The 54,766-nt window shown below is 69.0% G+C and carries 55 protein-coding genes and 2 pseudogenes (2 of these 57 cut by a window edge); 23 read left to right on the top strand and 34 right to left on the bottom strand.

Annotated features, from left to right (window positions below; translation table 11 throughout):
• The 4 genes in view from NPA30_RS12295 to NPA30_RS12310 are tightly spaced (at most 16 nt apart) and all read right to left on the bottom strand, a layout consistent with a single transcriptional unit that may run on beyond the window.
• On the bottom strand, positions 1–1,633 hold the 5' portion of the coding sequence (locus NPA30_RS12295) for a response regulator (protein ID WP_256802991.1). The gene continues 239 nt to the left of window position 1, outside the view; the window shows 1,633 of its 1,872 coding nt (coding positions 1–1,633); the start codon lies at positions 1,631–1,633; the stop codon falls past the left edge of the window.
• 16 nt (positions 1,634–1,649) lie between these two features.
• The gene (gene kaiC / locus NPA30_RS12300) at positions 1,650–3,185 is read right to left on the bottom strand and encodes a circadian clock protein KaiC (RefSeq protein WP_256802993.1); all 1,536 of its coding nucleotides are present in this window, start codon (positions 3,183–3,185) and stop codon (positions 1,650–1,652) included.
• A gap of 10 nt (positions 3,186–3,195) precedes the next feature.
• A complete protein-coding gene (gene kaiB, locus NPA30_RS12305) occupies positions 3,196–3,489 on the bottom strand; it encodes a circadian clock protein KaiB (protein ID WP_256802994.1) in 294 nt (97 codons plus the stop codon).
• A complete protein-coding gene (locus NPA30_RS12310; RefSeq protein ID WP_256802995.1) occupies positions 3,486–4,337 on the bottom strand; it encodes a response regulator in 852 nt (283 codons plus the stop codon). The genes kaiB and NPA30_RS12310 overlap by 4 nt, the downstream gene beginning before the upstream one ends.
• A 388-nt stretch (positions 4,338–4,725) precedes the next feature.
• On the opposite strand from NPA30_RS12310, the gene NPA30_RS12315 reads away from it, so the two are divergent.
• On the top strand, positions 4,726–5,181 hold the full coding sequence (locus NPA30_RS12315) for a response regulator (RefSeq protein ID WP_256802996.1): 456 nt from the start codon (positions 4,726–4,728) through the stop codon (positions 5,179–5,181).
• Positions 5,182–5,200: 19 nt separating this feature from the next.
• Here NPA30_RS12315 and NPA30_RS12320 read toward each other — a convergent pair whose 3' ends face one another.
• The 17 genes from NPA30_RS12320 to acnA all read right to left on the bottom strand — a co-directional run bounded on the left by NPA30_RS12320 (position 5,201) and on the right by acnA (position 27,065).
• On the bottom strand, positions 5,201–5,635 hold the full coding sequence (locus NPA30_RS12320; protein WP_256802997.1) for a response regulator: 435 nt from the start codon (positions 5,633–5,635) through the stop codon (positions 5,201–5,203).
• A gap of 3 nt (positions 5,636–5,638) precedes the next feature.
• Positions 5,639–7,978: a sensor histidine kinase gene (locus NPA30_RS12325; protein WP_256802998.1), complete on the bottom strand. Its 2,340-nt coding sequence runs from the start codon at positions 7,976–7,978 to the stop codon at positions 5,639–5,641.
• A gap of 344 nt (positions 7,979–8,322) precedes the next feature.
• Positions 8,323–9,447 carry a 3,4-dihydroxy-2-butanone-4-phosphate synthase gene (gene ribB / locus NPA30_RS12330; RefSeq protein ID WP_256802999.1) on the bottom strand — a complete coding sequence of 375 codons (1,125 nt, stop codon included), beginning with the start codon at positions 9,445–9,447 and terminating at the stop codon, positions 8,323–8,325.
• A 158-nt stretch (positions 9,448–9,605) separates the two neighbouring features.
• Positions 9,606–11,027, bottom strand: a complete 1,422-nt coding sequence (locus tag NPA30_RS12335) for a PepSY-associated TM helix domain-containing protein (protein WP_256803000.1) — start codon at positions 11,025–11,027, stop codon at positions 9,606–9,608.
• Between the two features lie 201 nt (positions 11,028–11,228).
• Positions 11,229–11,801 (bottom strand): copper chaperone PCu(A)C, encoded by a 573-nt coding sequence (locus tag NPA30_RS12340; RefSeq protein WP_256803001.1) that lies wholly within the window; start codon positions 11,799–11,801, stop codon positions 11,229–11,231.
• 61 nt (positions 11,802–11,862) lie between these two features.
• Complete coding sequence (locus tag NPA30_RS12345; protein WP_256803002.1) at positions 11,863–12,279, bottom strand: hypothetical protein; 417 nt, start codon at positions 12,277–12,279, stop codon at positions 11,863–11,865.
• A gap of 78 nt (positions 12,280–12,357) precedes the next feature.
• Positions 12,358–13,341 carry an MDR/zinc-dependent alcohol dehydrogenase-like family protein gene (locus NPA30_RS12350; protein ID WP_256803003.1) on the bottom strand — a complete coding sequence of 328 codons (984 nt, stop codon included), beginning with the start codon at positions 13,339–13,341 and terminating at the stop codon, positions 12,358–12,360.
• Between the two features lie 63 nt (positions 13,342–13,404).
• Positions 13,405–14,163 carry a TIGR04290 family methyltransferase gene (locus NPA30_RS12355; protein WP_256803004.1) on the bottom strand — a complete coding sequence of 253 codons (759 nt, stop codon included), beginning with the start codon at positions 14,161–14,163 and terminating at the stop codon, positions 13,405–13,407.
• Positions 14,164–14,177: 14 nt separating this feature from the next.
• Positions 14,178–15,215: a UDP-glucuronic acid decarboxylase family protein gene (locus NPA30_RS12360; protein WP_256803005.1), complete on the bottom strand. Its 1,038-nt coding sequence runs from the start codon at positions 15,213–15,215 to the stop codon at positions 14,178–14,180.
• 66 nt (positions 15,216–15,281) lie between these two features.
• The gene (locus NPA30_RS12365; RefSeq protein ID WP_256803006.1) at positions 15,282–16,400 is read right to left on the bottom strand and encodes a CgeB family protein; all 1,119 of its coding nucleotides are present in this window, start codon (positions 16,398–16,400) and stop codon (positions 15,282–15,284) included.
• Complete coding sequence (locus NPA30_RS12370; protein WP_256803007.1) at positions 16,397–17,491, bottom strand: CgeB family protein; 1,095 nt, start codon at positions 17,489–17,491, stop codon at positions 16,397–16,399. Before NPA30_RS12370 ends, NPA30_RS12365 begins: the two co-directional genes overlap by 4 nt.
• Positions 17,488–18,618: a CgeB family protein gene (locus NPA30_RS12375; RefSeq protein ID WP_256803008.1), complete on the bottom strand. Its 1,131-nt coding sequence runs from the start codon at positions 18,616–18,618 to the stop codon at positions 17,488–17,490. Before NPA30_RS12375 ends, NPA30_RS12370 begins: the two co-directional genes overlap by 4 nt.
• A complete protein-coding gene (locus NPA30_RS12380) occupies positions 18,618–19,727 on the bottom strand; it encodes a glycosyltransferase family 4 protein (protein WP_256803009.1) in 1,110 nt (369 codons plus the stop codon). The genes NPA30_RS12375 and NPA30_RS12380 overlap by 1 nt, the downstream gene beginning before the upstream one ends.
• An 85-nt stretch (positions 19,728–19,812) precedes the next feature.
• Entirely contained in the window at positions 19,813–21,846 is a 2,034-nt protein-coding gene (locus tag NPA30_RS12385; RefSeq protein WP_407944105.1) for an NAD-dependent epimerase/dehydratase family protein, read from the bottom strand.
• Positions 21,847–21,851: 5 nt separating this feature from the next.
• Complete coding sequence (locus NPA30_RS12390; protein ID WP_256803011.1) at positions 21,852–22,961, bottom strand: NAD-dependent epimerase/dehydratase family protein; 1,110 nt, start codon at positions 22,959–22,961, stop codon at positions 21,852–21,854.
• 383 nt (positions 22,962–23,344) lie between these two features.
• On the bottom strand, positions 23,345–24,091 hold the full coding sequence (locus NPA30_RS12395) for a DUF1223 domain-containing protein (protein ID WP_256803012.1): 747 nt from the start codon (positions 24,089–24,091) through the stop codon (positions 23,345–23,347).
• Between the two features lie 253 nt (positions 24,092–24,344).
• Positions 24,345–27,065, bottom strand: coding sequence for an aconitate hydratase AcnA (gene acnA / locus NPA30_RS12400; RefSeq protein ID WP_256803013.1), 2,721 nt, complete (start codon positions 27,063–27,065; stop codon positions 24,345–24,347).
• Positions 27,066–27,358: 293 nt separating this feature from the next.
• Here acnA and ccmA point away from each other — a divergent pair.
• From ccmA to NPA30_RS12440, 8 genes and pseudogenes are all read left to right on the top strand, one after another.
• A pseudogene (ccmA, locus tag NPA30_RS12405) lies at positions 27,359–27,961 on the top strand (heme ABC exporter ATP-binding protein CcmA); the annotation flags it as partial.
• 143 nt (positions 27,962–28,104) lie between these two features.
• Positions 28,105–28,761 carry a heme exporter protein CcmB gene (gene ccmB, locus NPA30_RS12410; protein ID WP_256803014.1) on the top strand — a complete coding sequence of 219 codons (657 nt, stop codon included), beginning with the start codon at positions 28,105–28,107 and terminating at the stop codon, positions 28,759–28,761.
• Positions 28,762–28,930: 169 nt separating this feature from the next.
• A complete protein-coding gene (locus tag NPA30_RS12415; protein WP_256803015.1) occupies positions 28,931–29,647 on the top strand; it encodes a haloacid dehalogenase type II in 717 nt (238 codons plus the stop codon).
• Between the two features lie 202 nt (positions 29,648–29,849).
• Positions 29,850–30,089, top strand: a complete 240-nt coding sequence (locus NPA30_RS12420; RefSeq protein WP_256803016.1) for a type II toxin-antitoxin system ParD family antitoxin — start codon at positions 29,850–29,852, stop codon at positions 30,087–30,089.
• A gap of 10 nt (positions 30,090–30,099) precedes the next feature.
• On the top strand, positions 30,100–30,387 hold the full coding sequence (locus NPA30_RS12425; RefSeq protein WP_256803017.1) for a type II toxin-antitoxin system RelE/ParE family toxin: 288 nt from the start codon (positions 30,100–30,102) through the stop codon (positions 30,385–30,387).
• A gap of 75 nt (positions 30,388–30,462) precedes the next feature.
• Positions 30,463–31,218, top strand: coding sequence for a heme ABC transporter permease (locus tag NPA30_RS12430; RefSeq protein ID WP_256803018.1), 756 nt, complete (start codon positions 30,463–30,465; stop codon positions 31,216–31,218).
• A 5-nt stretch (positions 31,219–31,223) separates the two neighbouring features.
• A complete protein-coding gene (gene ccmD / locus NPA30_RS12435; RefSeq protein WP_256803019.1) occupies positions 31,224–31,400 on the top strand; it encodes a heme exporter protein CcmD in 177 nt (58 codons plus the stop codon).
• Between the two features lie 17 nt (positions 31,401–31,417).
• The gene (locus NPA30_RS12440; protein ID WP_256803250.1) at positions 31,418–32,026 is read left to right on the top strand and encodes a DsbE family thiol:disulfide interchange protein; all 609 of its coding nucleotides are present in this window, start codon (positions 31,418–31,420) and stop codon (positions 32,024–32,026) included.
• 102 nt (positions 32,027–32,128) lie between these two features.
• Here the strand turns inward: NPA30_RS12440 and NPA30_RS12445 are convergent, their stop codons facing one another.
• A complete protein-coding gene (locus NPA30_RS12445) occupies positions 32,129–32,887 on the bottom strand; it encodes a gamma-glutamyl-gamma-aminobutyrate hydrolase family protein (protein WP_256803020.1) in 759 nt (252 codons plus the stop codon).
• A 249-nt stretch (positions 32,888–33,136) separates the two neighbouring features.
• On the opposite strand from NPA30_RS12445, the gene irrA reads away from it, so the two are divergent.
• Positions 33,137–33,580: an iron response transcriptional regulator IrrA gene (irrA, locus tag NPA30_RS12450; protein ID WP_256803021.1), complete on the top strand. Its 444-nt coding sequence runs from the start codon at positions 33,137–33,139 to the stop codon at positions 33,578–33,580.
• A gap of 442 nt (positions 33,581–34,022) precedes the next feature.
• On the opposite strand, the gene NPA30_RS12455 is transcribed toward irrA, so the two are convergent.
• Positions 34,023–34,565, bottom strand: a complete 543-nt coding sequence (locus tag NPA30_RS12455; RefSeq protein WP_256803022.1) for an SH3 domain-containing protein — start codon at positions 34,563–34,565, stop codon at positions 34,023–34,025.
• Positions 34,566–34,860: 295 nt separating this feature from the next.
• Here NPA30_RS12455 and NPA30_RS12460 point away from each other — a divergent pair, with 295 nt between their 5' ends.
• The gene (locus NPA30_RS12460; RefSeq protein ID WP_256803023.1) at positions 34,861–35,031 is read left to right on the top strand and encodes a DUF1328 domain-containing protein; all 171 of its coding nucleotides are present in this window, start codon (positions 34,861–34,863) and stop codon (positions 35,029–35,031) included.
• A gap of 120 nt (positions 35,032–35,151) precedes the next feature.
• Positions 35,152–35,532 (top strand): ester cyclase, encoded by a 381-nt coding sequence (locus NPA30_RS12465; protein WP_256803024.1) that lies wholly within the window; start codon positions 35,152–35,154, stop codon positions 35,530–35,532.
• Positions 35,533–35,550: 18 nt separating this feature from the next.
• Here NPA30_RS12465 and NPA30_RS12470 read toward each other — a convergent pair whose 3' ends face one another.
• The 7 genes from NPA30_RS12470 to mutM form a co-directional block, all read right to left on the bottom strand.
• Complete coding sequence (locus NPA30_RS12470; RefSeq protein WP_256803025.1) at positions 35,551–36,309, bottom strand: molybdopterin-synthase adenylyltransferase MoeB; 759 nt, start codon at positions 36,307–36,309, stop codon at positions 35,551–35,553.
• Entirely contained in the window at positions 36,306–37,418 is a 1,113-nt protein-coding gene (gene recF / locus NPA30_RS12475) for a DNA replication/repair protein RecF (RefSeq protein WP_256803026.1), read from the bottom strand. Before recF ends, NPA30_RS12470 begins: the two co-directional genes overlap by 4 nt.
• Positions 37,419–37,468: 50 nt before the next feature.
• Positions 37,469–38,587: a DNA polymerase III subunit beta gene (gene dnaN, locus NPA30_RS12480; protein WP_256803027.1), complete on the bottom strand. Its 1,119-nt coding sequence runs from the start codon at positions 38,585–38,587 to the stop codon at positions 37,469–37,471.
• Positions 38,588–38,722: 135 nt separating this feature from the next.
• Positions 38,723–40,249, bottom strand: coding sequence for a chromosomal replication initiator protein DnaA (dnaA, locus tag NPA30_RS12485; RefSeq protein WP_372338797.1), 1,527 nt, complete (start codon positions 40,247–40,249; stop codon positions 38,723–38,725).
• A 65-nt stretch (positions 40,250–40,314) separates the two neighbouring features.
• Positions 40,315–40,749: a rhodanese-like domain-containing protein gene (locus NPA30_RS12490; protein WP_256803028.1), complete on the bottom strand. Its 435-nt coding sequence runs from the start codon at positions 40,747–40,749 to the stop codon at positions 40,315–40,317.
• Positions 40,750–41,420: 671 nt separating this feature from the next.
• Positions 41,421–41,699 carry a 30S ribosomal protein S20 gene (gene rpsT, locus NPA30_RS12495; RefSeq protein WP_256803029.1) on the bottom strand — a complete coding sequence of 93 codons (279 nt, stop codon included), beginning with the start codon at positions 41,697–41,699 and terminating at the stop codon, positions 41,421–41,423.
• Between the two features lie 157 nt (positions 41,700–41,856).
• Positions 41,857–42,750: a bifunctional DNA-formamidopyrimidine glycosylase/DNA-(apurinic or apyrimidinic site) lyase gene (gene mutM, locus NPA30_RS12500; RefSeq protein WP_256803030.1), complete on the bottom strand. Its 894-nt coding sequence runs from the start codon at positions 42,748–42,750 to the stop codon at positions 41,857–41,859.
• 139 nt (positions 42,751–42,889) lie between these two features.
• Here mutM and ubiE point away from each other — a divergent pair, with 139 nt between their 5' ends.
• The 6 genes from ubiE (at position 42,890) to cysK (ending at position 48,832) form a co-directional block, all read left to right on the top strand.
• A complete protein-coding gene (gene ubiE / locus NPA30_RS12505) occupies positions 42,890–43,678 on the top strand; it encodes a bifunctional demethylmenaquinone methyltransferase/2-methoxy-6-polyprenyl-1,4-benzoquinol methylase UbiE (protein ID WP_256803031.1) in 789 nt (262 codons plus the stop codon).
• A 61-nt stretch (positions 43,679–43,739) separates the two neighbouring features.
• Complete coding sequence (gene ubiB / locus NPA30_RS12510; protein WP_256803032.1) at positions 43,740–45,320, top strand: 2-polyprenylphenol 6-hydroxylase; 1,581 nt, start codon at positions 43,740–43,742, stop codon at positions 45,318–45,320.
• Between the two features lie 7 nt (positions 45,321–45,327).
• Positions 45,328–45,894, top strand: coding sequence for a nucleotidyltransferase family protein (locus tag NPA30_RS12515; RefSeq protein ID WP_256803033.1), 567 nt, complete (start codon positions 45,328–45,330; stop codon positions 45,892–45,894).
• Between the two features lie 75 nt (positions 45,895–45,969).
• Positions 45,970–47,196 (top strand): bifunctional phosphopantothenoylcysteine decarboxylase/phosphopantothenate--cysteine ligase CoaBC, encoded by a 1,227-nt coding sequence (gene coaBC, locus NPA30_RS12520; RefSeq protein ID WP_256803034.1) that lies wholly within the window; start codon positions 45,970–45,972, stop codon positions 47,194–47,196.
• Positions 47,193–47,642, top strand: coding sequence for a dUTP diphosphatase (gene dut / locus NPA30_RS12525; RefSeq protein ID WP_256803035.1), 450 nt, complete (start codon positions 47,193–47,195; stop codon positions 47,640–47,642). The genes coaBC and dut overlap by 4 nt, the downstream gene beginning before the upstream one ends.
• A gap of 161 nt (positions 47,643–47,803) precedes the next feature.
• Positions 47,804–48,832, top strand: coding sequence for a cysteine synthase A (gene cysK, locus NPA30_RS12530; RefSeq protein ID WP_256803036.1), 1,029 nt, complete (start codon positions 47,804–47,806; stop codon positions 48,830–48,832).
• Between the two features lie 52 nt (positions 48,833–48,884).
• Here cysK and NPA30_RS12535 read toward each other — a convergent pair whose 3' ends face one another.
• Positions 48,885–49,079 (bottom strand): DUF1127 domain-containing protein, encoded by a 195-nt coding sequence (locus tag NPA30_RS12535; protein ID WP_256803037.1) that lies wholly within the window; start codon positions 49,077–49,079, stop codon positions 48,885–48,887.
• A 160-nt stretch (positions 49,080–49,239) separates the two neighbouring features.
• Here NPA30_RS12535 and NPA30_RS12540 point away from each other — a divergent pair.
• A pseudogene (locus tag NPA30_RS12540) lies at positions 49,240–49,371 on the top strand (ArsR/SmtB family transcription factor); the annotation flags it as partial.
• A gap of 128 nt (positions 49,372–49,499) precedes the next feature.
• Entirely contained in the window at positions 49,500–49,988 is a 489-nt protein-coding gene (locus NPA30_RS12545; RefSeq protein WP_256803038.1) for a hypothetical protein, read from the top strand.
• Here NPA30_RS12545 and NPA30_RS12550 read toward each other — a convergent pair.
• Positions 49,982–50,458 carry a hypothetical protein gene (locus NPA30_RS12550; RefSeq protein WP_256803039.1) on the bottom strand — a complete coding sequence of 159 codons (477 nt, stop codon included), beginning with the start codon at positions 50,456–50,458 and terminating at the stop codon, positions 49,982–49,984. The genes NPA30_RS12545 and NPA30_RS12550 overlap by 7 nt on opposite strands.
• A gap of 125 nt (positions 50,459–50,583) precedes the next feature.
• A complete protein-coding gene (locus NPA30_RS12555; RefSeq protein WP_256803040.1) occupies positions 50,584–51,492 on the bottom strand; it encodes a LysR family transcriptional regulator in 909 nt (302 codons plus the stop codon).
• Positions 51,493–51,591: 99 nt separating this feature from the next.
• Between NPA30_RS12555 and NPA30_RS12560 the strand changes: the two genes are divergently transcribed.
• Complete coding sequence (locus NPA30_RS12560) at positions 51,592–52,470, top strand: aldo/keto reductase family oxidoreductase (protein WP_256803041.1); 879 nt, start codon at positions 51,592–51,594, stop codon at positions 52,468–52,470.
• 39 nt (positions 52,471–52,509) lie between these two features.
• On the opposite strand, the gene NPA30_RS12565 is transcribed toward NPA30_RS12560, so the two are convergent.
• Positions 52,510–53,310, bottom strand: a complete 801-nt coding sequence (locus tag NPA30_RS12565; RefSeq protein WP_256803042.1) for a polyphosphate kinase 2 family protein — start codon at positions 53,308–53,310, stop codon at positions 52,510–52,512.
• A gap of 394 nt (positions 53,311–53,704) precedes the next feature.
• On the opposite strand from NPA30_RS12565, the gene NPA30_RS12570 reads away from it, so the two are divergent.
• Both NPA30_RS12570 and leuC read left to right on the top strand, forming a co-directional pair.
• On the top strand, positions 53,705–53,833 hold the full coding sequence (locus tag NPA30_RS12570; RefSeq protein ID WP_256803044.1) for a hypothetical protein: 129 nt from the start codon (positions 53,705–53,707) through the stop codon (positions 53,831–53,833).
• A gap of 84 nt (positions 53,834–53,917) precedes the next feature.
• Positions 53,918–54,766, top strand: the 5' portion of a protein-coding gene (leuC, locus tag NPA30_RS12575; RefSeq protein WP_256803045.1) for a 3-isopropylmalate dehydratase large subunit. The gene runs 561 nt beyond the window's last position; the window shows 849 of its 1,410 coding nt (coding positions 1–849); its start codon is at positions 53,918–53,920; its stop codon lies beyond the right edge, outside the window.

The following is a 54,766-nucleotide window of genomic DNA, read 5'->3' on the forward strand; positions in this document are numbered from 1 at the left end:
TCAGCGGCATGACGACGTCGCTCAGCACCAGCTGGATCGCCTCGCCGCGCTTCTCCAGCCGCTTCTGCGCCTCCATGCCGTTGGTCGCCAGGACGACGCGATAGCCGCTGCCGGACAGGATCCGAGAGGCGGCGCGCGCGACGGCCTGGTCGTCGTCCACGACGAGCACGGTCTCGCTGCCGGCGAAGTCGGCCCGCTCGCCGGGCGGTGCGGCCGCCCGGGCCACCTCGCCGCTGGCCCGCGGCACCAGGATGGTGAAGGTCGTGCCGGCGCCGATCGCGCTCTGCACCGTGATCTCGCCGCCGATCTGGTTGATGATGGCGTAGGACGTGGCGAGGCCGAGGCCGGTGCCCTGGCCGCGGGCCTTGGTCGTGAAGAACGGCTCGAAGATGCGCGCCTGAATGTCCTCCGGTATCCCGGCACCGGTGTCCGTCACCTTCAGCGAGAGATATTCGCCCGGTTCGAGGGTGCCGAAGGCGCGGCTGAGGCGCTGGTTCCGGATGGCGATCGTGAAGCTGCCGCCGTCGCCCATCGCATCGCGGGCATTGAGCGCGAGGTTCATCAGCACCTGCTCGATCTGCCCGCTGTCGCCGACGACCGGCCAGCAGTTCTCGTCGACCAGCGTGGCGATCTCGATGTTGGCCGGCAGCACGCGCCGCAACATCGAGTGCATGCCCGTGACGACGTCGGCGATGCTGATCACCGCCATCTGCACCGGCTGGCGCCGGGAGAAGGTGAGGAGCTGGCGCGTCAGCGCCTGGGCGCGCTCGACCGCCTGCACGATCTCGGCGGCCTCCGTCTGGAACACGTCCGGGCGGTTCGCCTTGCGGATGATGTCGGCGTAGAGGAGCATCACCAGAAGCAGGTTGTTGATGTCGTGCGCTACGCCCCCGGCGAGGAGGCCCAGCGCCTCCATCTTCTGGGTCTGGCGAAGCTGCTCGGCCAGCCGCTTTTCCTCCGTGGTGTCGTGCATCATCGCGAGGAAGGCCGGCCGGCGGTTCCAGATGCAGTCGGTGACGCGCAACTCGGCCGTGCGCCGCTCGCCGCGCCGCAGGATCTCGACGTCGGAGGAGCTGCCCTCCTCGACGGCGAAGCTCATCAGCTCGCCCTCGAACTCCTCGGCCTTGCGGCCGAACAGCGCCTGCGCCGCCGGATTGACGAACTGCACCACGCCCTCGCGGTCCCAGACGACGACCGCGTCCGGCATGGCGGTGACGAGGCTCAGGAACTGGTCGTGCTTCCAGGCGACGGCGGCCCGCCGCAGCATGGAGCGGATGCTGTGCGCCATCAGCCGCGCCGGATCGTCGTCCTTGAAGATGATGTCGACGACGCCCGAGAAGGTGCGCACTTCGCTCATGTCGACGCTGCCGTTGAGGCCGGAGCAGACGATGATCGGCAGCTCCGGCGCGACGTCGTGCAGGCGGTCGAGAGTCTCCACGCCCGTCGAGTCCGGCAGGTTGAGGTCGAGCACGACGCCATCGAACGTCCGCGAGGCCAGCTTTTCGGTCGCCCCCGACAGGTTGACCGCCGTCTCGACCTCCACCTCGAGGTCGAGAATGCCGGTGATCCACTCGATCGCGAGGTCGGCGTCGGCGGCGTTGTCTTCGACGAGGAGCAGGCGATAGGGGGTCATCGCGAGCGGCGCAGGGTCACTCGTCGAGCGAAAGCGGCTTGGCAGTGAACATGTCGCTCAGCTGCTCGCGCTCGCGCGTGAACATGTAGGTCGGTGTGCCCGTCATGATGCCGTGCACGCCGCGGAAGGCATCGCGGATGTGCATGCCCTCGCCGTCGATCAGGTACTCGCGGATGTCCTTCTGATGCTGGGTGCCGCGCATCTTGAGGATCGCCAGGCCGCGGCGCATCTCGCCGTGCAGTTCGACGTAGCGCAGGAGAATGATCGTGTCGGTGATGGTCGAGATGTGCGATTCGGTCACCGACTCGCCGCCGATCAGCATCGGCGTGGTGTTGGTGATGAGCCCGGTGATCTCCTTGTGCTTCAGGTGGCTGGTGAGCGTGATCACGAACTCGCGGAACGAGCGCCGCGAGCCGGCCAGCTCGAAGGCCGACAGGCTGTCGACCGCGACGCGCGCCGGCTTGAAGTCGTCGATGTCGCGGCGCATCTGCAGGAGATGGTCTTCCAGACCCATGACGTCCGGGTAGCGGCAGATGATGCGCAGGAGGCCGGTCTTCTCGGCGCCCTCGAAGTCGATCCCCCAGGAGCGGGCGTTGCGCGTCAGCTGCTCGCGGCTCTCCTCCGAGCCGAACAGGATCGCCCGCTCGCCGGCCTCGATCGCGGCCTTGATGTAGTGGGTGACCGTCAGCGTCTTGCCGGTGCCGGTGGCGCCGCTGATCAGGATGATCGAGTCGCGGTACATGCCGCCGCCGCACATGCCGTCGAGCTCCGGGATGCCGGACGAGACGCGCTTGTTGGTAGAGCCCTGCTTCAGCTCGATCGCCGACAGCGGCAGGATGGTGATGCCGTCGAGCCGGTCGATGGTGAAGGTGTATTCGCCCTTCTGGTGCACGACACCCCGGAACTTCAGGATCTCGATGGTGCGCCGGCGGCGCTCCTGCTCCAGCCGGTTGCGCAGGATGATGACGTTGTCGGCCACGTACTCCTCGACGCCGAAGCGGCCGATGCCGCCCTCTTCGTCGAGGCGCTCCATCGTCATCACGATGGTGAGGTTGAGCCGGCGCAGGCCCGCGGCGATGCGGTGCAGCTCGCGGCGCACGAGATTGGAGTCGGAGAACTGCGGGAACAGGGCGCCGACGGCGTCGAGGATCACGCGCTTGGCCTTGACCGAGCGCGCCGCGTTCTCGATGCGAGCCATCAGGCCGGCGAGATCGAAGGCGCCGGCCTGAATGTTGTTCTCGCCGGGATCGGGCGTCGCATCGACGACGGCGATCTTCTTCTTGCGGATCAGCTCGTCGATGTCCCAGCCGAAGGACTTCACGTTGAGGATCAGGTCGGCTGGGCTCTCTTCGAAGGTGACGAAGACGCCGCCTTCGTCGAAGTATTTCACGCCGGCATGGAGGAACTGCATCGCCATCAGCGTTTTCCCGCTGCCGGCGGTGCCGGCGACGATGGCGCTTCTGTTCTTGGGGAGACCGCCGCTGCACACCTGGTCGAAACCCGGGATCCCGGTCGGCAGGCGTTCGATCTCCCAGGCGAGACTTTCCGACATTCGATTGTTCCTATTCTTCCGACGGCGCCGGCTCGGACTTGTAGATGTCGAGGCCCATCAGAACCTTCTCACGATCGCTGAGGTCGCCGACGATCTTGCGCACCGGCTCGGGCAGCTTGCGCACGAGCGTCGGCGTCGCCAGGATCTTCTCCTCGTCGGCCAGGTCCGGATTTTCGAGGACGTCGATGACTTCGACCTCGTAGCGCCCCTTCAACTCGCTCTCGCAGATCTGGCGCAGGTTCTCGAGCGCCCGCAGCGAATGCGAGGTGCGCCCGGTGATGAACAGCCGCAGCCGGTAGATCATCGGGCGTCTCCCGGCATGAACCGGCGACGAACCCCGATACGGTAATACTCGACGAGGAGACCCATCATCTCCACCGCCAGCAGGCGGCCCTCGATGACCAGCGCCCGCCCGTGCTCGAGCGGAGCACCCTGAACCGCCTCCTCGAGAGAGGAGACGTGAATGTCCAGAAGGTCGCGCGCGCCGCCGCCCACGTCGCCGATGCGCGTGGCGATGAAGTCCATCAAGTCCTTCGGCTTCTCTTTCTTGTAGGACAACTGATCGACATAGCGGCGCAGGAGGTCGAAGTAATGCCTGTGCAGCTCCTGATACGACGTCGGATCGCGGTCGCGCAGCGAGCCGACCCCGGCGAGAGAGGCCGTGATCCCCGTCCGCGTGCCGGCGGAGGAGAGGCTGCGATACTCCTCCAGGAGGGCCTGCGTCTCGCGCAGTTGGGTCTCGCGCAGGCGGGCGATGGCATAGCCGATGGTGCGGCGAAGCAGCGCCGGGCGCAGCTCGTCCTTGGCGAGAAAGTCCTGCGCGCCAGCGTCGATGCAGCGGATGCCCGCCCGCTCGTCGTCCAGACCCGTCAGGACGACGATCGGAATGTCCTGCGAGACTTCCAGGATCGCCTTTACGCCCTCGGTCCCCGATGCGTCGGGCAGGCGCAGGTCGAGGAGCACGACGTCGACCCGACGTTCCTCCAGAAGGGCCTTGGCCTCCTCGATCCGGACGACATGGTGAAACTCGTAGCGCACGTCCTGGTCGACCGACTCCAGCATCTCCCGCACGATGTCGGAATCGGCGGGGTTGTCCTCGACGAGCAGCAGGACGCGGGTCTGTAGATCGTGGATCGCTGCGGTGTCCGACAACGGTGTGTCCCAGATGAAAGGCGCCGCTAAGCCTTTGAGCATCTACTTTGCGGTATTATAAACACGTGTTTTCTGAGCACAAGCCTGCCGCGATCCGTCTGATGGGATGATAAGCCAGGGTTGTGAATTCGCGATCCGGCGGTGCGGCGTCACACCCGCATCCGGAGACATGCACGCATGCCCTTTCGACAATGAAAAACATTTCCCAAGTATATATTTTCAGTCCGTCTTAGGATTAACATTTAATTTACATCTATTGACTGTCGACGTGGTCACTGTGCATACCAATAGTTGCCGGCGCTGGATGAGGCAGACCTGCCAGCATGTTCGAGGAATTTGCCGAGAGGACGAAGGACGACACGACAGAGGCAGCGAGGGGACACGACGCATGCCGAACATTCTTGTCATTGACGACCGACACGACATCCTGCGCGCGCTGGAAGCGATGCTGCGGGCCAGCGGCTTCGACGCGCAGACGGCAGACGGCGGTCGCAAGGGGCTGGCGCTGCTCTCCAAGGCGCAGTTCGACGCGGTGATCGTCGACATCTTCATGCCGGATCTCGATGGCCTCGCGACCATACGGGCGATCCGTGCGAGCCATCCGAACCTGCGCATCATCGCCATTTCGGGTCACCCGGTCACCGAGCCCGGCGTCGGAAAGCCGAACTTCCTGGAACTCGCCGTCAAGCTCGGCGCCGCCGCCGCGCTGCGTAAGCCCTTCCTGCCGTCGCAGCTTCTCGTGACGCTCGAACGGGCGCTCGACGGGGTTCTGATCGGCGGTCCCACCCGGCCGGCAGCGGCATCCAACGGCAGCCTCGCCCTGGCGGACGTCAACTGCGCCTGAGGGGGCGACCCCGTCCTCCTCAGGCGTGCTGGCTCGGCGGCAGGCGGACGATGCCGAACCAGAAGCTCTCCACCGCCTTCACGATCGACTGGAACGCCGACAGGTCCATCGGCTTGGCGACGTAGCAGTTCGCGCCGAGCTGGTAGCTCCGCGCCACGTCCTTCGGCGCTTCCGAAGAGGTGAGCACTACCACAGGGATCGGCTTCAGCTGCGGGTCCAGGCGCAACTGCGTCAGAAACTGGTGGCCATCCATCCGCGGCAGGTTGAGATCGAGCAGGATGAGATCCGGCCGGTACGCGTCCTCTCCCGAGCGACGCAGCAGATCCAGCGCCTCGACGCCGTCGAGCGCGTGCCGCAGCTGGATCGCGATGCGGCCGCCGTCCAACGCCTCCTGCGTCAGATCCGCATCGGCGTGATTGTCTTCGATCAGGAGAAGGCGGACATCGATGCTCATTCGCTAGGGCTCTTGGCTCTCCGGCAAGGTAAAGAAGAAGGTCGTGCCACGTCCGGGTTCGGATTCGAACCAGATCCGCCCGCCGTGACGCTCGACGATGCGCTTGGCGATCGTCAGGCCGATGCCGCTGCCCTCGTAGCGGCCGCGCTCGTGCAACCGCTGAAACATCTGGAAGATGCGCTCGGCATAGCCTGAATCAATGCCGATTCCGTTGTCGGCCACCGAAAAGACCCAGAGGTCCTTCTCCCGGTCGGCCCGAATCGTGATCCGCGGCGTCGCTTCGCCACGGAACTTGATGGCGTTGCCGATGAGGTTCTGGAACAGTTGCGCCAGCTGCACGTCGTCGCCCATCACCTCGGGCAGGTGCAGCACGTCGACCTGCGCGTCCGACTCGCGGATCAAAGAGCTCATCTGTTCGACCACGCCGCGGGCGACGGCCTCGGTATTGACCCGCGCGAAGTCCTTTCCCTGCGTTCCGATGCGGGAATAGAGGAGGAGGTCGGCGATCAGGCGCTTCATCCGTGCGGCGCCGTCCACCGCATAGTGGATGTATTTGTCGGCGCGCTCGTCGAGCTGGCCGCCATAGCGCTGGGCGAGAAGTTCGGTGTAGCTCGCCACCATGCGCAGCGGCTCCTGCAGGTCGTGCGCGGCGATGTAGGCGAACTGCTCCAGTTCGGCGTTCGAGCGCTTCAGCTCTTCCGTATAGCGGGCGATCGCCGCTTCCTGCTCCTTCTGGGCGGTGATGTCGCGGGCGATCTTCGAAGCGCCGATCAGGGTCCCGCCGTCGTCCCAGACGGGGGCGACGCTGATCGAGACCGTGATGTGCCGGCCGCTCATTGCCATCCGCACGGTCTCGAAATGATCGATACGCTCGCCGGCCTTCACCCGGTGCAGCAGGGACGCGATCTCTTCGCGCCGCTCGGGCGGAACGATGATGTCGGTCTTCCGGCCGATCGCTTCTTCGGCGCTGTAGCCGTAGAGGCGTTGCGCGCCCTGGTTCCAGGCGGTGATCGTCGCCTCGAGGTCGTGGATCACGATGGCGTCGTCGGAGCTCTCGACGGCGGCGCTGAGGAGCTTCTCGCGGCGGGACGTCTCTCTCAGCGCGGCGATGGTCTCGCTCTGGACGGCCAGCGCCTGCGCGAGCGAAGCGGCCTTCTCCTGGACTTCGCGCGCCATCGCATCGAAGCTGCGTGCCAGCGCCACGATCTCGCCCGGCCCGGTCTTCGGCGGCGCCTTCGGCTTTTCGCCGCGGCGCGTGGCTTCGACCGCAGCGGTCAGCTGGTCGAGGGGCTGGGTCAGCGTGCGGGCGAGGACGACGGCGATGAGCAGCGCCCCGAGCGCGGCGAGGATCGCACCGATCAGCAGCGAGCGCTCGGCCGGGGCGAGAACGGCATAAAGCTCCGCGGCCGGCAGCGCCTCGACGATGCCGAGCCGGGTCACGCCGCCGAGCAGGATCGAGGTGAAGGCCAGCCCGTACTCCTGGCCTGCCGCGTCCTCCACGAGGCCGGTCCAGTCCTGCTCACGGGCTGCCGCGTCCTGGAAGACCGGCAAGTCGTCCTGCAACCGCGCCGAGCCGCCGAGCTGAAAGGCGAAGGCGCGTGCCGGGTCCGGCGCGAGCAGGAGATCGCCGCGGTCGTTGACGACGTAGATCCGGCGGTTCCGGTCGCCCTTGTCGTGCAAAGCGTGGAAGAAGACGCCCATGTCGATGTTGATGATCAGGATGCCGAAGGCGGTGCCGTCCGCCGCAAAGACGGGCGTGCCGATCCGCAGGACCGGCAGATGCGGCACCTCTATCACGCCGCGCTCCTGGTTGAGCTCCACCGGCGAGACGTAGACCTCGCCCTCGGACTGCTTCAGCGTCAGGCCGACATAGTCGCGGTCGCCCTTGCGCTGCAGCTCGTCCGGCGGAACGATCCGCACGTCGTCACGACCCGCGCCCGTCCGGTCGACCCGCACGATCTCGCGGCCCCCGTCGGCGACGCCGATCAGGCGGAACTGCCGGTAGGCGGGATGGGCCGCGACGCGCGCCTCGAAGATCCCCTCGAGGCGCCGGCGCCAGGTCTGCAGCGACACCCCGTCCGACGGATCGACGCCGCCGGCTGCGGACGCACGCATGATGCCCCCGACGGCGCTGAGCTCGGTCCCGACGAGGACGTCGGCCCGCGCCTCGTCCACCGCCGAGGTGATGCTGATCCCGCTGATGCTCGCCTGCAGCGCCAGCCGTTGCAGGACGCGCGGAACGGCGAAGTTCTTCAAGCTGCTGACGCCGATGGCGCCGATGGCCGTCGCCATCACCAGCACCAGAGCCGCCATCGCGAGCGCGATCCGTGCGAACAGGCTCATCGGCGGGCGGCCGTCGGCCCGCCGGCCGGTTCCGCCCGATGGCCGGTGCCCGCGGCGCGCCCAGGCTGCCTGGAGCCCTCGCAGTCCGTCTGGATGATCCGCACGCGAACGACATCTCCTCGCCGCCGATCGAGCCGACCGCCTGGTCTCCCGTCCGGCACTGCGGACGATACTAGCTCAGTGGAGCCGCGACACAATGCAATCGCGCGGCGAAACGTTCGCGAGGCTGAACCCTAAGGCTGCGTGCCACCTCCGGCCGTCGAGCCGAACCTGCAGGCTGCGCAGCGGTGCCTTCGCATCCGCATGGGACCGGCGATCCGCAGTCGGGCAGGGCGAAGAAGCGCTCAGTCCGCCACGAGGATCGTGCCGTCCACCTCGATCCCGAACCCGGTCAGCCCGACATAGGCGCGCTCGTGCGTGGCGATCACCCGGATCGAGCAGATGTCGAGATCGCGCAGGATCTGCGCGCCGACCCCGATCTCGCGCCAGCGCTGCTGGCGGGCGAGCGCACTCTGATGCCGCTCGCCGTCGCGATGATCGGCCGCGTCCGGCAGAAGATCGTCGACCTGCGGCGTGCGCAGGAGCATCAGGACCCCTTCGCCCTGCTTCTTCAGCTCCTCGACGGCGATCTCCACCCAGCTGCGGCGGTCCGCGGCGTGGCCGAAGAGATCGACCACCGGCTGCTCCCGGTGGATCCGCACCGGCACGCCGGCGCGGCCGCGCACGTCGCCGAACACGGCGACCACGTGCTGCATCTGGTCGAAAGGCGTCTCGTAGATGCGGATGGTGCCGGCGAGGCCGCTGATGGTGATCGGCTCCTCGCGCACGCTGCGCACGAAGGACTCGCGCCGGATGCGGTACGAAATGAGGTCCTCGATCGAGACGATCTTCAAGCCGTGCTCGCGGGCGAAGCGCACGAGTTCGGGCAGGCGCTTCACCGTGCCGTCGTCGTTGACGATCTCGGCGAGAACGCCGGCCGGCTCGAGGCCGGCAAGCCGGGCGAGGTCGGTGCCGGCCTCGGTGTGGCCGGAGCGGGTGAGGACGCCGCCCTCGCGCGCGATCAAGGGGAAGATGTGGCCGGGCCGCAGGAAGTCGGTGCCCGAGCAGTTGTCGTTGGCGAGCGCCCGGGCGGTGTTGGCCCGCTCCTCGGCCGAGATGCCGGTGGTCATGCCGATCTTGTAGTCGACCGAGACGGTGAAGGCGGTGCGCATCGGGTCGAGATTGTTCGCCACCATCGGCGGCAGGTTCAGCGCATCGGCCCGCGCCGCCGTCATCGGCACGCAGATGATGCCGCTGGTGTGGCGGATCATGAAGGCCATCTTCTCCGGCGTCGCCTTCGACGCGGCCATGATCAGGTCGCCCTCGTTCTCCCGGTCGGTGTCGTCGACGACGACGACGAGCTCTCCCTCGGCGATCGCAGCGACGGCCTCCTCGATCGTGTCGAGGACGAGCTCTTCTTCGAATGTCATGCGCAAAGGGTCCGGCAGCAAGCAGTTGCGCACATGTAAGCCGGGCCCGCGTCGCGATCAACGCAGCCGGTACGGCCGATGGGTGACCGCACCGTCGCCGCCGCCCGTCCCGATCGTGCGCGAGGCAGGCTCAGCTTCGCCGCTTGCCGCCATCCCGGTCAGCCGAGCGCCCGCCGCAGGCCGGGAACACGCGGCAGCACGAGAAGGTCGAGGGCGAGCACCGCGATCAGCGTCAGCCCGACCAGCGGGAACAGCAGCGAGACGACCAGCGCCGTCAGCGCCGCGCCGCGCGCCACCGGCAGGTTCGCCGGCACCGGCGGCGCCGCGAGGCGCCAGGCGCCCTTCGGGCGGCGCAGCCACCACAGGGCGATGCCGCTGACGCACAGCGCGATCACCGACAGGCAGAACAGCGTGTTGAGCGCGACGTTCCAGAGGCCCATGTCGCCCTCGTGCAGGGCGATGCCGACCGCCATCGCCTTGCCGGCGGGGGAGTAGTCGGCATAGCCGACATCGGCGAGGATGCGGCCGCTGTACCGGTCGACATGGACCGTCCGGTCGCTCGTCGGATGGTGCGAATCGTTGCTCATCGAGTCCTGCGAGATCGTCCAGACCCCGGTCTCGCCCATGGGCGGGTTGAGCTCGAAGCGGCCGTCCGCGCCGAAGCCGAGGCGCCGGGCGAGAGCGGCGACGCTGTCGATCGTCACCGGCGTGCCCTCGGGTACCCCGTCGAGGCCCGCCGCCGAGCCCGAGGCCGGCATAGGCGTCTGTTCGAGGGCCCACGGCACCTCCTTCAGGCCGCCGTCGTTCATCGCGGCGTGCGTGACATCGGAGAGCGGGACGTTGTCCCACTTGGCGGCCGGGAAGGTGCTCCAGGCCTGCACGATCGTTTCGCCCCAGATCCCCGTCCAGGCCATGCCCGAGAGCAGGAAGGCGAAGAGGACGATCGAGACGTAGAAGCCGAGCGCGCCGTGCAGGGTGCGGAACAGGCCGCGACCGCGCAGGGCGAGGTCCGGCACCAGCATTCGCCGCAGCCCGCCGGTGCTGCGCGGCCACCAGAGATAGAGGCCGGAGAGGATCAGCACGATGCCGAAGCCGGCGGCGATCTCCACCATCCGGTCGCCGACCCAGCCGATGAGCAGCGTGCCGTGGATCGTGTCGGCAAGATCGTACCAGCCCGCGCGGCGCGACCAGTCGTCGAGCACGCGGCCTGTGGCGGGATCGATCGCGACCATGCGCGCCAGTCCGTCGGTGTCGACGCGGAACAGCGCGGCGCGGGTCGGATCGAGGGGCGCCATGTACTGCTTCAGCGAACTGCCGGGTACCGCCGCCAGCGCCGCCTCGGCCTGCTGCGACACCGCAATCGTCGTTGCGGACGGCTCGACGCGCAGGCTCTTCTCCCCGTCCCGCCCGTCGAGCACCGAGACCCAGAGCATGATCAGGCCGGTGGTCGCGAGGATCAGGAGGAAGGGCACCACGTAGAGGCCGGCATAGAAATGCCAGCGCCAGACGGCGCGGTAGAGCTGGGCGGCGGAGGGAGAGCGGGCGGGCGCGAGGCCGCCATCGAGGGTGGTGTCGGACATCGTGGGCTTCAACCTTGTCGAAGAGCGGCCGCGGCGGCGGCCTCACGCGGCCGCCCTGGCGGCACGGCTGGAGAGCGCCGCCACAAGTGGCGGCGGGGTTCGAAGAATGCTGGCGAGTGGGCCCGGCGTCGGCCGGCGGACGCGGTTGCGGCGGCGCGTAGCCGGACGGTCGTCGGTTCGGCCGCGCCGCCCGCTTCGGCGTTACATGCCGCTCGCGCCGGAATGGCTGGACATGTCGTGCCCGGCCATCCCCGACATGCCCGATCCCGACATATCGTGGCCGGCGTGGTCGCCATGACCGGCCGTGGGCGCGGTGGTGCCCATCTTCTCGATCGCGAGCTCGACCTCCACCGTGCCGGCCTGCTCGAAGGTCAGCGTCACCGGGATGCGCTTGCCGCCCGCCTCGACGGGATGCTTCAGCCCAACCAGCATCAGGTGGAAGCCGGCCGGAGACAGCTCGACCTTCCCATGCGCCGGGATCTCGAGGCCGTCGGTGAGCTGGCGCATCTTCATCACGCCGTTCTCCATCGACATCGAGTGGACCTGGACGTCCTTGGCAATGGGCGTGGAGCCGCCGATCAGGCGGTCCGGCGCGTCGCTATTGTTCTCGAGGACCATGTAGGCGCCGGCGACCGGGGCGCTCGCCGGCGTCGCCCGCGTCCAGGGATGGTCGATATGGATCTTGCCGACGTCGTATTCGTGGGCAAGGGCGGCGGATGCGAGAAGGGCGGCGGCGCCGAGGGCGGCCGCAACGGACTTGCGGAAGGACATCATCGTTTCTCCGAGACTGAACGTGGGACCGGCCGCGCTGGATCGTGCGGCAGGGGGTCTGGCGTCAGGCGGAGAAGGCAGGCGGTCCGGTCGGGTCCGGCTTGAGGCCGACCTCGGGCGGGCGCGGGAGGTCGAGCAGCGCGAGGGCCGCGAGCGGCGGCGCGACGCTGCGCAGCGTGTAGGCCGCACCGAGATCGTTGACGGGAGGAAGCGTCGCCAGCGCGGCGGCCGTGGTGGAGCAGGTGACTCCGCAGACGCAGTCCTGGCAGCAGCCGTCGCGTGCCGGCCCTGCGGGTGCACGCGTTCCGGCCGTGGTGTCGGCGCCATGGCAGATCGCCTGCACCGCCTCGCCTGCGCTCGCCGCTCCGAGCGAACAGGCCATGCCGCCGATCAATCCCTGGAGCAGCAGGATCTGCACGGCCAGCACCAGCGCCGCGAACGACGCCGACCGATCCCGAAGCAGAGCCCGAATGACACGCATGTCCTCCGCTTAAGCAGATCGCACCGGCCCTGTCATCGGCCTTTGCGTCACAGCTCGGCTCGAATGCGACCCGTGGTGTCAGTCCGGGAAGACCAGCGCCTTCATGAAGTCGTCCGGCCGGTCCCGCGCCATGTCGAGCGCCCGATCGAGTTGCGACAGCGGAAAGCGGTGGGTGTAGAGCGGACTTGGATCCAGCTTGCCGCTGGCGACCGCCTCCACCGCCTCGCGCATCCCCTCGCGATAGACCGCCGGATCGCGCTCGTGCGCGTTGACCACGTCGAGGCCGCGCCAGTTCCAGAGCTGCATGTTGACCTGCCGCGGCCCATCCTGGTGATAGCCCGCGATCACCAGCCGGCCGCGTTCGCGGGTCAGTTCGGCCGCGAGGTCGAGCGGCCACTGCGAGCCGACCGCCTCGACGACGCAGTCGCAGAACACGCCGCCGGTCAGCTCCTTCACCGCCTCGATGATCCGCCAGTGGTCGTCCATCACGATGGTTTCGGCCGCACCCATGCGCCGGGCCATCTCGAGCGACAGCGGCCGGCGGGAAATGGCGATCACGCGCGCGCCCGCCGACGCGGCGAGCTGGGTCATCAGCGCGCCCATGAAGCCGATGCCGATGATGGCGACCGTCTGCCCCGCTTCGATGGCGCAGCGCTTGAAGGCGTTCACCGCGCAGCCGAGCGGCTCGCCGGGGAAAGGCACGCCATCGAGCGTCGCCGGCAGGCGCACCACTGCTTCGGCGTCCGCGACGTCGTAGGCCGCATAGGCGTGATAGGAGAGCGCGGCGACGCGATCGCCGGCCGACAGCCCGCTCACGCCTTCGCCGACCGCCTCGATCGTGCCCCAGCCCTCGTGGCCGAGGCCCCCGGGCTCAGTCGGGAACTGCATCCAGTCCGGGCCGCTCCAGGGCACCAGGTTCGAGGCGCAGACCCCGCAGCCCTCCAGCCGGACGAGCACCTGGCCTGGGCGGGGCCGAGGCACGGGCACCGCCTCGACCGCGATCCGGCCGGGACCCGTCACCACCACCGCCTGCATCCTGCCTGCCTGAACGGCTTCGCCCATCACCTGCTCCAACGTCTCGTCATGCCGGCCATGCCGCCGGGTTCCTGGCCATGAGGCGGTGCATCAGCGCCCGATTGCCGGGGGTGGCTCGACGGCATAGTGCCGTTCGCCCCGCCGCACGAGGTAGACCTCGCGTTCCGGATGCGCCTCGATCGTGAAGCCGGCGCTGCGCAGCATCGCTTCGGCCGCCGCCGTGTTCGGGATGAACCAGTTCGTCGGATCGTCGGCGTAGCGCTCCTCGACGAAAAACAGCTTCGGATAGTCCGGCGCGTCGAAGGCGGACCATTCCTCGAAGCCCGGGTTCTCCTCCTGCCGGCGCGTGCGTTCGTCGCCCCGCTGCATGCACTGGAACAGCATCCGGTCCTTGGCGACGTGCTCGTGGATGAGGTCGAGCGCCAGCAGCGGGTGGCGCAGATGGTAGAGGACGCCCATGAAGATCACGAGATCGAAGCGCTCGCCGAGCTGGCCGACATCGTAGACCGAAAGCTGCCGGAACTCGATGTCGAGCCCGGCTTCGGCGGCGACGAACTCGGCCTGTCGCAGGTAGTGCGGATCCGGCTCCAGCCCGAGGACGCGGCCGGCGCCGCGTCGCTTCATCTCGAGCGCATAGAAGCCTGCGTTGCAGCCGATGTCGAGCACGCTGGCGCCGGCAAGATCGGCCGGCAGCACGTGCTTGAACCCGTCCCACTTGAAGCTCGGGTAGTCGCCGAGGAAATGCTCCGGCGCCGTCTGCCGGCCGCCGATCCGGATGTTCTGGAACCAGGGTCCGAGCGCGGCGATCCTGTCGCCGAGCGCGTCCGTTTCGCCAGGCTTGCCCGGCATCGCACGCGCCCCGGTCAAACCAGGCTCTGCCGTGCGAGCACGCCCTCGGGCATGCGACCGGCGGGCGAAGCGGCGGCGCGGCTATGGCCGGTCTTCTGCTCGAACCAGGCAATCGTCGGCACGAGGCCGTCGCGCAGCGACATGCGGGGATGCCAGTCGAGCAGCGTCCGGGCGCGGGTGATGTCGGGGCAGCGGCGCTTCGGATCGTCGACCGGCAGTGGCCGATGCTCGATGGGCGAACGGGTCGGGATCATCTCGAGCACCAGCTGCGCGAGTTCGGCGATGGTGAACTCTCCCGGATTGCCGAGGTTGACCGGCAGGCCGGGGTTCTCCTGCAGGTTCATCAGCCGCATCAGGCCCTCGACGAGGTCGGCGACGTAGCAGAAGGAGCGCGTCTGCTCGCCGGTGCCGTAGATGGTGAGCGGCGCGCCCTTCAGCGCCTGCACGATGAGGTTGGAGACGATGCGGCCGTCGTCGGGCTGCATGCGAGGGCCGTAGGTGTTGAAGATGCGCACCACGCGCGCATCCGCATCGCCAGTGCGCAGGCTGTCGAAGCACAGCGTCTCGGCGGCGCGCTTGCCCTCGTCGTAGCAGGCGCGCGGTCCGGTGCAGTTGACGTGGCCCCAGTAGTCCTCGCGCTGCGGATGCTCTTCCGGGTCGCCGTAGATCTCGCTGGTCGAGGCCTGGAGGAAGGCCGCGCCGTGGCGTCGGGCGAGATCCAGGAGGTTGCTCGTGCCGATCACGCTGGTCATCAGGGTGTGGCGCGGATCGGCCTGATAGGCCGGTGGGGAGGCGGGACAGGCGAGGTTGTAGATCTGGTGGACCGGCTCATCGACGGTCAGCGGACGGCAGATGTCCTGTTCGACGAAGCGGAAGCCCGGGCCGGCGAGCAGGTGCTCGACGTTCTGGCGCGAACTGGTCATCAGGCTGTCCACGCAGATCACCCGATGGCCCTGCGCCACCAGCGCGTCGCACAGGTTCGACCCGACGAAGCCCGCCCCGCCGGCAACGAGAACGGTCTTGGTCTGCGGCGTCACGGGCATGTCCATCATCTTCGAACTCCACAGGCAGAAAATCCTCACCGAGGCGCATTAACGGGCCCGGTTGTGATCCGTTGCTCAGGCAACGGGATGAAGTGCAGTCCTCGCAATCTCTCTGTCGCGGCCGGCCTCGAGCAGCCGGTGGATCGCTGCGGCGAACTCCGCCGCACGGGCATCGCCGGTGTGGTCGGCGAGAACCACGCGCCGCGCTGCTTCGGCCATGGCGGATCGCTGCGCCGCGTCCGCCTGCTGCAGCAGCGCCACCACCTCGTCTGTTCCCTGCACCGTCCGCACCCCGCCCGGCAGGATCGCCTCGAGGCCCTTCCAGCTGTCGCTGACGATGGGCGTACCGCAGGCGGCGGCCTCGAACAGGCGCACGCTCGGCGACCAGCCGGCCGCGATCATGTCGGCGCGCGTGACGTTCAGGGTGTAGCGCTGGCGGCTGTAGAAGGAGGCGTGCTCGGCTGGCGGCAGATGCTCGATCCGGTCGACGTTGCCCGGCCAGTCGATTGTCGCTGGATACTGCGGCCCCGCAACGACGAAGCGGCAATGCGGCAGGCGTCGCGCCGGCTCGATCAGGAGCGCCTCCAGCGTCGGCTGGCGGTCGTCGCTGTAGGTGCCGAGATAGCCGAGATCCCAGACCGGCGTTTCGCCGGTGGGCGCGTAGCGCGCCGCTTCGACCGAGCAGTAGAGCGCCTCGGCGCTGCGGGCGCCGAACTCGCTCTGCAGCCGCTCCAGCGTCGGTCCCCCGGTGAAGGAGAAGTAGACGTCGAAGCCGGGAATCTGCCGGCGCGCCAGGTACGCCTCGTCGCCCCGCTCCAGCCGCGCCAGCGTCACCGGCGTGTCGATGTCGTAGAAACCGGTGACGCCCTCCGCCGTCGCAAGCACCCAATCGATCACCGGCACGCCCTCCGGCACGTAGGAGCCGACGATGACCGCATCGGCGGCGCGGACCCGCTCGGCGAAGCGCTGCTCGAGCGCGCCACGGTCGCCATAGAAGGCGAGGTCGCAGAAATCGGGATCGGGCAGGTCGCGGTGGTCGCCGTCATACCAGGGCACCTGGCGCTCCAGGAACAGGACGCGGTGGCCGAGCCGGTGGACGCCGCGCAGCAGCGAGCGGAACGTGGTGGCATGGCCATTGCCCCAGGACGAGGCGAGCGACAGGCCGAGGACGACGATGTCGAGCGGCCGGCTCATGCCGCGGCCTCGGCACGGCGGGCGGCGGCAACGCGGGCGAGGATGCCGTCGGCCTCCTCGGCACGCCGATCATAGGTGTGCTCCGCTAGCACCCGTTCCAGACCCGCCCGCCCGATCGCCGCGGCGCGCTCCGGCGTCAGGTCCCGCATGATCTCCGCAACGTCCTTCCCGTCGCGCGCGACGAGCACCTCGGCGTCGGGCTTCAGGAACATCTCGACGCCGACCCAGTGGTCGGTGATCAGGCAGGCGCCGGCGCCTGCCGCCTCGAAGACGCGGGTCGGCGGCGAGTAGCCGGTCGCCGCCATGGAGTCGCGGGTCACGTTGATCACCGCCTTCGGGGTGCAGTTGAAGGCGTTGTGGTCGCGCGTGCCGACATGCCCGATCTGCCTGATGTTGCCGCTCATCGGCTTGTCGCCCCAGCCCGAGCCGCCGAGGAGGAAGGTCGCGCCCGGCACCGCCGCAGCGGGGCGCAGGAAGAACTCCTCGACCCGCGCCTCCCGGTCGGGCAGCCGGTTGCCGAGGAAGCCGAGATCGGCGTCGAAGCGCGGCTCCGGCGACACGGGGAAATGGGTTGCAGGGTCGAGCGCGTTGTAGATCGGGATGCATTCGGCGGCGCCGATCGAGCGATAGGCCGTCACCACGGGATCGCCGCCGCCATAGGTGAGCACGAGGTCGAGGCGCTGGAGGGCGCCGCGCATGTAGTGATCCGGGGCCGCGCTGATCTCCGCAAGCGTCGCCGGCGCGTCGACGTCCCAGAAGATGCGCACGGCGTCCGGCCGGGCGTTGTCCAGCATCGTAGCGAGGATCAGGTCGTCGGCGTAGCCGACTCCGCTCGCCTTCACCACGACGTCGTAGCCGGCGGCCTCGCCGCACACCCGGCGCACCGCGTCAGGCGTGCCGTCGTAGACGACGACGCGGCACCAGTCCGGCGGGTCGATGTCGCGATGAGCCTGCCGGTCGTAGACGTCGGGTTCGTAGAAGGTGATGTCGTGCCCATGCCGCGCCAGCGCCGACAGGAGCCCGCGGTAATAGGTGGCGGCACCGTTCCAGTACGAAGACAGGAGGCTGGAGCCGTAGAAGGCGATCTTCATTGGGCGGCCTCCTCGTGCCTGAGCTGCCGGGTGAGGGATGCGGTGCCGACTTCGCCGAGGATGGCGAAGAGTTCGTCCACCCGATGGGCGCAGGTGTGACGGGCCCTTATGGTGGCGAGGCCGGAGGCGCTGAGCGCCGCGGCGCGGTCGGGATCGTCGAGGATCTCGCGCAGCGTCCGCGCCATGGCCTCGCCGTCGGCCGCGAACAGGAAGTCCTCGCCGGGGCGGAAGAGGTTCTCCGCATCCGACCAGGGCGCCGAGACCAGGGGAATGCCGCAGGCGAGGGCCTCGAACATGCGGATGGTGGGGATGCCGGGCAACGCCTCGACATAGGGACGGCGCGGCACGTGGACCGTCACCCGGTGCGCGGCGAAGGCCGCCGGCACGTCGGCGTTGGCGATCCAGCCGCCGTGGTGGAGGCCGGCCGCCTCCAGCCGCGCCAGCGCATCGGCCGGGTAGCGCACGCCCCGGACCGTCGCCTGGATGCCGAGGCTCCGCACCGGCTCGACGAGGAACTCCTGCAGTTCGCGCGTGCGCTCGCCGTCGCCCCAGTTGCCGATCCAGATCAGGTCGCCGCGCTTGGCCGTCTCCGGCAGCGGCCGGAACAGAGCGGTGTCGGCCGCCTCGTGCCAGGTGAAGACGCTGCGGCCCCAGCCGGCCTTGAGGTAGCGCTGGCGGAGCGTCTCGCCGAAGGCGAGGATGCCGTCATAGTCGGCGAGAAGGAGGCCGGCGATGTCCTCCTCCTGCGACACGGCCCGGTGGTGCGTGTCGTGGAACAGGAGTGTGAAGCGGCCGCCCTGCGCCCGCGCCTTGCCGATCCGGGCGACGAGCGCGGGATCCGTCCACTCGTGCACGAGCACGACGTCCGCCTCCGCCAGCGCCGCCTCGTGTTCGAAGGCACTCCCGTAGGTCTGCGTCCGAAGCATTGGAAAGTCGCGGAAGAAGCGCGCTTCGGCGTCCGCTCCCTGATCTGCAATGAGGTTGGTGCGGCTCCAGGCGCCCTCCGGCTCGAGCGCCTGCACCGAGTGGCCGCGCTCGGCCAGCGCGCGCATCACGCCGCGCAGGAAGTGTGCATTGCCGTGGTTCCAGTCGGAGACGAGGGAATGGGTGTAGAACAGGAAGCGCATCACAACTCCGCGGCGGCCGGTGTCCGACCGCCGTTCGACAGGACATCGGCATAGATCCTCGACAGGGCCCCGACCTGCCGTGCGAGCGAAAATTCGCTGGCCCGGGCGGCGGCGAGGCGCGCGAGTTCACGCCGCTCCGCGGGCTCCTCCGCCAGCCGGTCGAGCACCTGTCGCAGCTCCTCCGGATCGTGCGGATCGACGAAGACGGCCGCGTCGTCCCAGATCTCGTGGAAGATCGGGATGTCGGTGACGACGAGGGCGCAGCCCGCCAGCGCCGCCTCCAGCGGCGCAAGGCCGAAGGGCTCGTACAGCGAGGGGGCAACGAAGATCGAGGCGCGCGCCATCAGCGCCCGGGTCTCGAAAGCCGACAGGACGCCGGCCGTCTGCGCATGCAGCGGGGTAACCATCTGGCCGTTCGGTCCGCCCAGCCCGCCCGCCATCAGCAGCGGCCAGCGGCAGCCGGCGGCCGCCGCGTCGAGAAGCGCGGCGTTCTTGCCTTCGTCCCACCAGCGACCGGCGGCCAGCACGAAAGGCTCCTTGTCCGCGGCGGAGACCGGCACCGGCCGCACCGCGTTCGGCACCACCGCGAGCCCGGCAATCGTGCCATAGGCTTCGAGCAGCGCCTCGGCGTGCGAGCGGCTCGGCGCGAGCACCGCATCCGCACGGCGAAAGCCGGCGAGGTTGCGGCGGCGCTGCCATTCCCATTCGGCCGGGAGGGGCTCGCTTCGCATCGCCTGCCACCAGGTGACCACGCAGGAATGCGAGGCGATGACGACGCGGCGCGCCGTCTGCAAGCCGACCGCCTGCGACGGCGTGTTGAGATGCAGGAGGTCGACCGCGTGTCGCTCGGCCAGGTGATCGAGACGTGGAGCGAGCGGATCGAGGGCCGTCTCGTCCTCCACGAGCCAGTCGAGCGGCTCGTTCAACCAGACCAGTTCGACGCCGGACAGCGCGGCGACCGCCTCGCGCTGCGGCGGCGTCGGCTCCGGTCCGAGCCCCACCAGCAGGACCGGCGTGCCGGCGGCGGCAAGTTCCTGCGCGAGATCGAGGCTGTATTGCCAGACGCCGCCGACCGCATCGGTGGTCATCAGGATGCGGCTCGGCCTCATTGGCCGGCGATCCCAGGCGCTCGTGCCGATGGGGGCACGGCTGCGTCCGTTGACGTCGGGGAGGCGTCGCGGCGACGTCGCCGTCTCATGCGGGCACCCGATGACGCGGCGCGTCCTCAGCCAGCGCGGCGCCGGTCGCCGGCACCGGTCCTTCGCCCGTCTGGAGCCAGCGCGCTAGATCGTCGAGACCTTCGCGCCATGCGGTGCGGGCCTGCCAGCCGAGGGTGTCGGTCAGCTTGCGGGTGTCGGCCACGAAGTAGAGCTGGTCGCCCTGCCGCCAGTCGCCATAGGACAGATCGAGCGGTCGCCCGGCGATGCGCTCGATCTCGCGCAGCACCGTGCGCAGGCTGACGGCATTGGCAGGTCCGCCGCCGAGATTGAAGGCGCGGCCGGAAATCTGCTCGATGTTGTCGAGAAGGAGACGATAGGCCGCCACCGCGTCGGCGACGTGCAGGATGTCGCGCACCTGCTTGCCGTCGCCATAGATGGTGATCGGCTCGCCGCGCAGCGCCCGGATCAGGAAGTGCGCGACCCAGCCCTGATCCTCGGTGCCGAACTGGCGTGGCCCGTAGATGCAGCTCATCCGCAGCACCGCCGTCGGCAACCCGTAGGACTTGGCGTAGTCGAGGACGTACTGGTCGGCGACCCCCTTGGAGCAGCCGTAAGGCGTACAGAAGTCGAGGTTGCGCCACTCGCCGATGCCGTTCTCGCGGATCGCGGCGTCGGCCGGTGCATACGCCTCCGCGCCCTCCACCATGGCGACGTCTTCCAGCCCGCCATAGACCTTGTTGGTGGAGGCGAAGATCGCCGGCACCTTGCGCCCGGTGCGGCGAAGACCCTCAAGCACGTTCAGCGTGCCCTGCGCGTTGACGGCGAAATCGTGGAACGGATCGACGAGGCTCGTGGTGACGGCGACCTGCGCCGCCAGATGGAACACGGCGCCGGCGTCCGCGACGACCTCAGCGGTCGTCTGCCGGTCGCGCAGGTCGACCGCCGCGACATGGACCCGCTCGCCGTGCTCGCGCTTCAGCCAGTCGAGGTTTCGCTCGACGCCCGGCCGGCTGAAGTTGTCGACCACCAGCACCTCGCGCCCCTCCTTCAGGAGGCTCTCCGCAAGATTCGCCCCGATGAAGCCGGCGCCGCCGAGAATGGTGATCGGCCGCGAGGGGCGGGCGACGGACGGAGCCGCAAGGCTCGACAGCGCCCGCGCCTTGGCGACACCGCCCTCGGTCAGCGCACGCGCCAGCAGCTTTTGCCGGCCGGCCGGATCGACCACGCCGAGATGGTAATGCCGCTGGTCGAAGAAATGCCCTTCCTGGACGGCCACCTCCGGCGCCAGATCCTGCCAGGAGTACCAGTAGAGCCGGTCGGCGGGCACCTCCAGCAGATCGAGGAACTGGCGCAGCTGCCCCAGCTCGTCATGCCGCCACGTCGAGTAGCCGGCTTCGGTGATCCACACCTCCGCCGCAGGGTTGTGGCGATCGAGGATCCGCCGCATCTCGCGGTGATGCTCGGCCCAGCCCTGCCAGGATCCGTCCGCACTGTCCCAGGTGCCGGGGAAGCCGTGCAGGCCGACCGCCGAGAATTTGGCGAGGACGCCGCGCTGACCCATCAGCTCGAGCCAATTGGGGTCGAAGGGGCAGGGGCCGCCGAGCACGGTCTTCCAGCCGCGCTCCTGCGCCCAGTGAGCGGCGGCGCCGATCATCTCGCAGAACAGCAGCCACTCGTGGTCGACGGTGAAGTCCCAGTCGAGGAGGTTGTTCGGCTCGTTCCACAGCTCGATGTGGGTGAAGTGCCGGCCGTAGCGAGTGAGGATCACGTCGACGAAGTCGGCATAGTCGAGCAGTCGGCGCGGCGGGCCGGAGCTCTTGCCCGTGCGCGAGAGCGACGGCGGCGTGTAGTGGATGCAGGGGAGGAGATCGAACGCGGCGCCGAGCTTCGGAATCAGCCAGTCGAACCACTCAGGCCCACCCGGCGCGTAGAACTCCGCCCAGGAGAGATGCGTGCGCAGCTGCGTCGCCTTGGCGGCAGCCATGCCTGCCAGTGCGTCCTCGACCCGCTCGTACTCGCCCTGCCGAAACCACTCGACGAAGCCGAAGGTCCGTGCCGGAACCGTCATGTCGGTCATGCCACGAGGCCTCGGGCCTCGAGATGACGGCGCATCTCCGCACCGCGATCTTCGGCCTTCTCCGCCCGGACCCAGGCCACGAACTCCTCGAGCGAGTCCTCCAGCGCATGCTGCGGCTCGAAGCCGAGCAGCCGGCGGGCCTTGCCGATGTCGGCAAAGCAGTTGCGGATGTCGCCCGACCGGGCCTTGCCGAGGATCTCCGGGGCGATCTCCGGCGTGCCCATGGCGGCGGCGAGGAGCGAGGCCACCTTGCTGATCGGATAGATCCGGCCGCTGCCGATGTTGATCACTTCGCCGACCGCCTCCGGCCGCTCCATGGCCAGGCGGAAGGCGCGCGCAACGTCGCGCACGTGGACGAAGTCGCGGCGCTGCTGGCCGTCCTCGAAGATGGTCGGCGCCTGACCGTTCATCAGCCGCGAGGCGAAGTTGGCGAGGACGCCGGTGTAGGGATTGGACAGCGCCTGGCCCGCGCCGAATACGTTGAACAGGCGGAGCGCGACGGTCTCCACGCCATAAGCCGTGCCGAAGATCTGGACGGCACGCTCCTGCGCATACTTGGTCAGGGCGTAGATCGACGCGAGGTCGACCGGCTTGCTCTCGTCGGTCGGCACAGGCTCGAGCAACCGGCCGTCCTGCGTGACCGGCTCCCACGCGCCCTCGCGGATGCGCGAGGCGACGCGCCGGGCATCGGCGACCCGCTCGCCATCGGAGGTGAGATAGAGGCCTTCGCCGTAGACGCTCATGGACGAGGCGACGACGATCCGGCGCACCGGGCTGTCGATGAGCTCCTGCAGCAGCACGGCGGTCCCCACGTCATTGCCGCTGACGTAGCGCTCGATCTCGTACATGCTCTGGCCGACGCCCACTTCGGCGGCGAGATGGAAGACGCCGTCGACTCCGGCGATGGCCTGGCGGACCTTCTCGTGATCACGCACGTCGCCTTCGATCACCTCAACCCGCGGATCGACCGCCACGCGGGTGTCCCCGTGGACCTGCGGGATCAGAGCGTCGAGAACCCGCACGTCGTAGCCCGCGGCAAGCAGGTCGTCGCAGAGCGCGCGGCCGATGAAGCCCAGACCGCCGGTGATCAGATAGCGTGCCGCCATCGATGAACTCTCCCTCTCACAGTGCGATGGACCTGCGGCCGGATGCGCAGGCGGCGCGGGTGGCGACGCATGACACGCGGCCTCTGCGGACGGTGCCGGCGGCCACCGGCTTGTCCTGCAGAACCACGACGCGATCACGAGACGCAACACGCTTTGGACTGCTGATCGTCAGCATTCCAGAGCCACCTAAGTGGAGCAACCGTCGGAGGTGACAAGGTGACCGCGAATGGGTCGAGAGGCACGGGCCTGCGACACCAGAGCGTCATCGCTCGGTACTCGCCCGGAGCATCGGCACAGCCGGTCGGAGTGCGCCGGAACCCAGTGCGAGGCTGCGGCAGACGGTCGCAGGAAGAGCCCTCGCCAGCCGGCTGCCGCGCGCGTCGTCAGCTTCCGTTGTCGAGGACGATCGTGGCCGCCGCCAGGATGCGGCCCGGCGCGCCGTCCGAAGTCACCGTCTGCAGGATTGCGGCACAGCCCACCGGTCCGTCCTCGGTGGGGTCGAGCATCGCCTTCGGCAGGTCGACATCCAGCGGCTTGCCGCTCCACATGCCGATCACGCGCCAGTCGCGCACCGGATGGGTGTCGACGAGCTGCCGGCCGCGGTTCTCGCCGCGCGTGACATCGGTGCGGCTGCTCTGGTCGAACGTGACCAGCACCAGCATCGGAGCCCGCGTCTCCGCGGCCGCGCCTCCGAGGTCCGCGGTGATGTGCAGCCGGTCGCCCTGCAAACGGAGATCGACCCGCGCCCGCGGGTCGAGGCCTGTGCTGGCGAGCGCGCTGTCGATCCGGTTCTTGAAGGAACCGATCACGTGCGTCTGGCCGTTCACCACCATCTGCGGCGTGTAGATGGTGCCGGCGTTGAGGGCCTTGGCGTAGTCACGCTGGCGTTCGGTGTTGGCTCGCGAGCCGTGGGTGTCACGCCAGCCGATATAGTCCCAGTAGTCGACGTGATACCCGAGCGTCAGCACGCCCGGCTGCTTCGCGTAGTCGGCGAGGAGCTTGTCGGCGGGCGGACAGGACGAGCAGCCCTGGCTGGTGAAGAGCTCCAGAACGCCGCGGATGGCGGATTTGTCTTCGGCACGGGCGCCAACGGCATGGAGCGCCGAGGCGAACATCAGAGCGGCGACCAAGAGGCGCGCGAGCAGGGCGGGTCCGGATGCAGTTCCGGCCCTCGACGGGACGGGCCACCGGACATGGCCGCGAAGAGGGGGGATGCTGGTCATGGCGGCGAACCTAGGCCCGGCCCTCATCATCAACCACTCAATTAGGGGTGAGCCTCGGGTTCGAGGCGCTGGCCGATCGATCGCGCCGCCGCACCTTGCAGGGCGCGGCGGCGACGCATGCGGGGGGCGGACCTGAGGCCGCCTGGCAGCGATGCGGCGATCAGGCGGCGAGGCGCCGCAGCACGTAGTGCAGGATGCCGCCGTTCTTGTAGTATTCCAGCTCGTCCAGGGTATCGATGCGGCAGTAGAGCTTGACCGTCAGCGTCGTGCCGTCGGCCCGCTCGATGGTGGCGTCGAGCGTCTGGCGCGGCTGGATCGTGGTCAGCCCGTCGATGGTGACCTTCTCGTCGCCCTTCAGGCCGAGCGTCTGCCAGGACGTGCCCTCCTCGGCGAAGACGAAGGGCACGACGCCCATGCCGACGAGGTTCGAGCGGTGGATGCGCTCGAAGCTCTGCGCGATCACCGCCTTGACGCCGAGAAGCACGGTACCCTTCGCCGCCCAGTCGCGCGACGAGCCGGTGCCGTATTCCTTGCCGGCGAAGATCACCAGCGGCACGCCCTCGTCCTTGTAGGCCATCGCCGCGTCGTAGATCGGCATCTGCGCGCCGTCCGGATGGTGAACGGTGACGCCGCCTTCGACGCCCGGCACCATCTGGTTCTTGATGCGGATGTTGGCGAAGGTGCCCCGCATCATGACTTCATGGTTGCCGCGGCGCGCGCCGTAGGAGTTGAAGTCGACCGGACGCACCTGGTGGCTGACGAGATACTCGCCCGCCGGGCCGCTCGACTTGATCGAGCCGGCTGGCGAGATATGGTCGGTGGTGATCGAGTCGAGGAACAGGCCGAGGATGCGAGCGCCCTTGATGTCGGTCACCGGCTTCGGATCGGCCGTCATGCCCTCGAAGTAGGGCGGGTTCTGCACGTAGGTCGACCGGTCGTCCCAGGCGTAGGTCAGGCCGCCGGAGACGTCGATCTTCTGCCAGTGCTCGTCGCCCTTGAAGACGTCGGCGTAGCGCGTCTCGAACATGTCGCGGGTGACGGTCGCGCGGACGATCTCGGCGATCTCCTGCGTCGTCGGCCAGATGTCCTTGAGGTAGACGTCGTTGCCGGCCTGGTCCTGGCCGAGCGGGGCCGTGGTGATGTCGACGAAGAGCGAGCCGGCGATCGCATACGCGACCACGAGGGGCGGCGAGGCGAGGTAGTTCGCCCGCACGTCCGGATTGACGCGGCCCTCGAAGTTGCGGTTGCCCGACAGCACCGAGCAGGCGACGAGGTCGTTCTTGTTCACCGCCTCGGAGATCGGCTCCGGCAGCGGGCCGGAATTGCCGATGCAGGTGGTGCAGCCATAGCCGACGAGGTTGAAGCCCATGGCATCCAGGTCCTTCTGGAGCCCGGCCTTCTCGAGATACTCCGTCACCACCTGGCTGCCCGGTGCGAGCGAGGTCTTCACCCAGGGCTTCACCTTGAGGCCCTTCTCGTGCGCCTTGCGGGCGAGGAGGCCAGCGGCGACGAGCACGTTCGGGTTCGAGGTGTTGGTGCAGGAGGTGATCGCCGCGATCACGACGTCGCCATGGGCGATGCCGTGGTCGGCGCCTTCGACCGGATAGCGGACGGAGTTGTCGGCCGGCGCGGCGGCGCCGTCGGCCTTCTTCTTGCTGCTGGCGAGGATGTCGGCGAGCGCCGGGCCGAACGAGCTGGCCGCGTCGGTCAGCGCCACACGGTCCTGCGGGCGCTTGGGGCCGGCGAGCGAAGGCACCACGGTGGACAGATCGAGCTCCAGCGTGTCGGTGAAGACCGGGTCTTGCGTGCCGTCTTCGCGGTACATGCCCTGCGCCCTGGCGTAGGCTTCCACCAGCGCGATGCGGTCCTTGTCGCGGCCGGTCGCCTCGAGATAGGCGATGGTGTCCTTGTCGATCGGGAAGAAGCCGCAGGTGGCGCCGTATTCCGGCGCCATGTTGCCGATGGTCGCCTGGTCCTCGAGGGTGAGGTTGGACAGGCCGGGGCCGAAGAACTCGACGAACTTGCCGACGACGCCCTTCTTGCGCAGCATCTGGGTGACGGTCAGCACGAGGTCGGTCGCGGTGGTGCCGTCCGGCAACTTGCCGGTGAAGCGGAAACCGATGACCTCGGGGATCAGCATGGAGATCGGCTGGCCGAGCATCGCCGCCTCGGCTTCGATGCCGCCGACGCCCCAGCCGAGCACCGACAGGCCGTTGACCATCGTGGTGTGCGAGTCGGTTCCCACGAGCGTGTCCGGATAGGCGATCGTCTCGCCGTTTTCCTCTTTGGTCCAGACCGTCTGCGCGAGGTATTCGAGGTTCACCTGGTGGCAGATGCCGGTCCCGGGCGGCACCACGCGGAAGTTCTGGAAGGCCGACTGGCCCCAGCGCAGGAAGGTGTAGCGTTCGCCGTTGCGGTCGTACTCGACGTCGACGTTCTTGCGGAAGGCGTCCGGCTGGCCGAAGAAGTCGACCATCACCGAGTGGTCGATGACGAGATCGACCGGCACCAGCGGGTTGACCTTGTTCGGATCGGCGCCGAGCTGGGTCGTGGCGTCGCGCATGGCGGCGAGGTCGACCACCGCCGGCACGCCGGTGAAGTCCTGCATCAGGACGCGGGCCGGGCGGTAGGCGATCTCGTAGCCGGCCTTGCCCTTGTCCTCGACCCACTTGGCGACGGCGCGCACGTCGTCGGCCGTCACGGTGCGACCGTCCTCGTTGCGCAGCAGGTTCTCGAGCAGCACCTTCATCGAGAAGGGCAGCCGCGAAGCGCCCGTCAGACCGTTCTTCTCCGCCTCCTTGAGGTCGAAATAGACATAGGTCTTGCCGGCGGCGGTGAGGGTGCGGCGGCTCTTGAAACTGTCGGGGTGGGACACGGGCATCCTTCCTTCTCGAACGTCAAATCTGTCCGAAGGCGAACGCCTGCCGCGCCGGAGCGCTTGAGGTGCGGGTACGACCATTTCCGCCTGTCCGCCCCGTGGCCTGCCGCCTTGCACGAAGGGCAGGCGCCGCGAGTTCGGCGCTGATTCTCGAACACGCCGGTCGCTGGCGTGGTTGCGGGCCTTATAGGGAAGTTTGTAACGGCTATAAAGGGGCGCCGGCGGCCCGTGGCGCACAAAGCGTTACCACCGGCGACGCCTTGTCCAGTCGGGCCTTCCGAGGGGTTTCCCAGATGATCACCATCACCGCCGCCGGGCTGACGATCGCGCGCGGCGGCGAGATCGTCGCCGAACCGGACGACTTCACCCTCTCGGGCGGCGACGCGCTCCTCGTCATTGGGCCGAACGGCGCCGGCAAGTCGACCCTTCTGCGCACGCTCGCCGGCCTGCTGCCGCTCGCCGCCGGCCGGCTGACGGTCGAGGGCGCCCTCGCACCCGACGGCGAACCGGCCGCGACGCCGGGCGAGATCGCGCACTATCTCGGCCACCGCAACGGCATGAAACCCGCGGTGACGGTCGCGGACAATCTCCTGTTCTGGCAGCGCTTTCTCGGTGGTGGGCCGGGTGGGCCGGGTGGGTCCGACGTCGCCGCGGCGCTCGACGCGGTCGGGCTCGGGGACCTCGGCCATCTGCCCTTCGGCTATCTCTCCGCCGGCCAGCAGCGGCGCGCGGCGATGGCGCGGCTGCTCGTCGCGCACCGGGCGCTGTGGATCCTCGACGAACCGACCGCCGCGCTCGACACGGCTTCTCAGGCGACGTTCGCCCGGCTCCTGACGGCGCATCTCAGCGCCGGCGGTCTCGTCGTCGCCGCGACCCACCAGCCGCTCGGCATCGAGGGCCGCACGCTGCGGATCGAGCGATTCGATCCGGCGGTCGCCGCGGCCGACGACGCCGACCCGGCCGCGGAAGGCTTCGCCGGTGCACCCCGCTCCGGCAGGCCGGAGCGAGACCTGGTCCGCTCGGCGACCGCGGAGTCCTGGTGGTGAAGGCGCTGTTCCTGCGCGACGTCCGGCTCGGCATCGCCGGCGGCGGGGCGACGGTCGCCGTCGTCTTCTTCCTCGCGGTGATCGCGACGATCCCCTTCGGCATCGGCCCCGACCTCAACCTCCTCAGCCGCATCGGGCCGGCGATCCTGTGGAACGGCGCGCTCCTATCGGCGCTCCTGACGCTCGACCGGCTGTTCCAGGCCGACCGCGACGACGGCACGCTCGACCTCCTGATCCTCGGCCCGACCCCGCTGCCGCTGACGGTGCTTGCCAAATGCGCGGCGCACTGGGTGGCGAGCGGGTTGCCGCTGGTGCTCGCCGCGCCCGTCCTCGGCCTGTTCCTGGCGCTCTCGCCGACCGCGATCGGCGCGGTGATGGCGACGCTCCTCGTCGGCACCCCGGCGATCACGCTGATCGGCGCGGTCGGCGCGGCGGTGGCTGTCGCCTTGCCGCGCGGCGGGCTGCTCGTCTCGGTGCTGGTGCTGCCGCTGGCGATTCCGGTGCTGATCTTCGGCGTCTCGGCGACCTATGGCGCGGTCAACGAGCCCGACCCGTTCCTGCCGCCCTTCCTGATCCTGATCGCCCTGACGCTGTTCTTCGCTGTGCTCGGCCCCGTCGCGGCGGCCGCGGCGCTCAGGGCAAGCGGGGATTGAGGGGCATCCCGCCCGCTGGTCGTGCCGGCGCCCGCCGCCGCAGCGGGGGCGACCCGTCGCACAGCCCGGCCAGCGGCGGGTGCCGAGGCTCCGGTTGTGGGATGGTGGCGCCGTCCGTTCCCGGCTAGGTTGCCCTGTTTATCCAAGCGACGGCAGCTGCAGGTGATCCGTGCCCCCGACCGATGACGTGATGTTCAGGCTGGATCCCGCCCCGAAGGTCATCACCTTCGATTGCTACGGCACGCTCGTACAGTGGTACGAGGTGCTGCTGCGCGAGATCGCGGCCGTTCTCCGCGAGCAGGGGCGGGAGGCGACCGATGCCTCCGCCGTGCTCGACAGCTTCTCGCAGCAGTCGCGCCGGCTCGAAGCCGAGCGGCCTCACCGGCTCTACAAGGACATCTTGCGCACCGGCTTCCGCGCCGCGCTGACGGAGCACGGGCTCGCCGCCGGCGGGGACGCCGTCGAGCAGCTCTCCGACGCGATCTCGACGATGGGACCGCATCCCGAGGTGCCGGCCGCGCTGCGACGGCTGCGCGAGCGCTACCGCCTGGCGATCGTCACCAACTCCGACGAGGACCTCATCGTCCACAACGTCGCGCCTCTCGGCGTCGCGATCGACTTCGTCATCACCGCCGAACGCGCGGGCGCCTATAAGCCGTCCCGGCAGATCTTCGAGCATGCCTATGCCGCGATGGGCGTGACCAAGGAGGAGACCGTCCATGTCGCGATGGGCATGTTCCTCGACATGAAGGCGTGTCACGACCTTGGAATTCGCGGTATCTGGGTGAACCGGCTGGGGCAGCGTGGCAACCCGGACTGGCTTCCCTATGCGGAGGTGTCGAACCTGGACGAAGCCGCGGCATTGCTGCTCCCGGCTCCGGCCTGACATGCGGCGGCGGGGTCGGACGAATGCAGTCGGTGGCCGTTGTTGCTGTCATGGCGACACTCTCGGCACTGCGCTGAATGGCGCCGCTGGTACGGCCGGGGCGGCTGAGCGGATCTGTTGCGAGCCGATGGATGCGATGCCCGTGGCTTTTGACTTGGCAATCTTTGCCAAAGGTGTAGCCTGAGGTCAGGAGGTCCTCATCATGGCGACCATGAATGTATCCCTTCCGGACCGCATGAAGGACTGGGTTGAAGCTCAGACCGAAAACGGCCGGTACAGCAATACCAGCGACTACGTTCGTGACCTGATCCGCCGGGATCAGGATCGGACCGAGAAGATCGCGCATCTGCAAGCCCTCGTCACTGAGGGGCTTCAAAGCGGCATCAGTAGCCGGACGATGGACGACATCGAGGCGGCGGCGCGGCGCGATCTCGGCGTCTGACAGCCTGGCCATGAGCTACCGGCTTACGGATCAAGCGGCCGAAGACGTTCAGCACATCTACACCGAAGGCTCGCGTCTTTTCGGTCTGGAGCAGGCCGGCCGTTACCATGCGCGCTTGCGCCAGACATTCGAGGTGCTGGCACACTTCCCAGAACTCGCACGCGAGCGCCTCGAGATCACGCCAGCGGTGCGCATCCACCGCTGCGGCGCTCACGTCGTCATCTACATTGTTGATGAGGTGGACGTCTTGATCGTCCGTGTCCGGCATGGCCATGAGGACTGGGTCAACGACCTGTGACTCGTGTGCCTCCGATGGCTTGTTGAACGCCCCCGTCGAATTGCCGCCACATCGGAACGCTTCTAAGATGGCGCCATGACGGACATCGCCCTCCGCCCGCCGCGCCTTGCCGCTCTCGCCAGCCCGACTCGGTTCCTCCAGGTCTCGGGCGCCGTGCAGCCGTGGCTCTACGGCCTCGCGGCCCTGCTGCTCGCGGCCGGCCTCGGGCTCGGCTTCTCCGTGCCGCCGGACTACCAGCAGGGCGCGACCGTCGAGATCATGTTCATCCACGTGCCCTTCGCCTGGCTGGCGATGATGTGCTGGACGGTCATGAGCGCCTCGGCGCTCGGCACGCTGGTGTGGCGCCATCCGCTCGCCGACGTGTCGGTGAAGGCGGCGGCGCCGATCGGGGCGGTGTTCACGCTCCTCGCGCTCGTCACCGGCTCGGTCTGGGGCCGGCCGATGTGGGGCACCTGGTGGGTGTGGGACGCGCGGCTGACCTCGGTCTTCGTCCTGTTCCTGATGTATCTCGGGCTCATCGCGCTGACCCGCGCGCTCGACGATCCCGGCCGCTCGGCGCGCGCTGCGGCGATCCTCGTCCTCGTCGGCTTCGTCAACATCCCGATCATCAAGTTCTCGGTCGACTGGTGGAACACGCTGCACCAGTCCGCGAGCATCATCCGCCTCGACGGGCCATCGATCGCGCCGGTCTTCCTGTGGCCGCTGCTCCTCTGCGCGCTCGGCTTCACCACCCTGTTCTTCGCCATGCACCTGACGGCGATGCGCACCGAGGTGCTGCGCCGGCGCGTCCGCGCGCTCGCCCGCATGACCGCGCGCGGCGCCGAGGCCTGAGGATCATGCACGACTACACCGGCTTCATCGCCGCCGCCTACGGCATCTCGGCGCTTGCGCTCGCCGGGCTCGGACTCTGGCTGTTCCTCGACGCGCGCGCCCGCCGCGCCGAACTGAAGCTCCTCGAAGCGCGCGGCGTGCGGCGCCGTTCGATGGCCCGGGCCGAGGCGGGTGCGTCGTGACCGAGGCGAGCGAACCGCTGAACGAGGGCGCCGATACGCCGCGGGCCTCGCGCGCCGGGCGACTGCTCGTCGCGCTGCCGCTGCTCTTCTTCTTGGGGCTCGCCGGCGTCTTCCTCTATCAGCTGGCGTCCGGTCATGACGCCAGCGAGGTGCCCTCCGTGCTCATCGGCAAGTCTGCGCCGAAGACCGTGCTGCCGCCGCTGCCGGGCCTGACGCAGGCCGACGGCGCCCCGGTGCCGGGCCTCGATCTCGCCGCGGCGGGGGACGGGCGGCCGGTGCTGGTCAACGTCTTCGCCTCCTGGTGCGCGCCCTGCCGCGAGGAGCATCCGCTGCTGATGCAGCTGGCGAAGGACAGGCGCGTCCGCCTGGTCGGCATCAACTACAAGGACAAGCAGCCGGAGAACGCGCGCGGGTTCCTGACCGATCTGGGCAATCCCTATGCCGCCGTCGGCTACGATCCGGCCGGCCAGTCGACCATCGACTGGGGCGTCTACGGCGTGCCCGAGACCTTCCTCGTCGGCACCGACGGGACGATCCTGTGGAAGCAGACGGGCCCGTTCACGCCGCAGGCGATCGAAAGCGGGCTGATCCCGGCATTGGATAAGGCGCTCAAACAGGCGAACTGACGCCGCGGCGGTGCGACCTTTGATCGCCTTTCGTCCCTCAAGATCACACAGCCTCGGCGGACGCTCTCCCACGACCTGATGCGCGGCGATGCGAGGTCGCGGTCAGCGGCTCGACGCCGCCTCGCGCCGCTGCCGGCAGGCCGCGCCGAAGGCCTCGAAGATCCGCCGCGAGGGCTCGTCCGTCTCCGCCCAGTATTCCGGATGCCACTGCATGCCGAAGGCGAAGGCCTTGGCGCCGGTCACCGATACAGCCTCGACCGTCCCGTCGGGAGCGCTTGCCTCGGCGACTAGCCCGTCGGCGAGACGGTCGATCGCCTGCCGGTGCAGCGAGTTCACCCGCAGCTCTCCCGCGCCGACGATGGCGGCGAGCTTGCCGTCCGGCGCCACCGTGACCGGGTGGCGGACCGCAAAGCGCTCGCGCTGATCGTGGTGGGGCAGGGCGCGGTGGTCCATCCGCCCCTCCAACTCCTGGATCTCGGTCGCCAGACTCCCGCCGAAGGCAACGTTCAGCTCCTGATGGCCGCGGCAGATCGCGAGGAGCGGCAGGCCGCCCTCGACCGCGCCGCGGATCAGCGCCTCGGTGAGCCGGTCGCGCTCGGGATCGAAGGGCTCGTGCGCCGTCGAGGCCGGCACGCCGTAGCGCTCGGGATGGACGTTCGAGGCCGAGCCTGTGACGAGCACGCCGTCGACCCGCGCCAGCAGCGCGCCGAGGTCGAGCTCGGGCAGCAGCGCCGGCACGATCACCGGCACGACGCCGGCGACGCGAATGGCGGCCTTCAGGTAGGTGTCCGGCGTCGCGTGCCAGGTGTAGTTCTCGAAGCTGCGAACATCGGCGGGAACGGCGACGAGGGGAACGGACATGGTGCGGGGCTCCGGAGGCGGTGTCCGGTCTTAACTGCAGCGGCGCGGCTTGCCTACGGGGGGCGGGACCCTTGCAGCGGCGCTCGACCGGGTAGCGCTCGCTGCGAAGGCAGGCGCCGCGCGGCGCTCCTCGCACGCTTTGTGCGCCGTTCCACTTCATGCTATGACCGCGCTGATGAAGCCTGCAAGCGGCAGGCGCCGCCGGGCGATGTGCCGCCGGTCGGCATTTCGAGCGGTTGTGGACGAGCGATGGAACAGCGGGCGCGGAGCCAGGGATTTTGCGTGTTCGAGCGGCTGCGGGCTGCGGGCCTTCGCCCGACAAAGCAACGCGTGGCGCTCTGTAACCTGATCTTCTCGCATGGCGACCGGCATCTGTCGGCGGAAGAGCTGCACGCCGAGGCGCACCGGGCCGGTGAGCCGGTGTCGCTGGCGACCGTCTACAACACGCTGCACCAGTTCACCGATGCGGGGCTCGTGCGCCCGCTGACGGCCGAAGGCGGCCAGCGCACGTATTTCGACACCAACACCTCCGACCACCATCACTTCTTCATCGAAGACGACAACGCGATGATCGACATCCCGGACGAGGCGATCCGCCTCGACCGTCTGCCGGAGCCGCCGGAGGGGATGGAGATCGTCAATGTCGACGTGGTGGTGCGCCTGCGCCGCAAGGCCGCGCCCGGCAACGCCTGAGGCGCACCGGCGCCGCAGTCGTCGCATCGACCGCTGCGTCCCCTTATCCTGAGGTGGCCCGAAGGGCCCTCCAAGGCTGAAATGCACCGAAGAGACCTTGAAGGGTGAGGCGCCCCTTCGAGCGCTTTCGCTATGCCCTCGCCCTTCGAGGCTCGCTGCGCTTGCACCTCAGGATGAGGGCGAGTGGGTTTGCACCTCAGACGACGGCGGATGATGCTCGCATCCGGGATGAGCGTGAATGGCGCACACGTCTCAGCATAAGGGCGGGTGGCGCTTGCACCTCAGCATGCGGGGGATGGAGGCTCGCACCTCGGGCGTGCGGTGAAGGGCGCCCGGCGCCCGGCCTTGCGAAACCCGCCGGCAACCGCCGCGATCGAGTTCGTCGCCTGGCGGCCGACGACGCGTTGCGATGCTTTGGGGCCGTTGTCGAAACCCGCCAGCCTCAGAAGCGCTCGTCGGGATAGACGCCCCAGATCTCGTGCTGCTGGACGAAGCCGTCGCGGTCGGCGACCTTGATTTCGCACCAGCCGTTGCTGCACTCCTCGACGTGGGTGACGACGCCCGGCTCCATCTGGGCGACGAGCGGAGCGTCGTCGGCGGGGCTGCGGTGCACGTCGATGGTGGCGCTCTTGCCCTTCAGCCAGGGCGCGGCGATCGCGGTGCGCTCGCCGGTCAGGAGCGAGTGATAGACCCAGCCCTCGGTGCCCTCGCTGTCGCGCACGCGGCGCCAGAGGTCGTACTCCTGGACGATCTCCACCGGCAGGCCGCGCTTGAGATAAAGCCAGGAGACGGCGTAGTCGCGCCCGGGGCCGACGCGCAGGTTCACACGCGCCGACTTCAGCGAGACGAAGCGCGGCAGCGGCAGCTTGCTGGTGTCGTCCTGCGCGGCCGCGTGCCAGGTGCGGCCCTCGAAGCTCGGGAAGAAGGCTGCCAGCATGAGGCCGAGGGCGGCTGCGGCCATCAGGCGGGTCGAGGTCGTACGCATCCACCACTCCATCCACGTCGCGCAGGGGAGGCCGCGTGTCGTCTCGAGGGATCAAGAGAGGCTCTCACAAGCCGCCGAAGGACGGCGCACGCGCCGCTCCTCCGGCCGACGCGCCGGGCCGCGCGGTCGAGCATCATCATGATTTGTTTGGGTTAACGGAGCGTTTCGAGCCGCCTTCGGCGCGGCGTCCGATGGCGCAGCGGCCGACGAGACGACGCGCAACGCTTAGGCGGTGAACTTTTTTCTGAGGACCAGCGTTATCACGACAAACTGACTTCCCGTGAGGAGAACCAACATGCTCGGATGGGCTCTGACTTTCCTGATCGTCGCTCTGATCGCGGCGGCTCTCGGCTTCGGCGGCATTGCCGGCGCAGCGGTCGGCATCGCCAAGATCATCTTCTTCGTGGCGATCGTGCTGTTCGTCCTGTCGCTGCTCTTCGGCGGCTTCCGTCGTCGTTCGATCTGACGCGACGCCGACCATGATCGTAGGAAGGCCGCCGGTTTCGGCGGCCTTTTCGTATCAGCGGCTGCGATCGCCCCCAGCAATGTACCCTTCCTCCGCGAACGAGCCAGCCGAGCGACGGCGATGAGCGACCTCGAAGCGAGATACCGAGCCTATATCGACTGCCTCAATCGCCAGGATTGGGCCGAGCTCGGCTCCTTCGTCGACGCGGAGGCGACGCACAACGGCCGTCGTCTCGGTCTCGCGGGCTATCGGCAGATGCTCGAGCGCGACCACCGCGACATCCCCGACCTCGTCTTTCGTATCGACCTCTTGCTGATCGACCCGCCGATGATCGGGGCCCGGCTGTCGTTCGACTGTCATCCCGCGGGCTCGTTTCTCGGCCTTCCGGTGAACGGTAGACGTGTCGCCTTCACCGAAAACGTCTTCTACCGCTTCGCCGACGGCAGGATCGCCGAAGTCTGGTCGGTCATCGACAGAGCCGCGATCGAGGCGCAACTCTGAGGCGCACCCGGCTCGCGATCACGTCCGACGCCGGCGGTAGCGGATCTCCTCGAAGCGCATCGCGAGCGTGTCCACGAGAAGCAGCCGGCCGATCAGCGGCTCGCCGATGCCGCAGATCAGCTTCACCGCCTCGGCCGCCGCGAGCGTGCCGAGGATGCCGGTGACGGCGCCGAGGATGCCGGCCTCCGTGCAGGTCGGCACGAGTCCCTCTGGCGGCGGCTCCGGGAAGAGGTCGCGATAGCGTGGCAGGAGGCTGCCGTCGGGGCCACTCTCGAACGGCGTCAGCGTCGTCAGGGAACCCGAGAAGCGGTTGACCGCGGCGCTGACCAGCGGCCGCCGCACCGCTTCGCACAGGTCGGCCATGGCGTAGCGGGTGGCAAAGTTGTCTGACCCGTCGATGACGAGATCATAGGCCTCGATGACCACCGCGGCGTTGTCGACGTCGAGCCGCAGGCGATGCGGCTCGACCTGCACATGCGGATTGATCGCCGCGATCCTGTCGACGGCGCTGTCGAGCTTGGCGCGACCGACATCCGCCTCGCCGTGCAGGATCTGGCGCTGCAGGTTGGAGCGCGACACCGTGTCGTCGTCGGCGATGCCGAGCGTGCCGACGCCGGCGGCCGCGAGATAGAGCGCGACCGGCGAGCCGATGCCGCCGGCGCCGACCACGAGGACACGCGCGGACTTCAGCGCCTGCTGGCCCGGCCCGCCGATCTCCGGCAGCACGATGTGACGGGCGTAGCGCTCGAGCTCCTCGGGCGAAAAGGGTGTCGTCATGCCAGGCTCCCGTTGCTGACGGTCAGGCGTTGGGCGCGGCCCTCGAGCGCCTCGAACAGCGACGCGTCGGTGCCGGTCATGAAGGCCTGCGCGCCGAGCGCCTCGATGATGTCGAAGAGCGCGGCGCGCCGGCCGGGATCGAGATGGGCCGCGATCTCGTCGAGAAGCAGGACGGGCGCGATGCCTCCGACCGAGGCGACGAGCCGCGCATGGGCAAGGATCAGGCCGATGAGCAGCGCCTTCTGCTCGCCGGTTGAGGAGAGGGCGGCCGGCATCGCCTTGGCGATGTAGGACACGGCAAGATCGGCGCGGTGCGGCCCTTCCAGCGTGCGGCCGGCGGCGCGGTCGCCGTAGCGGCCCTCGCGCAGATGACGTGCGGCACGGTCCTCCAGCTCGACAGCCGAGCCCGACAGATCGTCGAAGCCGTAGCCGCTCGACAAGGCGAGGCCGGCGCGCGGGAAGGGGGCCTCTTCCGGCCTGGCGTCGATCAACGCGCCGAGAAGGCCGACGACCTCCGCCCGTGCGAGCGCCATGGCGACGCCGAGCTCGGCCATCTGTGCCTCGATGCCCGTGAGCCAGGCGTCGTCCATGCGGTTCTCGTCGAGCAGGCGGTTGCGCCCGCGCATCGCCTTCTCGTAGTCGGCGGCCCGGCGCCCGTGCGCAGGGTCGAGCGCCAGCACCAGCCGGTCGAGGAAGCGGCGGCGGTCCGCAGCCGGGCCGGTGAAGAGCCCGTCCATCGCCGGCGTCAGCCAGACGAGGCGCAGATGGTCGAGCAGCTCCTCGGCGCTGGCGGCCGTCTCGTTGATGCGCACGATGCGGGACGGCGCGTCCGGGCGCACCAGCGTCGCGAGCGCCACCGTCTCCGTGTCCCGCTCGACCTCGGCGAAGATCGAGAAGCCGCCGCTGCCGCCGGCGCGCGCAATGTCGGCCTGCACCGCACGGCGCAGCCCGCGCCCGGGCGTCATGAGGGAGATCGCCTCGAGAAGGTTGGTCTTGCCGGCACCGTTTGCCCCGGTGAAGACGACGAAGGGCGCGTCGAAGTCGATCCGCAGGCTCGCATAGTTGCGCAGGTCCGCGAGCCGCAGGCGGGTGATGCGGGTCTTCGGCACGGCGGGAGTCCGCGCCGCGGGCGAAGCCGGCGAAGCCGTGTCGCCTGGGCTCAGACGCGCATCGGCATCAGCACGTAGAGCGTGCTGTCGTCGCCGCCGTCCCTGATCAGCGTCGGCGAGCCGGGGTCCGCCAGCATGAAGATCGCATCCTCGCCGGAGAGCTGGCCGGTGATGTCGAGAAGATAACGCGCGTTGAAGCCGATCTCGATCTGGTCGGCCTCGTAGCCGACGGCAAGCTCCTCGGTCGCGGTGCCGGAGTCCGGGCTGTTCACCGTCAGCACCAGCTGGCCCTCGGACAGCGCGAGCTTCACCGCGCGGCCGCGTTCGGAGGAGATGGTCGAGACGCGATCCACGGCGGCCGAGAAGGAGCCGCGGTCGAGCGTCAGTGCCTTGTCGTTGCCGGTCGGGATCACCCGCTGATAATCGGGGAAGGTGCCGTCGATCAGCTTGGAGGTGATGACGATCGGCCCGAGCGTCAGGCGGATCTTGGAGTCCGACAGCTCGACCTGGACGTCCGCGTCCTCGTCGCCGAGAAGCTTCTGCAACTCGCCCACCGTCTTGCGCGGGATGATGATGCCGGGCATCCCCTCGGAGCCCGCCGGCGCGTCCATTTCGGCCCGCGCCAGGCGATGGCCATCGGTGGCCACCGCCCGCAGGCGCAGCTGGCCTTCGGCCTCGATGGTGTGGAGGAAGATGCCGTTCAGGTAGTAGCGCGTCTCCTCGGTGGAGATCGCGAACTGCGTGCGCTCGATCAGCCGGGCGAGCTCGCTCGCCTTCAGCGTGAAGGCGTGGCTGAAGCTGCCGGCCGTGATGTCGGGGAAGTCGGATTGCGGCAGGCACTGCAGGCGGAAGCTCGAGCGGCCGGAGGTCACCGTCAGCTGGCTGGTGTCGGTGTTGGTCGCGAGCCGGATTTCAGCGCCGTCCGGCAGCTTGCGCACGATGTCGTGCAGGAGATGGGCGGGAACGGTGGTTGCGCCGGCCTGGTCGTCGCTCGCCGGCACCGTCTCGGTGATCTCGAGGTCGAGGTCGGTCGCCTTCAGGCGCAGCGTGCCCTCCTCCGTCTTCAGCAGCACGTTCGACAGGATCGGGATCGTGTTGCGGCGTTCGACCACGCGATGGACGTGGCCGAGCGACTTCAGGAGGTTGGAACGCTCGATGGTGATACGCATGAATGGAACCGTTGATTGCGAAGGGCCCGCCGTGCGCAGGCCCCTCCAGCAGAGTGCAGACCTTGTAAAGTCTCGCGCCGTCGATGGGAAGACGCAAGGCGGCACCGCCAGGTGCCGCGCCGGAGGCAAAACCGGCTACTCCTCGATCATGCGTCGGATGAGGTCGAGCTCCTCGCCGAGCTTGTCGTCCTTCTGACGCTCGGCCTCGATCTTGCGCACCGCGTGCAGCACGGTGGTGTGATCGCGCCCGCCGAAGCGGCGGCCGATCTCGGGCAGCGAGCGCGGCGTCATGGTCTTGGCGAGGTACATGGCGATCTGGCGCGGCCGTACGATCGTACGGGTGCGCCGGGAGGAGAGGATGTCGGTGCGCGACACGTTGTAGTGGCGCGAGACGAAGCGCAGGATGTCCTCGATCCGCACCCGCTTCTCGCTGCTGGCGCGCGTCAGCGTGTTGAGGAGATCGTCGAGATGCTCCTCCGACAGCGGTTGGCCGACCGAATGGCGGAAGGCGATCTGGTTGAAGGCGCCTTCGAGATCCCGGCCGCTGCCGACGACGCGCCGGGCGATGTGGTCGATCACCTTCTCGGGGATGGCGAAGCTCGGGTCGTCCACCCGCATCGCCGCGATGCGGCGGGTGAGGATCGCCTTGCGCATCTCGAAGTCCGGGGCCGACATCTCGATGGCGACGCCGCCGGTGAGGCGCGAGCGCACGCGCGCGTCGAGCGTCTCGAGTTCGAAGGCCGGGCGGTCGGCCGCGACGATCACCTGCCGGGCGCTGTCGATCAGGGCATTCAGGAGGTGGCAGAACTCCTGCTGGATCGACTTGCCCTGCAGGAACTGCATGTCGTCGATGATCAGGATGTCGATGCCGCGCAGCGTCTCCTTGAAGTCGAGCGCCTGGTTGTCGCGGATCGCGGTGGCGAAGCGCCACATGAAGTATTCGGCGGTCAGGTAGACGACCCGTGGCTGATCCTTGCGACGCACGGCGGCATTGGCGATCGCCTGCAGGAGATGGGTCTTGCCGAGCCCCACCGTCGCGTGGACGTAGAGCGGGTTGAACCGCACCGATTGCGGCCCGTTCTCGGCGATGGCACGCGCGGCAGCGAGCGCCACGCGGTTCGAGCTGCCTTCCACGAAGCTGGCGAAGTCGTAGCGCGCGTCGAGGGGCGATCCGAAGTCGCTGGAGGCCCGCGCGGGGACGGTGCCGCGCTCGACCTCCACCCGGTTGGCGACCGAGAGGTTGGCGGCCACCGGGAGGGCGGTGGCCGTGGCCGCGCCGGCGCTCATCACCCGGCCCGCAGGGCGCAGCTGCTCGACGGTGGCGCCGGCGACCTGGCTGTTGCGCACGGCGCTGCGCACCGCGATCTCAACCTTCAGGGTGCCCGGCAGCTCCTGTGCGAAGCTCTCCAGCAGCTGCTGCTGGTAGTGGCCGCCGATCCAGGTCTTGAGGAAGGCCGTCGGTACCGAGATCTGGACGACGCCGCGATCGATCTGCTCGAGCTTCATCCGCTGGAACCAGCTGGAGAAGATGTCCTGACCCAGCTGGGCCTTCAGCCGCGCCTTGACGCGTTCCAGGATCTCCGCTTCGCCTCGACCATCGCCGCCCTCTGCCATTTCGGTGCCCTGCTGGTTCTTGTTGTTGTTCTTGCTGCTGTCGATCATGCGAAACGCCGCGTCCTGCGGCCGTCGGCTCTGCGTCACGGCGGATCCCTGGAGGTTCGACGGGGTCACGCACGCCTCCAGGGCAGACCTTCGGCCTGCCAGCCGGCGACGGTGCCGCGCTGCCCGGTCGCGTCCGGCGGACCCTCGAAGCCACCGAGGATGTTGTAGCTGTCCGCGTAGCCGGCGGCCGTCATGGCCGCCGCGCTTCCCATGCTGCGGCTGCCCGAGCGGCACAGGAACATCAGCCGGGAGGCCTTCGATCCGCCGGCCGCGGCGATCTCGGCTTCGAGCTTCTCGACGAAGTCCGGATCAATGGCCATCGTCGGGTAGGTCTGCCACTCGATGAAGAGCGGCGAGCGACCGATCGACGAAAGGTCGGGCACGCCGATGGCGTCCCACTCCGCCGTCGTGCGCACGTCGACGAGGAAGGCGTCGGCATCGGACTGAAGGTGCGACCAGCACTCTCCCACAGTCACGTCGCCCTGATATCCTTGCTTCATGAAATAGTTCTCCGCTGCGCGCCCAGAGTAAGGCGTACAGATTGACGTTCGTCGGTTGTGGTGCAGAAAGTCGCGTGTGGTCCGGGTTCAGGTCTTCACGTCAGAAACGTGAAAAGCTCACTAACGCTCGTGGTCGCAAAAGCTGTGAGCACTGCCGAAATGATTGGAGAACCCGATTTGTCCACACACTTCGTCTTCCCCGCTCTTGTGGTGGGGTTGAAACTACGAAAGCGGGCGACGCCGGGCAAGCTTGAATCCGGCGAAATCGGCGAAGGCTGGAGCACGGTGTTGCGGACTCGCACTGCGAGCATGTGGGCGGAACTGGGCAATCCCCTGATTCACAAGGGCGCGTTCCACAGGCCAAAAAAATTGGCGCGGCCGACGGAGCGAATTTAAATATTTCGACGCGCCCTGCTTGACTCAAAGGGTTAGCCAAAATCGCTTAGCCAGCTTGCTGAGCGCTTCGCACGACCTCTCGCAAACACCTGATAATGAACGATCTTTTCTGCGGCGTCAGCGTGCGGGCGATGACGGGCGCGACTCGCCGTGACACGCTGGTGACGGCACCACGGAATCCACGTGGCTTGTGCTCGGAATCAAAAAGGTCCGGCATGTGCCGGACCTTTGAAAGGCCGTCTCGCAGTGCGGCGGCAGGCGCTGAGGCGGGTGGCTCAGGCGGTCGCGGCGACGCCGACCGACTTCACGCGCGAGGCGAGGCGGGAGATCTTCCGCGAGGCGGTGTTCTTGTGGAACACGCCCTTCGAAGCGGCCCGCATCAGCTCGGGCTGCGCGGCGCGGAGCGCGGCCTGCGCGGCGTCCTTGTCGCCAGATGCGATCGCCTCTTCGACCTTGCGCAAGAAGGTGCGCACACGGCTGCGGCGGGTCTTGTTGATTTCCGTGCGTCGCGCGATCTTGCGCACGGCCTTCTTGGCCGACGGCGTATTGGCCATTCTCGTCTCTCTCTGTTCTGGATCTCATCGGTGCGGCCGCCGAAGCCGGAGCCGCACGCAAAGCAGCGGCGCTTAAGGCACCGCCGAAGATTGCGGCCTTATAGGGATGTCGGGTCGGGACGTCAACGGAAAATGCGCTGGCCCGGCGCGCGGCGGCTCACCGCTGGCACACGGGGCAGAAGAAGGTCGAGCGGCCGGATTGGGTGATGCGTGCGACGATGCCGCGGCAGCCTGGCCGCTGGCAGGGGTCGTGCTCTCGGTCATAGACCGCGAAGCGGTGCTGGAAGTAGCCGAGCGAGCCGTCCGCCTGCCGGTAGTCGCGCAAGGATGAGCCGCCGGCCTCGATCGCGTCGGCAATGGTTTCGCGCACGTGCCGGGCGAGCGCCTCGAGCCGGGCCGTCGGACGACCGTCCTTCCGCACGAGGCTGCCGGCGCCGCGACGGGGCGAGAGGCCGGCGCGCCAGAGCGCCTCGCACACGTAGATATTGCCGAGCCCGGCGATCAGCCGCTGGTCGAGGAGGGCCGCCTTCAGCGGCGCCTGCTTGCCGGCGAAGAGCGCGGCGAGCGCCGTCCCGTCGAGTGCGTTGCCCGTCGGCTCCAGCCCCAGATCCCGGAAGAAGGGATGAGCCTCCATCTCCGCGCGCGGAAGCAGGGTCATGTAGCCGAAGCGGCGCGGATCGTTGAAGACGATCGAGGCGGGCGGACCGCCGCGGGTTTCGAGATGCAAGAGGACGTGGTCGTGCAGCCGCTCCTCCGAGCGGGGGTGATGGAAGAGGCCCGGCGTCTCTACTTCATTGCGGCGTTCGATGCGGAAGGAGCCGGACATGCCGAGATGCATGGCGAGCACCGCACCGTCGTCGAGATCGGCCAGAAGATATTTCGCCCGGCGGCCGAGCGCCTCGACCCGCCGGCCGGCCAGCCCGGCGGCAAACCCCGGGGGCAGGGGAAAGCGCAGGTCCGGCCGCCGCAGTTCGACGCTCTCGATGCGCGCGCCTTCCATCACCGGCGCGAGGCCGCGCCGGACCGTCTCGACCTCTGGCAATTCGGGCATTCGTGCATAAGTCTCCAGCGGCGCGCGGCGCGTCGGGTAAGAGGTGGCCGCCACCGCATCGATCGGTTACATCGTGGCCGACGGCCGGTCTCTCAAGGCCTCGCAAAATTCGCCCGCGCCCGTCCTGCGGGCCCTGCCAATGAAAGAGGGAGCGATGTCGCGAACGACCGGTGCCGAAGGCATGGAGACCTCCTACGGGTTCGCGGCGGTTGCCGGCGCCGAGGAGAAGCAGGCCCGCGTCAACGACGTCTTCCACCGCGTGGCGCAGCGCTACGACCTGATGAACGACCTGATGTCGGGCGGCCTGCACCGGCTGTGGAAGGACGCGATGGTGTCCTGGCTGTCGCCGCCGCGCCACGCCGGCTGGCGCTTCCTCGACGTCGCCGGCGGCACCGGGGACATCGCGTTCCGGCTCGTCGCCGCGTCGGGCGGCAAGGCCGAGGGCACGGTGCTCGACATCAACGCCTCGATGCTCGGCGTGGGCGCGGAGCGGGCGGCCAAGCGCGGGCTCGACGGGAACCTCACCTTCGTCGAGGGCAATGCCGAGGTGCTGGACCTGCCGGACGACGCGTTCGACGCCTATACGATCGCCTTCGGCATCCGCAACGTGCCGCGCATCGACCGCGCGCTTGCCGAGGCGCACCGCGTCCTGAAGCCCGGCGGCCGCTTCCTGTGCCTCGAGTTCTCCGAGGTCGAGATGCCGCTGCTCGACCGGCTCTACGACACCTGGTCCTTCCGCGCGATCCCGGCAATCGGCGGGGCGGTCGCGGGCGACAGGGACTCCTACGAGTATCTGGTGGAATCGATCCGCCGCTTCCCGAACCAGGCGAATTTCGCCCGGATGATCGGCGAGGCCGGCTTCCAGCGGGTGAGCCATCGCAACCTGACGGGCGGCATCGCGGCGATCCATTCGGGCTGGAAGATCTGACCGGGATGCGCGATCGCAGAGGGGATGACGTGCGGACCGGCCGTTCGCGGGTAGACTGCTCATGAACCCGGTGCTGGGCGCCTTCGCGCTGTTGCGTGCCGGATTCGTGCTGGCCCGCGAGGGTGTCATTGCGGCGCTGCCGGCCGAGGGCCTGCCGCCGGCCGGACGCTTCGCGCATCGGGTCGCCTCCGTCATCGCCCGCCCCTCGGCCGACAGCCGTGCGCGCTCCGAGCGCCTGTCGCGCGCGCTGAATCGGCTCGGGCCGTCCTACGTGAAGCTCGGCCAGTTCTTGGCGACCCGCCCGGACATCGTCGGCCAGGAGATCGCCCGCGAGCTGGAGCAGCTGCAGGACAAGGTGCCGCCCTTCCCCCATGCCGAGGCGGTGAAGGAGATCGAGAGCTCGCTCGGCCGCTCGATGGGCGACCTCTTCCTCGAGTTCGGCGGCGTCGTCGGCGCCGCCTCGATCGCGCAGGTGCACCGCGCGGTGGTGGCGACGCCGGACGGTCCGCGTACCGTCGCCGTCAAGGTGATCCGGCCGGGCATCCGCGCCCGCTTCCGCCGCGACCTGCGCGTCTTCTACTTTGCCGCCCACACCGCCGAGCGCCTGGTCGTGGGGCTGCGGCGCCTGCGTCCCGTCGCCATCGTCGACACGCTCGCCCAGTCGACCAAGATCGAGATGGACCTGCGGCTGGAGGCCGCCGCCTTCTCCGAAATGGCCGAGAACACCGCCGAGGATCCCGACTTCCGGGTGCCCGGCGTCGACTGGGAGCGCACCGGCCGCGACGTCCTGACGATGGACTGGGTCGAGGGCATCAAGCTCAACAACGTGCCGGCGGTGGCGGCCGCGGGGCACGATCTGCCGAAGCTCGGCATCACCGTCGTCCAGTCCTTCCTGCGCCACTCGATGCGCGACGGCTTCTTCCACGCCGACATGCATCCGGGCAACCTGTTCGTCGCGCCGGACGGGGCCGTTGTCGCGGTCGATCTTGGCATCGTCGGCCGGCTCGGGCCGAAGGAGCGCCGCTTCCTTGCCGAGATCCTCTACGGCTTCATCCGCCGGGACTACACGCGCGTCGCCGAGGTGCATTTCGAAGCCGGCTACGTGCCACGCCGGCACGACGTTGCGAGCTTCGCCCAGGCGATCCGCGCCATCGGCGAGCCGATCCACGGCCAGTCGGCCGAAACCATTTCGATGGCGCATCTCCTGACGCTGCTGTTCGAGGTGACCGAGCTCTTCGACATGCAGACGCGCCCGGAGCTGATCCTCCTGCAGAAGACGATGGTGGTGGTGGAGGGCGTCGCCCGCTCCTTCGACCCGCGCTTCAATATGTGGGAGGCAGCCGAGCCGGTCGTCGCTGACTACATCCGCGGCCAGCTCGGGCCCGCAGCGGCGCTGCGGGACGCCCGCGAGGACTTTTCGGCATTCCGGCGCATCCTTGCCGCCCTGCCGCAGGCGGCGGACGGCTTCGAGATCCTGGTCAAGGCGCTGCCGGACCTCATCGAGAACGGCGTTCGGATCGACGACGACGCGCTGACCCATCTCGCCACCGAAAAACGGGCGAGCATCATCTCCGGCCGCATCGCGCAGTGGGTGATCGCGCTGTCGCTCGCCTCGATCGCGCTGACGATGCTGTGGCGCTGAGGTAGCCTTGAACGGGGCGGCAGGCGAACGCGCGCTGATCGACGACGTCCTCGCCGATCCGGTCAACGCCGCCCTCGCCGCGCGCCTGCCCTCGCTTGGGCTGCCGCAATGCCATCTGACGGCCGGCTGCGTGTTCCAGGCGCGGTGGAACAGGCTCGCGGGCGAGCCGCCGGGCCACGGGGTCAACGACTACGACGTCTTCTATTTCGACGATGCCGACCTCTCATGGGAGGCAGAGGACGCGGTCGTCCAGGCCGTCGGCGCGCTGACGCGGGATCTCGGCGCGACGGTCGAGGTTCGCAATCAGGCGCGCGTCCATCTCTGGTTCGAGATGCGCTTCGGAACGCATTATCCTCGGCTGCGCTCGGCGCGTGAGGGGATCGACCGGTTCCTCATCCGGTGTACCTGCGTCGGTCTCGACGTCGCGAGCGGGGAGCTCTATGCCCCGGACGGTTTCGAAGATCTGGACAACGGCATCCTGCGTCCGAACGCCCATTTCAAGCAGCCGGCGCTTTTTCGCAGGAAGGCCGAGGATTACCGTCGGCGCTGGCCGTGGCTCGTCGTTGCCGAGTGAGATCGACGCGCAGACTTCCCATCGGTGGCGGTTTTGGCCCATACCGGCGGGGACACACGGGCACCGGTCGGCAGAATGTCTCTCGCAACACGGCACATCCTCCTCGTCGTCGGCGGCGGCATCGCCGCCTACAAGGCGCTCGACCTGATCCGCCGGCTGCGCGAACGCGGCGCCGTGGTGACGGCGGTGATGACCGCGGCGGCGGCGGAGTTCGTCACGCCGCTGTCGGTCGGCGCGCTCACCGGAAGCCGCGTCTACCACGACCTGTTCGACCGTGAGGACGAGCAGGATGTCGGCCACATCCGGCTGGCGCGGGGCGCCGATGCGGTCGTCGTCGCGCCGGCGACGGCCGACCGCATGGCCAAGGCGGCGGCCGGATTTGCCGACGACCTTGCCGGAGCGATCCTGCTCGCGACGCGCGCGCCGGTGCTGATGGCGCCGGCGATGAACCCGGCGATGTGGTCGCATCCAGCGACACGGCGCAATCTCGACATCCTGAGCGGCGACGGCGTCCGCTTCGTCGGGCCGAGGGCCGGCGAGATGGCCGAGGCCGGCGAGGCGGGCCTCGGTCGGATGGCCGAGCCGCTGGAGATCGTCGCGGCGCTGGAGGCGCTGTTCGCTTCGGCCGGCGGGCCGCTCGCGGGGCGGCACGTCGTCGTCACCTCCGGCCCCACGCACGAGCCGATCGACCCCGTCCGCTACATCGCCAACCGCTCCTCCGGCCGGCAGGGCCATGCGATCGCCGCAGCCCTCGCCGGGCTCGGCGCCCGGGTCACCCTGGTCTCGGGTCCGGTGGCGCTTCCCGACCCCGCCGGGGTGGACGTGCGGCACGTCGAAACGGCGCGGGACATGCTGGCAGCGGTGGAAGCCGCACTCCCCGCCGATGCCGCCGTTTTCGTCGCGGCCGTCGCCGACTGGACGGTCTCCGGCGCCAGCGAGCGCAAGCTGAAGAAGACCGGCGAGGGTCCGCCGAGCCTCGCGCTGGTCGAGAACCCCGACATCCTGAAGACCATCGGCCACGCCGCGAACCGGCCGCGGCTCGTCGTCGGCTTTGCGGCCGAGACGAACGACGTCATCGAACATGCCCAGGCAAAGCTGAAGGCCAAGGGGGCCGACCTGATCGTCGCGAACGATGTGTCCGGCGCGGTGATGGGGGGCGCCTACAACACCGTGCATCTCCTGTCCGCCGACGGCATCGAGCCTTGGCCGGAGATGAGCAAGACCGCGGTGGCCGGCAGACTGGCCGAGCGGATCGCCGCGCTGATAGGAGCGCCGGTCGACGCGGGAGACGTGGGGCGATGACGCCGAGCATCCGCATCCTGCGCCTGCCGCATGCGCGCGACCTGCCGCTGCCGGCCTACGCCACGGAGGGTGCGGCGGGCGCCGACCTGCGCGCCGCACTCGCCGAACCGCTGGTGCTCGAGCCGGGCGCGCGGGCGCTGGTGCCGTCGGGCTTCGCCTTCGAGATCCCGCCGGGCTTCGAAGTGCAGGTGCGGCCGCGCTCCGGCCTTGCCGCCAAGCACGGCGTGACCGTCCTGAACGCGCCGGGCACGGTGGACAGCGACTACCGCGGCGAGGTGATGGCGATCCTCGTCAATCACGGGAGCGCGCCCTTCACCATCGCGCATGGCGAGCGGATCGCGCAGCTGGTGGTGGCGCCTGTGGTGCGGGCAGCGTTCGACGAGACCGTCGCGATCGGCGCGACCGCACGTGGCGTCGGCGGCTTCGGCTCGACCGGCAGAGGCTGAGCGGAAGAATTTCGCGTCGATCGACACCGGGAGGGAAGGCGTTTCCCTCCTCGGCGGTGGCGGGAACGCCACGCCCTGGCACGCGCCCTGCGCCGATCCTACTCTAGATGCAGCACTCAACCGGCGGGGGTGAGCCTCGCCCATCAGCGGAGGACGACGACATGGACACGCCCATCGGCGACACGACGGCCCGCACCCGCGGGCGCGGCCGCATCTACGACTCCATCCTGGACACCATCGGCGACACGCCCACCGTACGGCTCGACAAGCTGGCCAGGGAGCGCGGCGTGAAGGCCAACCTCCTCGGCAAGCTCGAGTTCTTCAACCCGATCGCCAGCGTCAAGGACCGCATCGGCGTCGCCATGGTCGAGAAGCTGGAGGCCGAGGGCAAGATCGAGCCCGGCAAGTCGGTGCTCGTCGAGCCGACCTCGGGCAACACCGGCATCGCGCTCGCGTTCGTCGCGGCGGCCAAGGGCTACCAGCTGATCCTGACGATGCCCGAGACGATGTCGGCGGAACGGCGCAAGATGCTGCGTCTGCTCGGCGCGCAGCTCGTCCTGACGGAAGGTCCGAAGGGCATGAAGGGCGCCATCGCCAAGGCCGAGGAGCTCGTCGCCGAGATCCCGAACGCGGTGATGCCGCAGCAGTTCGAGAACCCGGCCAACCCGCAGATCCACCGGGTGACGACCGCGGAGGAAATCTGGAACGACACCAGGGGGCAGGTCGACATCTTCGTCGCCGGCATCGGCACCGGCGGCACGATCACCGGTGCCGGGCAGGTCCTCAAGCAGCGCAACCCGAACCTCAAGATCGTCGCCGTCGAGCCGGAGGCCTCCCCCGTCCTCTCCGGCGGCAACCCCGGCCCGCACAAGATCCAGGGCATCGGCGCCGGCTTCGCGCCGGCGATCCTCGACCGCGAGATCTACGACGAGGTGGTCCAGGTCACCAACGACGAATCCTTCGAGCTCGCGCGCCTCGTCGCACGCCTGGAAGGCGTGCCGGTCGGCATCTCCTCGGGCGCCGCGCTCGCGGCGGCGATCAAGGTTGGCCAGCGCGAGGAGAACGCCGGCAAGAACCTCGTCGTGATCATCCCGTCCTTCGCCGAGCGCTACCTGTCGACCGCGCTGTTCGAGGGACTGGTCGACGAGCCCGCCGGCAATGAACCGGCCAAGGGCACGCCGTCGATCTGACGGTTGCACGACTGCCGGGCGCGGCGTTGCATGTGCGCCGCGTCACGGCAGGTCACAGCCATCGTGCCGCCTCTTCGTCGGCCTCCTGCCGGGAGATGCCGATGTCGCGCAACTGATGATCCTGGAGATCGGCGAGGGCGAAGCGCCCGCGCCGGCGGGCGAGCCAGAGGGCGATCGCGCGGCGCGTCAGGCCGAAGAGCTCTGGCCGCTCGGGCCGCAGTCCGCGATGCCGCTCGGTCGCCGGCATCCCGCCGTTTCGTAGCAGAATACTTGAGGGACGGTGCATCGGCGTCTCCGAAACATGGTCGTCGGAGACCTCTCTAGCGTCCGGTTGGGTCGCGATGCTTCGGCGAGCGCCGTAGCGTTGCCTATAGGCCGGCCGATCCGCCCGTCCTAGTCTCACGTGCATGAGTGTCGCCTCCGCCAGTCCCATCGCCATCCTCGCCTCGCTGATCGGCGATCCGGCGCGCGCCAACATCCTCTGCGCCCTTACCGCCGGACAGGCCTTCACGGCCGGCGAACTGGCCGGCATCGCCGGTGTCAGCGCCCAGACGACCAGCGGCCATCTCGCTCGGCTTCTCGACGCGGGGCTGGTCAGCGCGCTCAAGCAGGGGCGCCACCGCTACTACCGCTCGCGTCGAACCGGGTCGCGCTCCTCCTCGAACAGATGGGCGCGCTTGCCGACTTCGGCGGCTCGCCGCGCACCGTCGGTCCGCGCGACCGTCGAATGCGCCTCGCCCGCACCTGCTACGACCACATGGCCGGCCGGCTCGCGGTCGGCCTCGCCGGCGCGCTGGAGCCGGACGGGCTCGTCATCCTGTCGGATGAGGGCGGGCTCGTCACCCAGCGGGGGCTCGCACGGTTCGGCGAAGTCGGCCTCGATCTCGGGCCGCCGGACTCGCGCCGGCCGCTCTGCCGCACCTGTCTCGACTGGAGCGAGCGCCGGCTGCACATCGGCGGCCGCCTCGGCCGGGCGCTTCTCGACCATGCGCAGGCGCGGCGCTGGGTGGAGGCAGCGCCCGACGGGCGGGCGCTGTCGATCACGGGCGCCGGCCGGAGCGGCCTGCGCGATGTCTTCGGCCTCGATGTCGCGGCTCTGGAGGACGATGCGCCGCCGGCCCGAAGCCATGCCTGCGCACGGGTCGCCTCCTACTGAGGCATCTGCGGCGGGGCAAAGACGATGTAGGGCGTCTGCGGCGTCTCGCCGGGCGGCAGGCCCTGCGGAGCCGGCTGGCCGGGCGCGCCAAGCGACTTCACGTACATGTAGAACGAGCGCAGCTCACCGTCGGTCATCTCGTGCACGTTGTACCAGGGCATCGGCGGCCGGGTCTCGAAGCTCTTGCCGTACGTCACCCACGCGTCCTCGCTCATCTTCGCGACCGTCAGCCGCAGATTGGCGGCATAGGTCGTGCCCCAGGGACCGCTGAACCCGACGGCGACGCCGGTGAGCGCCGTCTTCGGATCGAGCGTGCCGCCGCTTTCGGCGTAGCCCGGCGTGTGGCAGTCGTTGCAGCCGCTCGTGATGGAGACATGGCGGCCCCACTCGACGCTCGGCGCCTTCTCGGCGGCTTCGGCCATCGAGATTCCACCCGACAGAAGCGCGACAGCGATGAACAACGTGCGCATGAACCCCTCCAGTAGCGTCGGCGGCACGGCGGAAGACCGGCCCCGCGGCGACGCGCGCAGGCTCATGGCAGAAGTCATGCAAGGTGTAAACAAGATAAAACACGCCTTACCTAACGTATTGCAGGCTATGGGATCTTGCTCATTGCTTTGATGAAGTCGACGAACGCGCGGAGCGGCGCAGGCACGAGGCGACGGCCCGGATAATAGAGGAAGGGGCCGGAGAAGCGCGGCCACCAGTCCTCCAGCACGGGCTCCAGCCGGCCGGCGTCGATGTGCGGACGCAGCCAGTCTTCGAAGAGGCAGTAGACGCCGGTGCCGGCCAGGGCTGCCTCGACGGCGAGATCGACCGCGCCGCCGATCGCCACGATCAGCGCCGCCTGCGGCTCGATTCGCAGGGTCGCCTCACCCTTCTCGAACTCCCAGACCGTCAACGCCCCGCTGGGGAAGCGGCCGAGGATGCAGCGATGCTCCAGGAGGTCGCGCGGGTGTTCGGGCCGGCCGTGGCGGTCGAGATAGGCCGGGGCGGCGACGGCGGCGAAGCGCTGCGTGCGCGGCCCGATCGGCAGCGCGATCATGTCCTGCTCCAGCCGCTCGTCATAGCGGATGCCGGCGTCGCAGCCGGCCGCGATGACATCGACGAAGCTCTCCTCCGCCACGATCTCCACCCGGATGTCCGGATAGGCGGCGAGGAAGGCCGGCACGATGCCCGGCAGCACCAGCCGCGCCGCGCTGGTGGGCACGTTCAGCTTCAGTGTGCCGGCCGGCCTGTCGCGATAGCCGTTGACGACGTCGAGCGCGCCCTCGACCTCGCGCAGGGCGGGATCGAGCCGCTCGATCAGCCCACGTCCGGCCTCGGTCGGCACGACGCTGCGGGTGGTGCGGTTGAGGAGGCGTACGCCGAGCTCTGCCTCGAGCCGGCGAACCGCTTCGCTGAGGCCGGAGGCGCTGGCGCCGCCGACGCGGGCCGCTTCGCGAAAGCCGCCGGCGCGTGCAACGGCGAGGAATGCCTGGAGGTCCGCCAGATCCGCTTTCACTGTTCGCCCTTCCGCACGAGCCGTGCGGACTGTGCAGCCTAATCGTGCGGCGCGGCAAGGGTTATCTCTCGCTCAGTCAATCCAGACAGGAGAGTCACAATGACCAAGCTCGAACAGGCAGGGACGTTCAAACTCGGCGAGGCAAGCGTGAAGCGGCTCGGCTACGGCGCCATGCAACTCGCGGGGCCGGGTGTCTTCGGTCCGCCGCGCGACCGCACCGAAGCCGTCGCCGTGCTGCGAGCCGCCGTCGAGGCCGGCGTCGATCACATCGACACCAGCGACTTCTACGGCCCGCACGTCACCAACGAGATCATCCGCGAGGCGCTGGCGCCCTATCCCGACGATCTGACCATCGTCACCAAGATCGGCGCGTCGCGCGGCACGGACAAGTCGTGGAACCCGGCCTTCTCGAAGGAGGACCTGACCCGGGCCGTCCACGACAACCTGCGCGATCTCGGCCTCGACGTCCTCGACGTCGTCAACCTGCGCTTCATGTTCGATGTGCATGGGCCGGCGGAGGGACCGATCGAGGCGCCGCTCGCGGTGCTCGCCGACCTGCAGCGCCAGGGTCTGGTGCGCCATATCGGCCTCAGCAATGCGACGGCCCGGCAGATCGCCGAGGCGCGGCGGATGGTCGAGGTCGTCTGCGTGCAGAATCAGTACAATCTCGCGCATCGCGGCGACGACGCGCTCATCGACGATCTGGCGAAGGCGGGTATCGCCTATGTCCCGTTCTTCCCGCTCGGCGGTTTCAGCCCGCTGCACTCGGAGACGCTGTCCGCGGTCGCCGCACGGCTCGAGGCCACGCCGATGCAGGTGGCGCTCGCCTGGCTCCTGCAGCGTGCTCCGAACATCCTGTTGATCCCCGGCACATCGTCGCTCGCTCATCTCGCCGAAAACCTTGCGGCGGCGGATCTGACCCTGCCGGCCGATGCGGCCGCCGAACTCGACGCGATCGCGGCGCAGGCCTCCGCCTGATCGAAGGCGGCGGCGGCCACGCCGCCGCCGCTGCTTCTGCTACTTCGCCTCCTTCAGCGCCTCGAACTGCGCCTTCAGCCCTTCGTCGAGGGGGCGGGGCGCAAGGTCGACGCCCTCTGCGAGGCGGTCGGCGATGTGGGTGAGGGCCGTGATGCGACCGTACTTCTTGCTGTTCGACGGCACCACCAGCCACGGCGCCGCGTCGGTCGAGGTCTTCTCGAACATCTCGTCCGCCGCCGTCTCGTAGTCCGACCACTTCTCGCGGTTGCGGAAATCCTCGTAAGAGAGCTTCCAACGCTTCAGCGGATCTTCCAGCCGCTTCTCGAAGCGCTCGAGCTGCTCGTCCGGGGTGATGTAGAGGAACACCTTGGCGACGCGCGAGCCGTCGTCGACGAGCTGGCGCTCGAACTCGTTGATCTCGTCATAGGCGCGCTGCCACTCGTCCTTCTTGGCGAAGCCCTCCACCCGCTCGACGAGCACGCGGCCGTACCAGGAGCGGTCGAAGACGCAGATCTCGCCGTCGGCGGGAATGCGGTCCCAGAAGCGGGCGAGATAATGCCGCTTCTTGTAGTAGGGCGTCGGCGCGGCGATCGGCCAGACATGGAAGCCGCGCGGGTCCATGACGCTCGCCATGCGCCGGATGGTGCCGCCCTTGCCCGCCGCGTCCCAGCCCTCGAAGACCACCACGGCCTTGGTGCCGTGCAGAAGGTAGGCCTGCTGGATCTCCTGGAAGCGCTTCTGCAGCTTGTGCAGCTGCTTGTCATAGTCCTTGCCGTGTATCGACAGGCTCATGTCGAGCGCGCCGAGACGCCCGTCCTTGGCGTGTTTCTTCTTCGACATCGCGAGGCCTCTCCGTGACGCTTTCATGAACCCTGTCGGGCAGATCGAACGGCGTCAATGACGGGGGCGGGGCGGGCGTTCCCGAGGCCATCATCTCTTGCGCCCTCGCCGTCGGGCGGGAGCGCACCCTCACGCGGCTGCTCGCTGGCGCTCGCATCCACCCTCTCCCGCGAGCGGGAGAGGACCGGCGCCCGTCCTGCCGGGGTATTGGATGCGCGTCTGGTGCCGAAGCGATAGACGCCGAGAAATGGGCGCCGAGCGTCAAAGCCGCGGTCTTCTCCTCGTCGGGGAGACAATGCCGGCAGGCGGATGCGGGGGCAGCCACGTCATGCCCTCCCTCCGGGCCCTGCGCCCGTCATTGTCACCCTGCAGCCGCTTTGCTATTTTCCGCCGCATGATCCGCATCCGGAAGATCAAGGCGCACCGGCGACTGCCGACGAGCGAGGGCTTTGCCAGGCTCTCCGACCGCGCGCGCCTGCCCGGCCGCTTCTTCTACCGGCTGGTCGGCTCGGCCGGCGTATAGGCGCCGCCTTCTCGCGCCCCCGGCGCGCTGAACCTGTCCGACTTCCGATCCTCCGGCTCCGCGCCGGCTGCCGAGACTCTTCCCATGACCGAGACCAAGCCCCGCACCCTCTACGACAAGATCTGGGACGACCACGTCGTCACCGAGGAGGACGGCACCAGCCTCCTCTACATCGATCGCCATCTCGTGCACGAGGTGACGAGCCCGCAGGCCTTCGAGGGCCTGCGCATGGCCGGCCGGCGCGTGCGCCACCCCGAGAAGACGCTGGCCGTCGTCGATCACAACGTGCCGACCTACGACCGCTCCGCCGGCATCCACAATCCGGAAAGCCGGCTGCAGGTCGAGACGCTGGCGAAGAATGCGGTCGAGTTCGGCCTCGAATACTACAACGAGACCGACGCGCGGCAGGGTATCGTGCACATCATCGGTCCGGAGCAGGGCTTCACGCTGCCCGGCACCACGATCGTCTGCGGCGACAGCCACACCTCCACGCACGGCGCCTTCGGCGCGCTCGCCCACGGCATCGGCACCTCGGAGGTGGAGCACGTGCTCGCCACCCAAACGCTGATCCAGGCCAAGGCGAAGAACATGCTGGTGCGCGTCGACGGCACGCTGCCGGAGGGGTCGACCGCCAAGGACATCATCCTCGCCATCATCGGCGAGATCGGCACCGCCGGCGGCACCGGCCACGTTATCGAGTATGCCGGCGAGGCGATCCGCGCGCTCTCGATGGAAGGCCGCATGACGATCTGCAACATGTCGATCGAAGGCGGCGCCCGCGCCGGCCTGATCGCGCCGGACGAGACGACCTTCGCCTACATCAAGGACCGGCCGCGCGCGCCCAAGGGCGCCGACTTCGACGCGGCCGTTGCCTACTGGAAGACGCTGCACACGGATGAGGGCGCCCATTTCGACAAGGTGGTGGTGCTCGAC

Origin of the sequence: Mangrovibrevibacter kandeliae, from assembly GCF_024519155.1 — a bacterium.
Taxonomy (GTDB): Bacteria; Pseudomonadota; Alphaproteobacteria; order Rhizobiales; family Rhizobiaceae; genus Mangrovibrevibacter; species Mangrovibrevibacter kandeliae.

What these genes read in the sequence shown, in the direction of transcription:
- kaiC (WP_256802993.1), bottom strand. Translation starts at nt 3,185, where the DNA reads ATGTCGGAAAGTCTCGCCTGGGAGATCGAACGCCTGCCGACCGGGATC.
- kaiB (WP_256802994.1), bottom strand. Translation starts at nt 3,489, where the DNA reads ATGATCTACCGGCTGCGGCTGTTCATCACCGGGCGCACCTCGCATTCG.
- NPA30_RS12315 (WP_256802996.1), top strand. Translation starts at nt 4,726, where the DNA reads ATGCCGAACATTCTTGTCATTGACGACCGACACGACATCCTGCGCGCG.
- NPA30_RS12320 (WP_256802997.1), bottom strand. Translation starts at nt 5,635, where the DNA reads ATGAGCATCGATGTCCGCCTTCTCCTGATCGAAGACAATCACGCCGAT.
- NPA30_RS12325 (WP_256802998.1), bottom strand. Translation starts at nt 7,978, where the DNA reads ATGAGCCTGTTCGCACGGATCGCGCTCGCGATGGCGGCTCTGGTGCTG.
- ribB (WP_256802999.1), bottom strand. Translation starts at nt 9,447, where the DNA reads ATGACATTCGAAGAAGAGCTCGTCCTCGACACGATCGAGGAGGCCGTC.
- NPA30_RS12335 (WP_256803000.1), bottom strand. Translation starts at nt 11,027, where the DNA reads ATGTCCGACACCACCCTCGATGGCGGCCTCGCGCCCGCCCGCTCTCCC.
- NPA30_RS12340 (WP_256803001.1), bottom strand. Translation starts at nt 11,801, where the DNA reads ATGATGTCCTTCCGCAAGTCCGTTGCGGCCGCCCTCGGCGCCGCCGCC.
- NPA30_RS12345 (WP_256803002.1), bottom strand. Translation starts at nt 12,279, where the DNA reads ATGCGTGTCATTCGGGCTCTGCTTCGGGATCGGTCGGCGTCGTTCGCG.
- NPA30_RS12350 (WP_256803003.1), bottom strand. Translation starts at nt 13,341, where the DNA reads ATGGGCGAAGCCGTTCAGGCAGGCAGGATGCAGGCGGTGGTGGTGACG.
- NPA30_RS12355 (WP_256803004.1), bottom strand. Translation starts at nt 14,163, where the DNA reads ATGCCGGGCAAGCCTGGCGAAACGGACGCGCTCGGCGACAGGATCGCC.
- NPA30_RS12360 (WP_256803005.1), bottom strand. Translation starts at nt 15,215, where the DNA reads ATGATGGACATGCCCGTGACGCCGCAGACCAAGACCGTTCTCGTTGCC.
- NPA30_RS12365 (WP_256803006.1), bottom strand. Translation starts at nt 16,400, where the DNA reads ATGAGCCGGCCGCTCGACATCGTCGTCCTCGGCCTGTCGCTCGCCTCG.
- NPA30_RS12370 (WP_256803007.1), bottom strand. Translation starts at nt 17,491, where the DNA reads ATGAAGATCGCCTTCTACGGCTCCAGCCTCCTGTCTTCGTACTGGAAC.
- NPA30_RS12375 (WP_256803008.1), bottom strand. Translation starts at nt 18,618, where the DNA reads ATGCGCTTCCTGTTCTACACCCATTCCCTCGTCTCCGACTGGAACCAC.
- NPA30_RS12380 (WP_256803009.1), bottom strand. Translation starts at nt 19,727, where the DNA reads ATGAGGCCGAGCCGCATCCTGATGACCACCGATGCGGTCGGCGGCGTC.
- NPA30_RS12385 (WP_407944105.1), bottom strand. Translation starts at nt 21,846, where the DNA reads ATGACGGTTCCGGCACGGACCTTCGGCTTCGTCGAGTGGTTTCGGCAG.
- NPA30_RS12390 (WP_256803011.1), bottom strand. Translation starts at nt 22,961, where the DNA reads ATGGCGGCACGCTATCTGATCACCGGCGGTCTGGGCTTCATCGGCCGC.
- acnA (WP_256803013.1), bottom strand. Translation starts at nt 27,065, where the DNA reads ATGCCCGTGTCCCACCCCGACAGTTTCAAGAGCCGCCGCACCCTCACC.
- NPA30_RS12420 (WP_256803016.1), top strand. Translation starts at nt 29,850, where the DNA reads ATGGCGACCATGAATGTATCCCTTCCGGACCGCATGAAGGACTGGGTT.
- NPA30_RS12425 (WP_256803017.1), top strand. Translation starts at nt 30,100, where the DNA reads ATGAGCTACCGGCTTACGGATCAAGCGGCCGAAGACGTTCAGCACATC.
- NPA30_RS12430 (WP_256803018.1), top strand. Translation starts at nt 30,463, where the DNA reads ATGACGGACATCGCCCTCCGCCCGCCGCGCCTTGCCGCTCTCGCCAGC.
- ccmD (WP_256803019.1), top strand. Translation starts at nt 31,224, where the DNA reads ATGCACGACTACACCGGCTTCATCGCCGCCGCCTACGGCATCTCGGCG.
- NPA30_RS12445 (WP_256803020.1), bottom strand. Translation starts at nt 32,887, where the DNA reads ATGTCCGTTCCCCTCGTCGCCGTTCCCGCCGATGTTCGCAGCTTCGAG.
- irrA (WP_256803021.1), top strand. Translation starts at nt 33,137, where the DNA reads ATGGAACAGCGGGCGCGGAGCCAGGGATTTTGCGTGTTCGAGCGGCTG.
- NPA30_RS12455 (WP_256803022.1), bottom strand. Translation starts at nt 34,565, where the DNA reads ATGCGTACGACCTCGACCCGCCTGATGGCCGCAGCCGCCCTCGGCCTC.
- NPA30_RS12460 (WP_256803023.1), top strand. Translation starts at nt 34,861, where the DNA reads ATGCTCGGATGGGCTCTGACTTTCCTGATCGTCGCTCTGATCGCGGCG.
- NPA30_RS12465 (WP_256803024.1), top strand. Translation starts at nt 35,152, where the DNA reads ATGAGCGACCTCGAAGCGAGATACCGAGCCTATATCGACTGCCTCAAT.
- NPA30_RS12470 (WP_256803025.1), bottom strand. Translation starts at nt 36,309, where the DNA reads ATGACGACACCCTTTTCGCCCGAGGAGCTCGAGCGCTACGCCCGTCAC.
- dnaN (WP_256803027.1), bottom strand. Translation starts at nt 38,587, where the DNA reads ATGCGTATCACCATCGAGCGTTCCAACCTCCTGAAGTCGCTCGGCCAC.
- dnaA (WP_372338797.1), bottom strand. Translation starts at nt 40,249, where the DNA reads ATGATCGACAGCAGCAAGAACAACAACAAGAACCAGCAGGGCACCGAA.
- NPA30_RS12490 (WP_256803028.1), bottom strand. Translation starts at nt 40,749, where the DNA reads ATGAAGCAAGGATATCAGGGCGACGTGACTGTGGGAGAGTGCTGGTCG.
- rpsT (WP_256803029.1), bottom strand. Translation starts at nt 41,699, where the DNA reads ATGGCCAATACGCCGTCGGCCAAGAAGGCCGTGCGCAAGATCGCGCGA.
- mutM (WP_256803030.1), bottom strand. Translation starts at nt 42,750, where the DNA reads ATGCCCGAATTGCCAGAGGTCGAGACGGTCCGGCGCGGCCTCGCGCCG.
- ubiE (WP_256803031.1), top strand. Translation starts at nt 42,890, where the DNA reads ATGAAAGAGGGAGCGATGTCGCGAACGACCGGTGCCGAAGGCATGGAG.
- ubiB (WP_256803032.1), top strand. Translation starts at nt 43,740, where the DNA reads ATGAACCCGGTGCTGGGCGCCTTCGCGCTGTTGCGTGCCGGATTCGTG.
- coaBC (WP_256803034.1), top strand. Translation starts at nt 45,970, where the DNA reads ATGTCTCTCGCAACACGGCACATCCTCCTCGTCGTCGGCGGCGGCATC.
- dut (WP_256803035.1), top strand. Translation starts at nt 47,193, where the DNA reads ATGACGCCGAGCATCCGCATCCTGCGCCTGCCGCATGCGCGCGACCTG.
- cysK (WP_256803036.1), top strand. Translation starts at nt 47,804, where the DNA reads ATGGACACGCCCATCGGCGACACGACGGCCCGCACCCGCGGGCGCGGC.
- NPA30_RS12535 (WP_256803037.1), bottom strand. Translation starts at nt 49,079, where the DNA reads ATGCCGGCGACCGAGCGGCATCGCGGACTGCGGCCCGAGCGGCCAGAG.
- NPA30_RS12545 (WP_256803038.1), top strand. Translation starts at nt 49,500, where the DNA reads ATGGGCGCGCTTGCCGACTTCGGCGGCTCGCCGCGCACCGTCGGTCCG.
- NPA30_RS12550 (WP_256803039.1), bottom strand. Translation starts at nt 50,458, where the DNA reads ATGCGCACGTTGTTCATCGCTGTCGCGCTTCTGTCGGGTGGAATCTCG.
- NPA30_RS12560 (WP_256803041.1), top strand. Translation starts at nt 51,592, where the DNA reads ATGACCAAGCTCGAACAGGCAGGGACGTTCAAACTCGGCGAGGCAAGC.
- NPA30_RS12565 (WP_256803042.1), bottom strand. Translation starts at nt 53,310, where the DNA reads ATGTCGAAGAAGAAACACGCCAAGGACGGGCGTCTCGGCGCGCTCGAC.
- NPA30_RS12570 (WP_256803044.1), top strand. Translation starts at nt 53,705, where the DNA reads ATGATCCGCATCCGGAAGATCAAGGCGCACCGGCGACTGCCGACGAGC.